This window comes from Janthinobacterium lividum (assembly GCF_011601275.1).
GTDB classification, from domain to species: domain Bacteria; phylum Pseudomonadota; class Gammaproteobacteria; order Burkholderiales; family Burkholderiaceae_D; genus Janthinobacterium; species Janthinobacterium lividum_E.
Genome location: NZ_JAAOLY010000008.1, coordinates 112,924 through 168,972 on the forward strand (window position 1 = coordinate 112,924; position 56,049 = coordinate 168,972).

The following is a 56,049-nucleotide window of genomic DNA, read 5'->3' on the forward strand; positions in this document are numbered from 1 at the left end:
CCGACGCCTCGCGCCGCACGGGCCGCATGACGCCCGATGAACGCCGCGACCTGCGCCGCCAGATCAACGAAGTGGGCCAGGACATCTACTCGAATCCGCCGCGCCGCTAGGCGGTGTACAACCCCATCCGACAGGGCCATCTCGCAAGACATGGCCCTGTTTGCATTTGCCCCCCCTTTGTATTGCTCAGTCAGGCACACGGCCCCGCCCCGTGATATTGTTCTAACGCAATGAGGCAATTCTCGGTTTTTGGGGAGGCAAGTGGTGAGCGACGACGACACACCCGTTCCTGATGCGGCTCCCGCAGGCGGCTTGCCGCTCGGCCTGGTCCAGCGCGAAGAGGGCGTGTGCCTTGACATGTCGCTGGCGCCGGCGCAGCTGCGCGCCGCCGTCGACCAGCTGTTCCAGTCGGGGAAGTTACTGGCCGGCCTTGACTACGGTTTGTTCCTGCTGACCCTGTTCCATGCTCCCACTCCCCGCGCCGCGCCCAAGGGCGACGCCTTGCTGCGCATCGCCGTGCGCGTGGCGCCATTCCCGGCCGCGCGCCGCGCGCTGTACAAACAGGTCAAGATCCGTGGCGACAGTGCCGAGTTTTACTTTGAAGCCTTGCCTGCGGACGCGGACGGCCAGGTGCCGGCGTGCCGCGAGTTTGACGAGCTGGTGGCCGACCTGTGGTGCAAGGGCGTGCACTACGGCATCGATAGCGTGGCCGTGCGCGCCATGCTCGCCAGCGGCAAGGCCGAGCGCATCACGGTGGCGCGGGTGCTGCCGCCGCAGCCGGGGCGCGACGCCCAGCTGGTCGAAGTGTCGCAAGGCATCCATCGCGACGATGCGCCGCGCGAACGCTCCGATGGCCGCCTCGATTTGCTCAGCTTCAAGAATCGCTTTCCGCAAGTGAAAAAACACGCGCGCCTGCTGCGTCTGCTGCCCGGTACGCCTGGCTTGCCTGGCTATGACCTGGCCGGCAAGGCGCTGCCGCCGCCCGCGCCGCTGGAACTGGACCTGGCCACGGTGGCGGGGCCAGGCACGGCGGTCGAGCATTTCAGCGATGGCGATTTCCTCGTCGCCACCCAGGATGGCTATGTGAATGTCGATGAGCACGGCAAGATGTCGATCGAAAACAAGATCGTCAGCCGCGAAGGCGTCAGCAGCCGCACCACGGGCAATCTGAAGCTTCGCGCCGCCTACGAAGAGTATGGCGAAGTGCAGGAGCAGCGCCAGCTCGACGGCAGCGACATTACCATCCATGGCGACGTATATGGCCATCTGCACTCGCATGGCGGCTTGATCTTGTTGCACCGTAACCTGGTGGGCGGCACGGCTTTTAATGAACACGGCGACGTGCGCGTCGAGGGAGTCGCATCCGGTTCCGTGCTGCAGGCGCTGAGCGGTGAAGTACACGTGAAGCGCGCGGAAAGCTGCGTCATCGCCGGCACGCGCGTGGTGATCGACAGCGCCAGCAATTGCGAGATCATCGCCGACGAGGTCGTCATCGAGCTGGCCGAAGGCTGCGCCGTGGCGGCGCGCACCATCCGCATCGGCAGCGCCGGCCCCCGCAAGCAAGTGGAGATGCTGCTGTTTCCCTTGGTGCCCGACCTGAGCGCGCTGGAACAAAAGATCGCGGAAAGCATGGCGAAGGCGGCGCAATTCCTGCAGGTGCAGTACAAGCGCCAGCAGGAAATCGACGCCATCGCGCAATTGCCTGAGGTGCGTAATTATCTGACTCTGGCGGGCCAGCTGCGGCGCGGCGAATTGCAGCTGCAGCCAACGCAGCAGGTGCAGTACGACAAGCTGGCCGCGCGCATCGCTCCCGTCCTGAAAGAGGTGGCGCGGCTGCGCGTGGAAGTGAAACAGTCGGAAATCCTGCACGCACAGATGCTGGCCCTGGTGGCGCAACTGCGTCAGGAGCGGCAGGCGACGGCGGGCCAGTCGCGCTGCAGCCTGGGCCTGATCGATGGCGAGACGACGGTGCGCGCCCTGGTCGTACCGCCCGGGCCGGCCAAGGTCTACGACCGGCCGCCGAAAGAAATCAAGGCCTTGCTGCGCAGCGCCACGCCGGCCACGCAGCCCGTATTTGCGGACAGCACGGGCAGTCTCGACTGGACTTACCAGCCGCCGCCGTAATCAGTCCGTGACCTTGCCGCGTGACTGCTTCAGCACGCTGTGTGTGCTCTTGCTGTCGAGGCGGCGCCGCTGCGAGCTGCGCGTGGGCTTGGTGGCGCGGCGCACGGCGGGCAGGAAGGTCACGCTGTCGATGATTTCCTGCAGGCGCCGCAACGCTTCTTCCTTGTTCTGTTCCTGGCTGCGCGATTGCTGCGCCTTGAGCACCAGCACGCCATCCTTGCTGATGCGGCTGTCGCGCAGGGCCAGCAGCCGCTCCTTGTACGCTTCCGGCAGCGACGAGGCGGCGATGGGGAAGCGCAAATGGATGGCGCTGGAGACCTTGTTGACGTTCTGCCCGCCCGGGCCTTGGGCGCGGATGGCGGAAAATTCAACTTCAGCGGGGTTGACGAGGTGTTGCATGGCCTGCCTGTTGGGGGATGATGTGGGTATTGTAAGGGAAGATGGCTGCGCCGGCGCAAGGGCGGGGAAGCCTGCAGATGATGTCTTCCGGGAAAGTTGATGTTTCTCAACGCCGCTTGCGGCGATGCTGGTTAGCATGGGGCCAACGTTGCGCCACTGCGCATCCTGGCAGCGCTTACCGGATGAAAGGAACACCATGCAGCCCACGACCACGCCTGGCGCCGCAACCGCGCAATATCTGACGCAGTACTTGAGCTTCCGGCTGGGCGGCCTGGAATACGGCCTTGACTACGGCTGCGTGCGGGAATTGCGTCCGCTGACGGAACTCGACCGTTTTTCTACGGAAGGGGAGGTGCTGCACAGCGTGGCCGTCTCGCGCGGCGTGATCATCCCCATCGTCGACATGCGCGCCGCGTTCGGCAGCGCCCAGAACGCACCCGACCCGGCCACCGACGTGATCATTTTGCAGCTGAGCAATGGCGTGATGGGCATGGTGGTCGATGGCGTCACCGATATCGTCAGTCTGGCGCCAAGCGACATCGCCGCCGTGTCAGGCCTGAGCGCGGCGGAAGCCGATTACCTGCTGGGTCTGGGCACGGTGGCGGGGCGCCGCCTGATCCTCGTCGACATCGACCGCCTGATGGCGATCCGCAGCCCCAGCCCCCTGCAGGCGGCCTAAAAAAAAGACGACCCGGGAGTCGTCTTTTGTCGCTACTGAATTAGCCGAGCTTTTCCAGCTGATCCTGCAAGTCCAGCCATTCCGCTTCCAGCTGTGCCAGGTCCTTGGTAAAGAAGGTCTGGTCGGCCAGCAGTTGCTTCAATTTCGCCTTGTTGGCGGCATCATAGATGGTCGGCTCGCCCAGCTTGGCGTCGGTTTCCGCCTTTTGTGCATTGCGCTTGGCGATTTGCTCTTCCTGGCGCTTGATCTTGTTTTCGATCGGCTTGCGCAGGGCGGCCGTTTTCTGGCGCTCTTCCGCTTCCTTGCGCTTGTCGCGCACGGGCGCGGCTGGCGCGGCGGCCGCTACTGGCGACACGACGGGGAAGTCGGTCTTGTTGGCCTTGCCGGCGGCCGGCAGCACGTCCGTGCCTTTGCCCAGCTTGGTCTTGAACAGCCAATCCTTGTAGTCGTCCAGGTCGCCGTCGAACGGCTGCAGCTTGCCGTCGGCAACGATGATGAATTCGTCCGTGGTGGCGCGCAGCAAGTGGCGATCATGGGACACGACGACCAGGGTGCCTTCGAACTGGGCCAGCGCTTCCGTCAGCGCTTCGCGCGTTTCCAGATCCAGGTGATTGGTCGGTTCATCGAGCAGCAGCAGGTTCGGACGCTGCCAGACGATCAGGGCCAGCGCCAGACGGGCTTTTTCGCCGCCCGAGAACGGTGCGATCGAGGCGGTCACCATGTTGCCGGGGAAGTTGAAACCGCCCAGGAAATTGCGCAGTTCCTGCTCGCGCACGGTCGGTGCGATCTTCGACAGATGCCACAACGGCGATTCGTCGTGGCGCAGCATTTCCACCTGGTGCTGGGCGAAGTAGCCGATGTTGAGGCCCTTGCCCATGGTGGCGTCGCCCGTCAACGGCATCAGTTCGCCGGCGATGGTCTTGATCAGGGTCGATTTGCCGGCGCCGTTTTGGCCCAGCAAGCCGATACGCTGGCCGATCTGCAGCGAAAACTTGATGCCGTTGACGATGGTTTTATGCGTGATTTCGCCCGTCGCCTCGTTCTCGATCTTGTAGCCCGCATCGACGTCTTCCATCACCAGCAGCGGGTTCGGCGCGCTCAAAGGCTCGCGGAATTCGAACGAGAATTCGGCGGCGGCGCGCAACGGCGCCAGCTCTTCCATCTTCGCCAGCGCCTTCATGCGGCTTTGCGCCTGGCGGGCCTTCGAAGCTTGCGCCTTGAAGCGGTTCACGAACGATTCCAGGTGGGCGCGCTTGCGTTGCTGCTTTTCCAGCGCGCCGGCGGCCAGGATCATCTGCGCCGCGCGTTGGCGCTCGAAGCTCGAATAGTTGCCCGAATAGCGCTTCAGCTTGCGCTCGTCGATATGCACGACCACGTTGACCACTTCATCGAGGAAGTCGCGGTCATGGGAAATAATCAGCAAGGTGCCGGCGTAGCGTTTGAGCCAGTCTTCCAGCCAGATGATGGCGTCCAGATCCAGGTGATTGGTCGGTTCATCGAGCAGCAGCAGGTCGGATGGGCACATCAGCGCTTGTGCCAGGTTCAAACGCATGCGCCAGCCGCCCGAGAAACTCGCCACCGGTTGCTGCATCTGGTCCAGGGTAAAGCCCAGGCCCAGCAGCAATTGCTCACCGCGCGACTGCACGGTATACGCGTCGGCATCGGCCAGCGCGCTGTAGATTTCGCCGATGGCGATGCCGTTTTCCGACGTGGCCGGTTCCGATTCCAGGCGCGCCAGTTCCGCTTCCAGCTTGCGCAGGGTGATGTCGCCATCGATCGCGTAGTCGAGCGCGGCACGGTCCAGCGGCGGCGTTTCCTGCGCCACGTAAGCCACGCGCCATTTTGCCGGGAAATCGATTTCGCCCTGGTCAGGGTGCAATTCGCCACGCATCATGGCGAACAGGCTCGATTTGCCCGCGCCATTGGCGCCGATCAGGCCGATCTTGTCGCCCGGATTGAGGGTGACGTCGACTTGTTCGAGCAACGGTTTGATGCCGCGCATCAGGCTTACTTGTAGGAAACGTATCATTTTTTTCTTTGTAAAGGCTGGGAATGAACCCGCGCCGTAAAATTCAGGTAGGTCGGATTAGCCCGAAGGGCGTAATCTGACTTGCCAAGTCGATCAAGCCAGCTTGAGTTGCTCGGCCGTCAGCAGGAATACCATGTCGTCGCCGGCGCTCGTCGTCAGCCAGGTCAGGCCCAGCTCGCCGAAGGCCGCTTCCGCGTATTCGCGCTCGTTGCCGATTTCAATCATCAGGATGCCGTCGTCCGTCAGGCGCTCGGCCGCACCGGCGATGATCTTGCGCACCAGGTCCATGCCGTCGCTGCCGCCGTCGAGGGCGATTTGCGGTTCGGCCAGGTATTCCTGGGGCAGGGCGCCCATCGACGCGGAATTCACGTATGGCGGGTTGCTGATGATCAAATCATATTTCTTGGCCGGCACGTTCGTGTACAGGTCCGATTCGATCAGGGTGACGCGGTCCTGCAATTTGTAGGTGTCGACGTTGCGCTTGGCCACGGCCAGCGCGTCGGCGGAAATGTCCACGGCGTCGACTGCGGCGTTCGGGAAGGCGTCGGCCATCATGATCGACAGGCAGCCCGAACCGGTGCACAGTTCCAAGATGTTTTCCACCGCTTCCGGCTCCGCCACCCATGGCGAGAAGTATTCAGGGATCAGCTCGGCGATGAAGGAGCGGGGCACGATCACGCGCTCGTCCACGTAGAAATTGTAGGTGCCCAGCCAGCCTTCCTTGGTGATGTAGGCGGCCGGCACGCGGTCGATGCTGCGGCGGTCGATGACGCTCATCACGCTGGCCACTTCCGACGGCAGCAGCTTGGCGTCGAGGAACGGTTCGAGCTTATCGAGCGGCAACTTCAACGTGTGCAGGATCAGATAGGCCGCTTCGTCGAACGCTTCGGCGCTGCCGTGGCCGAAAAACAGCTTGGCGGTATTAAAACGGGTAACGGCGTAGCGCAGCAGGTCGCGTGGCGTGGAAAACGGGTTCGGGGTCATGGCATTCTCGAAAAGACGGTGTTCTGGCCCGCCGTGACGGGCCTCGGTGCTGGTTCAGACGGGCAGCAAATGCTCCAGCGTGCGCCGGTAAATATTCTTCAGGGGATCGATGTGGCGCAGTTCGATGTGTTCGTCGATCTTGTGAATACTGGCATTGGGCGGCCCGAATTCTATCACTTGGGGGCAGATTTGCGCGATAAACCGGCCATCGGAGGTGCCGCCCGTGGTCGACAGCTCCGTCGCGATGCCCGTTTCTTCCAGGATGGCGGACGACAGCGCATCGCTCAAGGTGCCGCGTGGCGTGAGGAAGGGCAAGCCGCTCAGGGTCCATTGCAAATCGTATTCCAAGTCATGCTTGTCGAGGATGGCGTGGACTCTTTCCTGCAGGTTTTCCGCGGTGCTGGCCGTGGAAAAACGGAAATTGAAATCGATCACCATGTCGCCGGGAATCACGTTGTTGGCGCCCGTGCCTGCGTTGATGTTCGACATTTGCCACGACGTCGGCAGGTAATACTCGTTGCCCGCGTCCCATTTTTCCTCGACCAGATCGGCCAGCGCCTGCGCCGCTTCGTGGATCGGGTTTTTCGCCAGGTGCGGGTAGGCGATGTGACCCTGCACGCCCTTGATCGTCAAGCGGCCCGACAGCGAACCGCGGCGGCCATTCTTGATCATGTCGCCCAGCTGCGCGCTCGACGTCGGCTCGCCCACCAGGCAATAGTCGATCTGCTCGCCCCGCTCTTTCAATTTATCGCACACGATGACGGTGCCGTCCGTGGCCGGGCCTTCCTCATCGCTGGTGATCAGAAAGGCGATCGAGCCCGTGTGATCGGGCGTGGCGGCGATGAATTCCTCGCAAGCGACCACCATGGCGGCGATCGACGTCTTCATGTCGGCCGCGCCACGGCCGTACAGCTTGCCGTCGCGGTGGGTGGGAATGAAGGGCAGCGAGCGCCATTGCTCGACGGGGCCGGTCGGCACCACGTCCGTATGGCCGGCAAAGACGAACACGGGAGAAGTCGTGCCACGGCGCGCCCACAGATTGGTGACGTCGTTCGACTGTATCGTCTCGCAGACAAAGCCCAGCGGCGTGAGGATGTCGATCAGGTGCTGCTGGCAGCCCTTGTCGTCGGGCGTGACCGAGGACAGGGCGATCAGTTTTTCGGTCAGGGCGAGGGTTTTGGAGGTGGTCATGGGTAAGGTCGTGCCGGCAACATCGTTCCGGTGGTCAACTAGGGAGTTACAACGAGAAAATGGTCTTGTACTGCGCATCCGAAAACGCCACGCTGAACTGGCCATCCTTGTCCAGCACGGGGCGTTTGATGATGGACGGGTTTTCCAGCATCAGTTCCAAGGCGCTGGCCGCGTCGACGATGGCGGCCTTGCGTTCGTCGGACAGGGCGCGCCAGGTCGTGCCTTTTTTGTTGACCAGCACATCCCACGGCAATTGCGCCAGCCACGCTTCGACCGTGGCGCGTTCCAGGCCCTGCTTCTTGAAGTCGTGGAAGGTGAAATCGAGTTGCTGCGCGGCCAGCCAGGTGCGGGCCTTTTTGACGGTATCGCAGTTGGGGATACCGTAGAGTGTAATGGTCGTCATGGGTAGGGCTAAGGGGAATGAATGCGGTTCGCTTGATCGCGGCGCTTGCGCCAGGGAAAAATGCGATGGTAGCCGCCATTATACAGTCGATGCGCAGTCGATGCGGCAGTGCAACAAGGCCCGCTGATTTCCCCTACACAGGCCGCGGCGCCGCCTTGCCCGACTCCGCCGGACCGAAATGCAGGCCCAGTCGCAAGGCCAGGGCGCGCAGGGCGCCGCTTTCCTGCAGGTGCAGGGCCAGCGCGATGTGGCCGTCGGGGCGCACGAGGTAGGCCGCGTCGCGGCCCAGTCCCGCCAGCTTGGCGGCCACGTTATAGGTGTAGCAATGCACGGGCAATTTCAGCACGCGCGCTTCATCCAGCAATTCGGGCGCCGCTTCGCCATAGATGTGCAATTGCCAATCCATGCTGCGCAGGGCCGTAAAATTGTCTTGCGTGCCGTCGGAAAACCACGGCAGGCGGTCGCCGCCGCGCAGGTATTCCGCGTGGCCGGCGGACAGGGCGCTGTCTTCATAGCTGATCTGGATCTGCGACACGGTCTGGAACAGCAGACGGCGCGCCCGCGCGAAGCCCGAGAGGAAGGGTAGCGCGTGCGGCACCAGCCAGCGTCGGAGGAATTGCCCGGCGATGCCTTGCGCGACGATGGCCTGAAAGGCGCGGTCGGTGGTGGCGACGAGCTTGCGGGCAAACACGATGCGCTCGCTTTCATAGGTGTCGAGCAGGGCGTCGTTGCTTTGTCCGCGCAGCTTTTGCGCCAGTTTCCACGCCAGGTTGACGGCGTCGCCCAGGCCCGTGTTCATGCCCTGGCCGCCCACGGGGCTGTGCAAATGGGCCGCGTCGCCGAGGATGAAGCAACGCCGTTCGCGGAATTGCCCGGCCACCCGGTGGTGCACTTTATACGTGGAAAACCAGTTCACGTGTTCGACTTCGATGCCGAGCAAGGTTTGCACCGATTCCCGCACGTCGTCGAAGACGGGCGCCGGCGCGCCATCGGGGCGGTCGGGCAGGATGCCGATCAGGCGCTGCATGCCGCTGGTGCGCACGGGCAGCATCAGCGCAAATGAGTTCGCGCCCAGGTGGGCGTGCAAATCCGTATTTTTGCCAGCCACTAGCGCGTCGGCCACGTAATACAGGTGGTCGTAGGTGCCGCCAGAGAACTCGAAGCCGGCGATCTCGCGCACCTTGCTGCGGGCGCCGTCGCAGCCGAAAATATAGTTAAACGTGCAATATTGTCGTTCGCCGTCCTTGAGCAGGATGGCTTGCACTTCGCTATCGTCCTGCGTCCACAGGTCCAGCGCGACATTCCATTCCACGTGCACGCCGGCCGCCGCCAGCTTGCTGATCAGAAAGAGTTCATGCTCGTCCTGGGGCAGGCTCAGCACGAAAGGGTAGGGGCTCAGGCCTTCGCCGATTTCGCCCAGCGCCAGTTTCACCAGCTCCTCGCCGCCTTCGTGGATGTGCATGGCGTTGATCTTGATGCCCAGGCTGACCAGTTCATCGGCAAAGCCCAGCTGCTGGTAAAACTCCAGCGTGCGCGCATGCACGGCCATGGCCCGCGACGCCTGGCCCGGACCGCTGTTCTTGTCGATGATGCGGCAATCGACGCCATGGCGCGCCAGGCGCAAGGCAAGCATGAGACCGGTAGGACCGGCGCCGACGATCAAGACGGGAGGAGTATTCATGCCATCCAGTATAGGACAGGATGGACGATGGCTGCGCGACGATTGAAGTTGCCATTCGGAAACGAAAATGTCCCGCCGAAGCGGGACATTCAGGGTACTGCGTGCGCCTTGCGGCGCAGTGATTAAATACCGCGCAGCAACTCGTTGATGCCGGTCTTGGCGCGGGTTTTTGCATCCACGCGCTTGACGATCACGGCGCAGTACAGCGAGTACTTGCCGTCTTCCGAAGGCAGGTTGCCCGAGACCACGACGGAACCGGCTGGCACGCGGCCGTAGGTGACTTCGCCCGTGGCGCGGTCGTAGATCTTGGTCGACTGGCCGATGTACACGCCCATCGAGATGACCGAATTTTCTTCGACGATGACGCCTTCGACGATTTCCGAACGGGCGCCGATGAAGCAGTTGTCTTCGATGATGGTCGGGTTCGCTTGCATTGGTTCCAGCACGCCGCCGATGCCGACGCCGCCGGACAGGTGGACGTTTTTGCCGATCTGCGCGCAGGAACCGACGGTGGCCCAGGTGTCGACCATGGCGCCTTCATCGACGTAGGCGCCGATGTTGACGTAGGACGGCATCAGCACGACGTTCTTGGCGATGAAGCTGCCGCGGCGGGCGACGGCTGGCGGCACCACGCGGAAGCCGCCCTTGGCGAAGTCTTCCTTGGTGTAATTGGCAAACTTGGTCGGGACCTTGTCATAGAACTGCATCGTGCCGTCGGACGGCAGGACGACGTTGTCTTCCAGGCGGAACGACAGCAGCACGGCTTTCTTGACCCACTGGTTGACGACCCAGTCGCCCGTGGTTTTTTCGGCCACGCGGATGCTGCCGTTGTCCAGGCCATTGATGACGTGGGAGACGGCGTCGCGCAGTTCGGCCGTGCCGTTGCCTGGATTGATCTCGGCGCGGTTTTCCCAGGCCTGGTCGATGATGGTTTGCAGTTGTTGGCTCATGATGATGTCTTGTTTATCTAGTTGGTTGATGCGGATGCGGAAAGCTGCTGGCAGAATTTTACTATGCGCAACGCGGCTTCCAGCCCTTCGGCTGTTTCGGCCACGAGGGCCATGCGGATGCGGTTGCGGCCCGGATTGATGCCGTGCGCGTCGCGCGCCAGGTAACTGCCAGGCAATACCGTCACATTATATTCGGCGTACAGGCGTTGCGCGAATTCGGTGTCGGACAGTCCCGTGCGGCTGACGTCGGCCCACAGGTAGAAGCCGGCGTCCGGCAATTGCACATCCATCACCGATTGCAGCAGCGGCGTGATGGCGTCGAACTTGGCGCGGTACTTGGCGCGATTTTCCTCGACATGGGTTTCGTCGTTCCAGGCCGCGACGGAGGCCGCCTGCACGGCAGGGCTCATGGCGCCGCCGTGGTAGGTTCGGTAGAGCAGGAATTTTTTCAGTACTTCCGCGTCGCCGGCGACAAAGCCCGAGCGCATGCCCGGCACGTTCGAGCGCTTCGACAGGCTGGAAAACACGACCAGGCGCGCATACGGGCGCTCGATGGTGGACAGGCCCAGCATGTGCGCCGCCTGCAGCGCGCCCAGCGGCGGCGTGTCGCCGTGATAGATCTCGGAATAGCACTCGTCGGCGGCGATGACGAAATCGTAGCGCTCGGACAGGGCGAACAGGTGTTCCCAGTCCGTCAGGGTGAGCACGGCGCCCGTCGGGTTGCCTGGCGAGCACAGGAACAGCAGCTTGACCTTTTCCCACACGGATGCAGGCACGCTGTCGTAGTCGCAGCCGAAATTGCGCGCCGGGTCGGAATTGACGAAATACGGTTCGGCGCCGGCCAGGTAGGCCGCGCCTTCATAGATCTGGTAAAACGGGTTCGGGCTGATCACCAGCGAGCCGGCCGATGGATCGATCACCGTTTGCGCCAGCGCAAACAGCGCTTCGCGCGAACCGTTCACGGGCAGGATTTGCGTGGCAGGATTGAGCTTGGGGATGCCATAGCGGCACTCGAGCCAGCCGGCGATGGCGGTGCGCAAGGCTTCCGAACCGATGGTGGTCGGATAGCTGGCCAGGCCATGGATATTGTCGGTCAATGCCTGCTCGATGAAGGCTGGCGTCGGGTGCTTGGGTTCGCCCATGCCCAGACTGATGGGCGCGTAATCGGGATTGACCGTCACGCCGGTAAACAGCTGGCGCAGCTTTTCAAAAGGATATGGTTGCAGTTTAGCAAGAAGTGGATTCACGGAGCGGACCAGGGCAAGAGTGGGAACGAGGGCCGGCTGCGGCATTGCCACCAGCCAGCCTTCCATTATAGCCGTGCCAGAGAGAGTGTTGTGCAATGCGGCAGCGGCGGTACGCACTGCGTACTGTAATAACGTACAGGCACAGGTTAAAATACGCCATGCCTACCTTACTTCCCACCTTACTTGCTATTGAAACGTCGTCCGAACTCGCCTCCTGCGCCTTGCTGCGCGGCGATGCCGTTCTGTCCCGCGCCTCGTCGGGCGTGCGTACCCATTCCCAGTCCATCCTGCCCATGGTGCAGGAATTGCTGGCCGAAGCGGGCGTGGCCCTGGCGGACGTGGACGCCATCGCCTACGGCTCCGGCCCTGGCTCGTTTACGGGCGTGCGCACGGCCTGCGGCATCGCGCAAGGCTTGGCCTATGGCGCCAACCTGCCCGTCGTGCCCGTCGTGACGCTCGACGCCATGGCGCTCGCATGCCACCAGCAGCATGGCGCGCAGCGCATCGTCACCGTGCTCGACGCCCGCATGGGCGAAGTGTACTGGGCGCAATATGATTACCAGGATGGCTTGCAGATTGTTGCGCCACCGGCCCTGAGTGCGCCTGCCGGCGTAGCGCCGCAAGGCGACGTCACCGCTTGCGGCAACGGTTTTGCGGCCTATGCCGATGCCTTGGCGACGCTGCCATGCGCCGCCAGCGCGGACGCGGCCATCATGCCGCACGCCGTGCAAGTGGCGCAGCTGGCGCGCATCGCCTTTGCGGCCGGTCAGTTCGTGACGGCGGCCGAGGCGCAGCCTTTGTACTTGCGCAACAAGATCGCCTACACGAGCGCGGAACGCCTCGACATGCAGGCCGCCAAGGCTGCTGCGGAGTCGGCACAATGAGTGTAGGGGGCCAGGACAAGGACAGCGCTGCAGCTTGGGACTTGCTGCGCCTCGACTATCAGCCGATGGTGGAAGCGGACCTGTTTGAGGTGCTGGCGCTGGAACAGCGCGTGTATCCGCATCCGTGGACGCATGGCAACTTTGTCGATTCCCTCAAGAGCGGCTACCCTGGCTGGGTCTTGCGCGACGTGGATGGCACCTTGCTCGGCTACTTTTTGCTGATGCTGGTGGTCGATGAAGCGCACTTGCTGAACGTGGCCGTCGAGGGCGCCATCCAGGGACAGGGGTTGGGGCGTTTCCTGCTGAACCAGTCCTGCGCCTGCGCGCGCCAGCTGGGCATGGAATCGATGCTGCTGGAAGTGCGTCCGTCGAACGTGCGCGCGCTCGATATTTACCAGCGTTATGGATTTGAACAGATCGGCCGGCGTAAGGGATATTATCCTGCCGCCAATTCGCAACGTGAGGACGCCATCGTGATGCGTTATACCTTATGAGCCGCAGCGCCGTTTTCCTCGATGAAATGGGCGTCGGCCCGTTGTGGCGCTTGCGCCAGGGTGTTGCACCCGAAGCTGTTGACGCCGTCGTCGAAGCGCCCGTGGAGATGGAAGCGGCCGTGGCGCCACCCGTGGCTGAAGCCTTTGACGCCGTGGCCACAGTGGTCACCCAGGCGGTCGTCGAGGTGGCTGCCGAGGCGAAGGTCGAGGTGAAGGCCGAAGCGCCCGCCGCCGTTGCCGCTGCGCCAGTTCCTGCCGCCGAGCCGGACGACACGGCTTGGTTCGACGATGCGCCGCCACCGCCGCCCGTCAAGCAGCTGAGCGATGCCGATATCGCGGCCCTCGACTGGGATGGCTTGACGGCGGCCGTGGCCAAGTGCGCGCGCTGCGACCTGTGCAAGACGCGCAAGGGCGTCGTCATGGGCCGTGGCGACCGCCAGGGCGATTGGCTGATGCTGGCCAGCAGCCCCTCGCGCGCGGAAGAGCGGGAAGGGCGTGCCTTGCCGGGCGCACAGGAAAAATTACTCGACAATATGCTGAAAGCCATCGAGGTTGACGCCGGCAGCCACGTGTACATCACGCACTTGCTGAAATGCCGTCCGCTGGACGAGGCCGGGCAGGAGCGTCTGCCGACAGAGGCCGAGTCCGCCGCCTGCCGCCCGTACTTCGACCGCGAACTGGCCCTGCTGCAACCGCGCACCATCGTCACCCTAGGTTCGATGGCCGCCGCCGGCATCAATTCCGGCGAAAAACCCGTGCGCGGCAAGGTGCGCCAGCTGGGCAATGCGTCCGTCGTGGCCACCTTTCATCCGGAAATGTTGCTGCAGGACGAGACGGGCAAGGCCAAGGCCCGTGCCTGGGCCGACCTGTGCCTGGCGAAAAGCACGCACGGTGGGTGATACCTCCGTCGACAGCTTTCAGGCCCGCTTCGAGCGCCGATGGGGACATCTGACGCACCCCCGCGTGCGTGCGCTGGCCTGGCTGCTCGATTCGCCCGACTTGCTGGATCCGTCCAGTCCCCACTGGGGCGGGCGCATCGCCAGCCTCGCGCCCGTCACGCCTGCCGTGGCGGCGTGGCTGGCGGCGCTGCAGGATGATCCGTCGCCGCTCGATGCGGCGCTGGGGCCGAAATTCTATTCCCGCCTGGGCCTGTACGCTGAAAAGCTGCTGGCCTTTTATTTTGAGCAGCATGGACTGCTGCAAGCGCATGGCTTGCAGGTGCAGGTCAACCGCAACGACACGGTGGGCGAGTTCGATTTCCTGCTGCGTGACGGGAGTGAGTTGCTGCATTGGGAATTCGCCACCAAGTTCTACCTGCTCGAAGGCGCGCCCGATCCTGGCGTGTTCAATCACTTGATCGGTCCGAACCTGGCCGATACCCTGGGCTTGAAGATGCGCAAAATTCTCGACAAGCAACTGGCCTTGTCCCGCCATCCGGCCGCGCAAAGCCTGCTGGCGCACCCCGTGCGCGCGGCGCAGGCGCTGGTCAAGGGCTGGCTGTTCTATGCGGCAGGCGCCACGCCAGGCATGGACGGCATTTCCCAGGAACATGGACATGGCTTCTGGTGCACGCCAACGCAATTGCCGCAGCAGCGTTACGTCGTGCTGCCCCGATTGCAATGGCTGGCGCCGTTCAAGGGGCGCGACGTGGAAGTGCTGGACGTCGATGCCTTGCGCGCGCAATTGTTTGATCTGGCGCAACCGGTGCTGGTGGCAGCGGTGGACAATGTCGATGGATGGGAAGTGGAGCGTACGCGCGGTTTTGTCGTGCCCCATGACTGGACGGAGCAGGCTGCGGCGCGGCGGGTGTTAGGTACCTTGCCAGCGTAATGCTGGGGTCAGACCCGCCGGGTCTGACCCCAAAATTAGTGTTTCTGCTCGCCAATCAAGGAAAGATTGTCATGCTCAGCCTGGTTCAGCTTGTGCTTGCGCATGATCATGTACATGGTGCCGGCGACGAACAGGCCGAACAGGGTGATGATGATGTTCAGCGGCAGGTGCAAACGGATCATGATCGAATACACGGCCAGCATGGTGAGAATCGACAGGTTTTCGTTGAAGTTCTGGACGGCGATGGAATGGCCTGCGCTCATCAGCACGTGGCCGCGGTGTTGCAGCAGTGCATTCATTGGCACGACGAAGAAGCCGGACAGGGCGCCGATCAGTATCAGCAGCGGGTAGGCGATCCACACGGAATGTACTTGCGTCATCATCATGACGATCACGCCCATGGCGATACCGAGCGGAATGACGGTCAGCGATTTGCGCAGCGGAATGAAGCGGGCCGACAGCACGGCGCCGGCGGCCACGCCGATGGCGACCACGCCCACCAGGCTGGTTGCCTTGTCGAACGGCATGTTCAGCGATTGCTTGGCCCATTCCAGCACGATCAGCTGCAAGGTGGCGCCAGCGCCCCAGAACAGGGTTGTCACGGCCAGGGTGATCTGGCCCAGCTTGTCTTTCCACAGGATGGAATAGCAATTGGCAAAATCGGTAATCAGTTTGATAGGATTGCGTTCCTGGTGCGGATACACGCAGCCCGTATCTGGAATCTTCAGGTTGGCCAGCGTCGCCAGTGCATAAATGCCCACTACCACGCACAAGGCCGCTTCCGTCTTGCTGGTGATGCCCGTATCGATCAGGGGAATGTCGATGGACAGCAGCATGTCGGACACGTGACCGCTGACGAGTGCGCCGCCCATGACGGTGCCGAGGATGATGGAGGTGACGGTCAAGCCTTCGATCCAGCCATTCGCCGCCACCAGCTTTTCCGGCGGCAGCAGTTCCGTCAGGATGCCGTACTTGGCGGGCGAGTACACGGCCGCGCCAAAACCGACGACGGCGTAGGCCAGCAGTGGATGTACATGGAAAAAGACGAGGGCGCAGCCGAAGATCTTGACCATGTTGGCGATGAACATGACCTTGCCTTTCGGCAATGCATCCGCGAAGGCGCCGACAAAAGCGGCCAACAGCACGTAAAACAGCACGAACGACAGTTTAAGCAGCGGCGTGATCCACGCCGGGGATTTCATGGACACCAATAAATCGACGGCGACAAAAAAGAGGGCGTTATCTGCCAGCGAGGAAAAGAACTGCGCCGCCATGATGGTATAAAAACCACGATTCATTCTGGATTGCCTGAAATCATATCTGGCTTGCTTTATACCACGAAAAAACGGCAAACCCCAAGTTTGGAAGGGGCTGCTTTGCATCCGCTTGCCTAAGGTCGGCTTAATTTTTCTGCCGTAGAAAAATACACATACATGTGAGCATTTTATAAATGATGTCCGATGCGCACGACCTGCGGTGCCTGCCATGTCCTCGTACGGCCCATCCGGTAAAATACGGCTTTCCCACTTGCCGTGTGTCACGCTTATGCCCAGGCCCCTCATCGCCACCATCCATCTCGATGCCATGCAACACAATCTGGCGCGCGCCCGTGCCGGCGCCCGCGGCGCCAACGTGTGGGCCGTCGTCAAGGCGAATGCCTACGGCCACGGCCTGGAGCGGGCCATGCGGGGCTTTGCCGAGGCCGATGGCCTGGCGCTGGTCGAGGTCGATTATGCCGTGCGCTTGCGCGAGATGGGCTGGACCAAGCCCATCTTGTTGCTGGAAGGTTTTTTCGACGCCAGCGATTTGCCTGTCATGGCGCAATATGGCTTGAACGGCAGCGTGCATTGCGAAGAGCAGATCGACATGCTGGCAGCGGCGCGCTTGCCGCACGCCATCGACGTGCACCTGAAGATGAACACGGGCATGAACCGCCTGGGTTTCACGCCGCAAGCCGTGGCGGGTGCCTATGCGCGCTTGCGCGCCATGCCGCACGTCGGCACGATCACCCTGATGACGCATTTCGCCAATGCGGACGAGGCGGCGCCCACGCGTTTGCCCCTGGAACAGCAGATGCTGCGTTTTGAGGCGGGCGCGGCGAGCATTGGCGCTGCCTTGCCGCGCAGCCTGTGCAATTCTGCCGGCGTGCTGATGCACCAGCTCGACAGCGACTGGGTGCGCCCCGGCATCATGCTGTATGGCGGCACGCCCAGCGGCGCTCCCGGCGGGACGTCCGCGCAAGCGTTCGGCTTGCTGCCTACCATGACCTTGCGCAGCATCATCATCGGCATCCAGGATATCGCCGCTGGCGAAGTGGTAGGCTACGGCAGCCGCTACGAAGCGGCCGGCAATATCAAGGTAGGCGTAGTGGCCTGCGGCTATGCGGACGGCTATCCGCGCCACGCGCCCGAAGGCACGCCCGTGCTCGTCGACGGCGTGCGCACAGGCCTCATCGGCAGGGTGTCGATGGACATGCTGATGGTCGATCTGACGCACGTGCTGGGCGCAAAAGTCGGCAGCGCCGTCACCCTGTGGGGCCAGGGCATGCCGATCGACGAGGTGGCCCTGGCCGCCGGCACCATCGGCTATGAGCTGATGTGCGCACTGGCGCCCCGTGTTCCGGTGATCGAGGCGTGACCTCGCAGCCTTGTTTGTATATACTGTATATATAAACAGCAGTTTCACCTTACCCGGGCAAAGTACACCATGGCAAAAGTCAAGACCATCTACACCTGCAGCGATTGCGGCGCCATCAGTAATAAATGGATGGGGCAATGCACCTCGTGCAACCAGTGGAACACCATGGTGGAAACGCTGCCCGAGACGGGCGGCAACAACCGCTATTCGAATCCGCAGCACATGTCGCTGGCGCAGACGGCGCCCGTGCTGTCGCTCGACGATATCGACGCCATCGACGTGCCCCGCTTCGGCACGGGCATCGAGGAATTCGACCGCGTGCTGGGCGGCGGCATGGTGGCTGGCGGCGTCGTACTGATCGGCGGCGACCCCGGCATCGGCAAGTCGACCCTGCTGCTGCAGGCGCTGGCGAACATGTCGCACCACAAGCGCGTGCTGTACGTCAGTGGCGAGGAATCGGGCGCGCAGATCGCCCTGCGCGCCAAGCGCCTCGTCATCGACGCCAAGGAACTCAAATTGCAGGCCGAGATCCAGCTGGAAAAGATCCTGTCCACCTTGAACGATCTGAAACCGGAAGTGGTGGTCATCGACTCGATCCAGACCGTGTATTCGGACGCGCTCAGTTCGGCGCCCGGTTCCGTGGCGCAAGTGCGCGAATGCGCGGCCCAGCTCACGCGCGCGGCCAAGCAGACGGGCGTGACCATCATTCTGGTGGGCCACGTGACGAAAGAGGGCGCGCTGGCCGGTCCCCGCGTACTCGAGCACATTGTCGATACGGTGCTGTATTTCGAGGGCGACGCCCATTCCAGCTTCCGCCTCGTGCGCGCCATCAAGAACCGTTTCGGCGCCGTCAACGAATTGGGCGTATTCGCCATGACGGAAAAGGGCTTGAAGGGGGTGTCGAATCCATCGGCCCTGTTCCTGTCGCAGCACGACAACCAGGTGCCCGGTTCCTGCGTGATGGTGACGCAGGAAGGCACGCGCCCTTTGCTGGTGGAAATCCAGGCCCTCGTCGATACGAGCCACTTGCCCAATGCGCGCCGGTTGTCCGTCGGCCTGGAGCAAAACCGCCTGGCCATGCTGCTTGCCGTCGCGCACCGCCACGCGGGCATCGCGGCCTTCGACCAGGATGTGTTCATCAACGCGGTGGGCGGCGTGAAGATCACGGAACCGGCGGCCGACCTGGCCGTGTTGCTGGCGATTAACTCGTCGATGCGCAACAAGCCCTTGCCGCGGGGATTGGTCGTGTTTGGCGAAGTGGGGCTGGCCGGCGAAATCCGCCCCGCGCCACGGGGCCAGGAACGCTTGCGCGAAGCGGCCAAGCTGGGCTTTACCCTGGCCGTGGTGCCCAAATCCAATTTACCGAAACAGGTCATCGAGGGCCTCAAGGTCATCGGCGTCGAGCGCATCGACGAGGCATTCAATAAGCTCCGTGACCTGGAGTAATAGTTGGTATGGTTTAAATGCCAAGCTTGAGACAAGTCAAACAAAATTTCCGTTTGGAACTATAATATTTGTCCGATGGATTCTCCTCATGAATCCGCGTCGACAATGAATTAATAGAGAAGCGGAATACAGTGTCAGTAGAGCAAAGGCAGGGCGCACGCAAGATATTGCGTGCCAAGGCAATGTTGGTAATGGATGGTGCGGGCCCTGTGGCGGCACGCACCCTTGATGTAGGGCCGGGCGGAATGGCGGCCGTCATCGCTGAGCCGGTGCCGACAGGCAAGCAGGGCAAGGTGCTGTTCGAGCTGTTTTACGATGGCGCGGCGCACATCATCGAGGCGCGCGTGTCCGTCTCACACTGCATTTTCAGCAGTGCCGGTTTCAAGGTGGGACTCACTTTCCTGCAACTGGACATGGCTGTCAGCAGCGCCATTTCGAAATTCATGCGCTGAGGCATGCCCGAGATAAGCGGCAAGTGAAATGCGCTAGAATGGTGCATATAGGTTTGCAGTCAGGAAAAACTTGTTCTGTTCGCTGTTTTGATATTCCGGTAATACTGCATAATTATCAATCAGAAGAGGGACGCCGCCGCGCCACGCGCGCCTGCCGTCCGTTTCTTGCGCAGCACGGTCAGGACCTGAACCGTGTGTCATGACCTTACACCCGACGGGAACGCCTACCATGTTTAATTCGACCATCAACAGCAGGGCTTACACCAACAATACGCAGCAAACGACGCAGGGCAATATCTCGGCCGATGTGTATGCGAAGGTGGAGCGCCAGATGCAGTCGCAGAACACAGGCGTCGTCAAGCTCAACGCCAGCCTGGCGCGCGACCAGGCCAAATTCTCCGGCCTGGGCCAGCTGCAATCGGCGCTGGCGAAATTCCAGACCGTGGCCAAGAACATGGCCGGCAGCGGCCTGGCCACGTCGGCCACGTCCAGCGCCAAGGATGTGCTGAGCGCCACCACCACCGACAAGGCCGCCAGCGGCAGCCATGAGCTGAACGTCAAGCAGCTGGCGCAGGGGCAGACCCTGCAGAGCGGCGCGCAGAAATCCTCGAGCGCGCCGATCGGCACTGGGGCGCCCGCGCTGGTCAAGATCGAAGTGGGCACGGCCGACGGCAAGCAATTCACGGCCGGCAGCGGCAAGATCATTTCGCTGACGATAGACAGCAGCAACAATAGCCTCGACGGCATCGCCGCCGCGCTCAAGCAGCAGGGCATCGACGCCAGCGTGGTCAAAGGCCCCGATGGCTATTCGCTGGCGCTGAACGGCAAGAGCGGCGCCGACAGCAGCATGCGCATCAGTGTGTCCGGCGATGCGGCCGTCAGCAATCTGCTCAGCTATGCGCCCGGCGCCGGCAAGGGCATGCAGCAAACGGCTGCCGCGCAGGATGCGCTGCTGACCGTCGACGGCAAGGACATCAAGAGCGCCACGAATACCTTGACGACGGCTGTCGAGGGCGCCACCATCGAACTGAAGAAAAAGGGTGTGACCGACCTCGTCATCGCCAAGGACAGCAGCCAGATCGCGACCAACGTGGCCAGCTTCGTCACGGCCTACAATGAACTCAACAGCAAGCTGCAAAGCCTGCAGCAGGGCGATTTGAAGTCCGATACGGCCCTGGGCCAGGTGCGTTCGCAGATGGAGCAAGTGTTGCGCACGGCCAGCACGGGCGTGCCATCGTCCGTACTGGGCAGCGCTGGCGTGACCCTGGGCAAAAGCGGTGAGCTGGTGCTGGACGACAAAAAACTCAAGGCCGCCATTGCGGCTGATCCGGACGCCGTCAGCAAGTTGTTTACGAATAACGGCAAGGGCGTGGCGGACCAGTTCTCCAGCAAGATCGGCGAACTGACGGGTGAAACGAGCATCATCCGCAAGGAAGTGCAGACGGTGGGCAAGGACATCACCACCCTGAACAACAAGAAAGCCGTGCTGGCCAAGGCGCTGACGGCCCAGGCGCAGGCACTGATCAAAGCCTATTCGGCCCAGGAACAGATGGGAACGAACTCGGCCTTGCCGGGTTATACCGGCAAGAACTCTTTATTCGACTTCATGGCTTAAGAGCGTTCGCCCTGGGCAAAGAAGGCTGACGGCGAACTGCCGAAAGTCTTCTTGAACATGGCGGAAAAGGCCGACTGGCTGGCATAACCCAGCTCTTCGGCCACCTGCGACAGCGGCACGCCGCGTGCGATCAGTGGCGCCGCGTGCGCCAGGCGCACTTGCTGGCGCCACTGGCCGAAACTCATGCCCAGCTCCCGTTCAAACAGCCGCGCCAGGGTACGCTCCGAGGCGCCGACCAGTTGCGCCCAGTGCTCCAGGGTCTGGTTCAAACCCGGTTTCTCGATCAGACTGTCGCACAGGGTCTTCAGGCGCTTGTCGCTGGGCAAGGGGACGCGGATGGGGCGCGTGGCCGAGCGTTTCAATTCATCGAGGATCAGTTCGGCCAGCAGCGCCTCGCGCGCCGGTTCCTGTCCTGGGTCCAATTGCTCCAGCGCCATGATCAGCTGGCGCAGCAGGCTCGACACTTCCAGCACCTTGCAGTCGCTGCCCGCGAATGGCGCGCGCGCGGCATGGATGCACAGGGGGCGCAAGCGGGTTTTTTCCAGTATCGTGACGGCATGCTCCACGTTGGGCGCGATCCAAATGGCGCGCATGGGCGGCAGCACCCAGCTGCTGTTATTGGCGGTGATGCGCAGCACGCCTTCGAGCGCCATCGTGACCTGGCCCCAGGGATGGCTGTGCGGCGAAAGAAATTCATCGGGTTGCAGGTCGCGCGCGACCATGGTCACGGGGATGGTCGCGCTGGGCGCTTCCCGTGGCGGACACATGCGGGTATGGTGGAGGATAGGTACACCCATCAGCTTGGCCTTAATTCGATAAATTATGTCGTCCTGTCGGAAAACAGGCGATGGTATTTTGCATACACTTGAGCTTCACCAGTATAAGACAGGGTATGACATGATAACAACTCACTCGGCATCCGAACTTCCTACCTTGCGCAGCGATGCGCGCGTCATCGCCCTGGTGGGGCTGGCGCATGGCGTGTCGCACTTCTACCATCTGATTCTCGCGGCCCTGTTCGTCTGGCTGAAGCCAGCCTTCGACCTGTCGTATGCGGAGCTGGGCCTGCTGATGACGGTGTTTTTCATCATCTCGGGCGTGGGGCAGGCGCTGGCCGGCTTTGTCGTTGACCGCTTCGGTGCCCGCGCCGTGTTGTTTTCCGGTATTTTCTTGCTGGGCGTGTCGGCGCTGGCCCTGTCCACCGCGCACAGCTATGCGGCGCTGATGCTGGGCGCCATGCTGGCCGGCATGGGCAACAGCGTGTTCCATCCGGCCGATTACACCATCCTCAACCAGCGCGTCTCGGCGGCCCGCGTGGCCTACGGCTTTTCCGTGCATGGCATCAGCGGCAATATCGGCTGGGCCCTGGCACCGCTGTTCATGACGTACGTTGCCACCCATTATGACTGGCGTATCGCGCTGCAATGCGCGGCCGTGCTGCCGTTCGGCGTGTTGCTGATCCTGTTCCTGAACCGCCACGCCATCCGTCCCGAGCCGCTCAGGAAGGCCGCGCCGGGCCAGGCCGCCAGCGGCGAGGGCACGCTGGACTTCTTGCGCTTGCCCGCCGTGTGGATGTGCTTTGCCTTCTTCTTCATTACCGCCATCGCCCTGGGCGGCATCCAGAGCTTTGCCAGCGTGGCCCTCGTCAAGCTGTACGGCATGAGCCTGGCGCTGGCCACCAGCGCCTACACGGCCTATATGCTGGCCTCGGCCGTGGGCATGCTGGCCGGCGGCGTGGTGGGTGCGCGCAGCAAGCAGCCGGACCGCAACGTGGCGATCGCCTTTTCCGCCGCCGCGCTGCTGGCCGTGCTGCTGTCCATGGCCGTCGTGCCGGCCTGGGGCGCGGTGGTGCTGATGGGCGCCATCGGCTTGACGTCCGGTGTGGCGGGGCCATCGCGCGACCTGATGATACGCGCGGCGGCGCCGAAGAATGCCACGGGGCGCGTGTATGGCGTCGTATATTCGGGCCTCGACAGCGGCCTGGCCGTCGGCCCCCTGTTCTTTGGCGCGCTGATGGATGGCGACCATCCGGCCCTGTTGTTCGTGTTCATCGGCCTGTTCCAGGCGCTGGCGATTGCCACGGCCGTGGGGGTGGGCGGCAAAACACGTGCCGCGGCGCTGCAAAAGGCATAGAATCGTTGCCATCTGCCACGAAAGGAATCCCCATGACCTTTGCCACCACCGACCTGTGCGACGACTATGCGGCCATGCTCGACGACGGCACCCTGGCCGTGCTGCCGCCCGTGTACCGCGCTTTCGGCCAGCGCGTGCGTTTCAGCGGGCCCGCCACCACCTTGCAAGTGTTCGAGGACAATGCCCTCGTGCGCAGCACGCTGGAAACGCCGGGCCAGGGCCACGTGCTGGTGATCGATGGCGGCGGCAGCCTGCGCCGCGCGCTGGTGGGCGGCCAGCTGGGCGTGCTGGCCGAAAGCAATGGCTGGGCCGGCATCGTCGTCGATGGCTGCATCCGCGACAGCGAGGAAATCAATGTGTGCCAGATCGGTGTGCGCGCCTTGGCCACGCATCCGCGCAAGAGCAACAAGACGGGCGCTGGCCAGCGCGACGTGCGGGTGCAGCTCAGTGGCGTGGCCGTGCATCCGGGCGACTGGATCTATGCCGATGCGGACGGCATCCTGGTGGCGAGGCAAGAACTCGATTGACGGCGTAGTGCGCCTGAAACGTTGCAAATTGTCTACATTCAATATATTTCTGCAAAGTTCTTTGATTTTTATCATGGCTGAGATATGATTTCACTTAAGGAAACTTTAATATCAATAAAGCAAGGAAGTCAGATCATGAAAATCGCCACCATCGCAGCAGTTGTCGCCCTGTTTGCCGCAGGCAGCGCCAGCGCCAGCCCAGTCAACCTGATTACAAACGGCAATTTTGACACGGTCGCTTCCGGCTACACCTTCGACAGCGGTTTTAAAGTCGTCAACAGCGGCTCTTCGGCCATCACGGGTTGGACCGTGGGCGCCAGCTCCGTCGACCTGATCCGCAATGCGTATAACGCCATCGATGGCTACAGCATCGATATGCTGGGCACGCCTGGTCCTGGTTTCCTGTCGCAAAATTTCAATGTCGTTGCCGGCCAGACTTACAATCTGAGCTTTGACATGGCGCGCAATTCCGGCGGCCCCGCAGGCCAGGGCGTGAGCGTCAATTTCGGTGGCGCGGCCGGTAATTTCTACTCGACCGCTGCCGTGTCGAACACCTTGTACAGCCACACCCTGAGTTTCACTGCAGCTTCCACTGGCCTGGCGACCCTGTCGTTTGCCAGTGCCGCCAAGGCAGGCACGCCATTCGACAATTACTCGGGCGCCGTGATCGACAATGTGTCCGTGATGGCCGCCGTGCCGGAACCGGAAACCTACGCCATGCTGCTGGCTGGCCTGGGCCTGATGGGTTTCCTGCGCCGCCGCAAGGCCGCCAAGTAAGCCTGATTTTGTCCGAGATCAAACCGCCTGCTGCCATGCACAGGCGGTTTTTTTACGTCAAGGGTCTTGCGCGTAGCCGTCCACCTGCACCGTAAAGCGCTCGATCCGCGGCCAGGCGTCACGCGTCCTGACCAAGGTTTCGCCCGTGGCCATGAGCAACACATAGCCGTAGCCCGTGCGGCGGTCGCGCCAGGAGTGGGGCGTGCTGTCCCAGGCGCAGCAATAGCGCTTGAGCTTGGGCAAGCCATACGTGCGCCGCAGATACGCTTCCGCCTGCAGGGCATGCTTGCCGTCCACGTGGTAGCGGGCTTCGAACGGCTGGTCCTGGCGCTCCCTGTTTTGCCGGCAACCCTCGTAGACGAGATACGCGGGCTTCTTGCCCAGCTGGGACAGGAAGTCGCCGCAGGCCAGCTCCGTGGCCTGCGCGCCGCCGGTGGCCAGCAGGAACAGCCACGGCAGCAGTGTAGTGAGCTTACCGACTTGCATCGGCATCTCCGCGCAACGGACACGCGGCCGCTACCGGCCCCATACGCAGCACCAGTTCGCCGCGCAACTGCGTCAATCCCGCGATGCGCGCATCGATTTCGCCCAGCTTGCGCGCCAGCGCCGCGCGCAGCAGTTCCGCCGTGGCGGGATCGCCGGCGGCCGCCAGCAGCGGCATGTCGGCCTCGATTTCCGCCAGGGTAAAGCCCAGCTGCTGCGCCGTGCGCAGGTAGCGCAGCCAGTCGGCCGCCTCGGGCGGGTAGTCGCGGTAGCCGTTCGCGCCGCGCCGAGCGCGCAGCAAGCCCCGCTTTTCATAAAAGCGCAGAGTATCGCGGCTCAAGCCCGTCGCCTGCGCCATCTCGCCGATCTGCATGGTGATTTTTCTTTCATAAAATGCTTGACCATGGAGTGTACTCCAAGCTCGATCATGGGCGCTTTCTATCGACAGGAGTTCCCATGTTGTCCGTTTCTGCTTTCCGCCGCGTGGTGCGCGCCAGCGCCATTTATGATGTGCTCATGACGGCCCCGTTTGTCACTCCGTGGACGTTTTTGCTGCTGCGCGAGCACTTGAGCGCCCTTAACGTGAGCCTGGGCGGCCTGCCGCTGCCCGCCTTCGGACCGTTTCATCTGCTCATCAGCAGCTTGTTCGGCAGCGTGGTGATGGTCTGGTCCGTGCTGCGCATGCTCGACCCGCAGCCGCGCTTCGGCCGCTATGACGCGGCGGCCCGCTATCTGTTTTCCACCTGGATGGCGTGGGCGCTGCTGGAGACGGGCCAGCCCCTGCTGTGGCTGTTCTTCGTGCCGGAACTGGCCTGGGGTCTCGTGCAAAGCCTGCCATATCGCCGCAGCGAAGGCGGCGGGCAGGGCGCGCGCACGAATCGCTGTTGAGATGAATATAACGAAATGCAATAATGGCCGTGCTTTACAGCAATAAACGACTATTAAAGGAATGACTATGCAGCAGGATGCCGCTGGAAAAAACATGGCGTTGCTCGATCCGGTGGTGGCGCCGCGCATCGCGGTGACGCGCCTGGTGACGGGCCTGCTGCAAGGCTTGCTGCTGTACTGGTTGTACAGCACGGCGCAAGACAAGTCGTGGCCCGCTACGGAAGCCTACCTGCTGGGGCCATTGATGCTGATCAGTTTGCTGCTGCCCATCCTGCTGGTCTCCAGCCTGGGCCACATGTCGGTCAAGCGCATCGGCCTGTGGATGGCGGGTGCGGCCGTCGTGATGGCCGTGCTGGCCTGGCATGATGTGGCGCGCGGCGCCGAGCATGTGATCTGGGGCAACTACAAGCCGGGCGCGCCCCTGCGCGTCATTTCCGCCCAGCTGTTCGGTTTTTGCGTCGTGGGTTTTTATATCGCCCATGCGCTGGTGCTGGCCAGCGCCCAGGATGGCCAGCGCATCGCCCGCTACCCGACCTATTTTGAAATCGCCTGGAAGCTGGGCATCCAGTTGCTGTTTTCCCTGCTGTTCGTGCTGGGCCTGTGGCTGGTGCTGTGGCTGGGCGGGCAACTGTTCCTGCTCATCAAGTTGAGTTTCCTGAAAAAACTGCTGGGCCAGGCCTGGTTCGTGATTCCCGTTATCTGCTTCGCGTTTTCGTTCGCCATCCACATCACGGATGTGCGCCCCTCCATCGTGCGCGGCATCCGCACCTTGCTGCTGGTGCTGCTGTCGTGGCTGATGCCGATCGCCGCCGTGCTCGTCTCGGGCTTCCTGCTGACCTTGCCCTTCATCGGCTTCGAGCGCCTGTGGGCCACGCGCCATGCGGCGTCCGTGCTGCTGGGCATGGCTGGCGTGCTGGTGGTGCTGATCAATGCGGCCTTCCAGAATGGTGAAGTGGGCCATGGCGTGGCGCGCGGCATTCGCCTGGGCACGCGCCTGGCCTGTCTGTTGTTGCCGTGGGTGGTGGGCATCGCCATCTATGCGCTGACCCTGCGCGTGATGTCGCATGGCTGGACCTCCGACCGCCTGATCGCTGCCGCCTGCCTCTTGATCGCCACCTGCTACGCCGCCGGCTATGCCTGGGCGGCCAGCAAGTATGGCGACTGGCTGCACCTGATCGCCAACGTCAACGTGGCCACCGCCTTTGTTACCTTGCTGGTGCTGTTCGCCCTGTTCTCGCCGCTGGCGGACCCGGCGCGCATTTCCGTGGCCAGCCAGATGGCGCGCCTGAACAGCGGCAAGATAGGCGTGGACAAGTTCGATTTCGAATACCTGCGCTTCCAGGGCGCCCGCTACGGCCAGGCGGCCTTGCAGGAACTCAAGATACGTACGACGGGTCCGGACGCGGCCGTCGTGCGGGCCCGCGCCGACGCCATGCTCAAGCGCCAGAATCGCCTCGACGAGACGGGCGCGCTGAGCGACGTGTCGATCAACCTGACCCTGCGCCCGGCCACGGCGAAGTTGCCGGACAGTTTCTTGCGCCAGGACTGGACGCAGGTGGGTCCCGCCTGGCGCCTGCCCGCCTGCTTGAAGCGGGCAGGGCAGCAGTGCGACGCCTATCTGCTCGATTTCGACGGCGATGGCAAGCAGGACGTGCTGCTGATCAGCAATGACCCGCGCGCCTCGTCGGTCTTGCTGGCTGAAAAGGAAGACGGCAGCTGGACCGCGCGCGGACAAATCCCCACCGATGCCTTGCGCTGCAAACCCCTGCGCGAGAAGCTGCAGGCGGGCGAATTCCAGCTGGTGCCGCCGAAAGTGCGCGAGCTGGAAGTCGACGGCCAGCGCGTGCCGATGACTTTATATACGCAGGAGGACGAGGTCAGCTGCCCGGACGAGACGGTGCCGACGCCGTAAATGGCTGGGAGAGGACTAGGCGTGACTGACCCAAGCTCTTGCTTGCTCTGAAGGCAGCAACTTCGTGTGCTGAATCATTCCGGCTGTCCGATATCGGCCAGGAGTAGTTGTTGAATACCCCATCAATCTTGTGCAGAAACTGGGAGAACCACATTGGGACTAATTGCAGACTTCTTTATCGCCGCTCCAGCCGAGGCTATCCGATATGCAAATCGGATTGAAGATCCCGACGAGGGCGAGGAAATTGCGCTTTTGTTGAATCCGGTCCAATTCAATGGCATCACGGACCTGGAAATCGGCACTCTTTGGGCCATTTTGGAACGCAGGGAGTGGGATATCGAAAAACACATGCCTGAAGACATGTACGTTGGGGAGGACGGCGAGTCCTGGCTTCACCGTTTTCCGGACGAGCTGACGAGCCTTCTCGCAAATTCAGGTGCGGACGCGTTGGAGAGCGGATCAGAGGAATGGGCAGAAACTGAAGAGATCGACTGCAATGCAGCAGATTTGCTACCGCTCTTAAAGGATTTGCAATCGCTCGCGCGGCAAGCCGCCGCCACGGGAAAGTCCATTTATATTTGGGGCTGTCTCTAAGGCTTCTTCCCTAGCAGCCGTACCATCGCTGAAAGGTCCGCTTTGGGGCGGGAGCTGCCAATGACGCTCGCCGGCTGGCGGCTGCCACTGAACCGTAGGAAATGTTCTGTCCATTGCGAGGAAGGCACCGCGATGCCGGCCAGCCGGTCGCCGTCGCGCTTGGCTCACTCATCTTCCCCCTGCCTGGTGGCCGGCTGCATTGGACGGTAGCGGATCTTGTTGCGCCCATAATCGAGCTTGCCGAATTTTCATACAATATATTGCGCAATATATTGTATGATCGGATCTCACCGAGGAGAAGATGAGAATGCGCTATCGTTTATGTCTGCTTCAAGCGTTGTCGGCGCTGTCCATAATGTGCGCCTCTGGCGCTTTTGCCGAGGAATCTGGCATCTCGCGCAAGGAAAAGAGCGAGATCATCGCCTCCCTCAATAGCACCTTGAAGGCAAACTACGCATTTCCGGACATCGCAAGAAAACTTGCGCCGGTGCTTCAGGAGCGTCTCGAAAAGGGAGAGTATGACTTGGCGGTGACGAAGGCAGGGTTTGCGAGCAAGCTGACCGACGATCTCATCAAAGTCAGCGGCGACCTGCATTTTTTTGTGGGTGTCGACCCGAAATGGATCGCCGAATTCAAGTCGAAGGCCGACCCGGCGCTCAAGGCCAAGATACGCAAGGAAGAATCGAGCAGGCTGGAGGATTCCAATTTCGGTTTCGATGAGGTCGCTCGCCTGAAGGGAAATATCGGTTATATACGGTTCAGCTATTTTGCCGATCCGGAATTTGCCTATGATACGGCGGCATCCGTGATGCGCTTCGTCGGCAATACGGACGCCCTCATCATCGATTTGCGCTATAACAATGGAGGGCATCTGGAAATGGCGCAGTTTCTGGCGAGTTATTTCTTCTCCGGCGAGAAAGACCAACTGCTCTTCGACTATTATTATAATGAGGATGGCAAGCGTATCGAGCGCGGGCAATGGGTGCTGCCTGGCCTGCCGGGCAAGCGCATGGTGGACAAGCCGGTGTATATCCTGACCGGCTCCACCTCGTTTTCCTCCGCAGAATGGTTTTCCTATGCGATGAAGAAACTCGGGCGGGCGACACTGATCGGGGAGCGGACGGCCGGCGGTGCGCATCCGGTTGCACGCAAGCCGTTCAACGATGATTTTTTCGTACAAGTGCCGATCGGCCAGATCCATGATCCCGTGGACCATGGCGATTTCGAAGGAGTTGGCGTGCAACCCGATATCCCAAGCCCGTCCATACGCGCGCTTCCTCTGGCGCACAAGCTGGCGCTTGAAAATCTGGCGAAGACCGACGACGCCAGACGAACCGAACTTGCCTGGCTGCTCCCCAGCTTGACGGCAGCCATCGAACGCCCCCACGTCGATGCCGCGATGTTGACGAAGGCCGCGGGAAAATATGAAGGCCGCCAGATCGTCCTGGATGGTGGCACGCTCTACTGTATCTGGCGCGACCGGCTGCGGGTCGCGCTTGAGCCGATCAGTCCCGACCTGTTCGCGGTGGAAGGCGTGTCAGATTTTCGATACCGCTTGAATGTTTCGCGCGGGAAAGTGACAGCGCTGGAACGCGTGAACAAGGACGGCAGCATTCAAAGGTACAAACGCCTTGACTAAAGATATACAACACCCGGCCGTGATCGATGACGCCGTGTTTCTCGGCCGCGCCGTCGAACGGCTGAGCGTCCTGATCGCCGAGCAATCCCAGACTGTCTTCGAGACGATGGGGATCGTCATCCCGGTGCGTTCGTGCTCGCTGATGACTGTTCTTGCAACGCTCGGCACGGCTTCCGCCGCGGACCTGGCGCGCGAACTCGGACATTCGCACCAGCTGGTCATGCAAAAGATACCCAAGCTGCTGCGTCTGGGCCTCATACAGTATCGGAATGATGACAATGATGCCCGGCGGCGGATATTCATGCCCACGGATGACGGCTTGTCGCAGCTTGCGAAATTCGAGCAATGCACGGTGCTGATTCGAGAAGCCTATGCCGGGCTGTTTGCCGAGGTGGGGGACGTCAGGCAATTCGTGGATCGCGCCGCCGATGCGCTCAACGAGAGGCCGCTGGACAAACGCATCAATTCCCCTGCCTGACGGAGGCGGCGTCACGTACGGCCACGAGCAGAGCCTTCCCAATGTTTGTCCGCGCGGGGCGGCCCGTATCCCCGCTGTAGCAGTCGTTCGACTGATACAGCATGTGCTTGTATGGGGCGCCTTGTGTCTTGTCCCTGCCGTGCCGTGCGTCCAGACTGGGGGCTTCTCCACGCTGCGACTGCCTGCCATGACCGAACTCCTGCCCCTGATGAGCTATTGCTTTGTGATGTCCGCCACCCCCGGGCCGAACAACGTCATGCTGGCCACCACCGGCGCCAATTTCGGCTATCGCGGTGCGCTGCCGGTGATCCTCGGCATCCAGGCCGGCATCTTCGTGCAGACCATGCTCATGTGCGTGGGTCTGGGCAGCGTGTTCGTCGCGTACCCGATGGCGCAGCAGGTGTTGCGGATCGCGGGCGCGCTGTACCTGATGTTTTTGGCCTGGAAGCTGGCCGGCGCCTCGGTGGCGGGGACCGGCGCACCGAAGGCCGTGTCGTTTGCGCAGGCGGCGCTGTTTCAGGCGCTGAACCCGAAGAGCTGGCTCAAGGCGATCACCATGGCGTCCGTCTTCATGCCTGCGCAGGGCAATATGCTCGCCAGCGCGTTGCTCGTGTCCGTGATCGGCACCGTGGTGGGCATGCCGTGCAACGCCATGTGGGCGCTGTTCGGCGTCTCGATCCGCAGCGTGCTGAAAGCGCCCCGCAACCAGCGCATATTCAATTTGACGATGGGCGCCATCCTGCTGGTCCTCGCCGTGACGTTTTTACGCTAGACTGCCACCCATGTTCGCCATCGACCGCTCCTCGCCCATCGCCCTGTTCAAGCAGATCGAGGCCGCATTGCGCCAGCAGATTGCGCAACGCGTCCTGCCTGGCGGGACCAGGCTGCCGTCGATCCGCCAGCTCGCCACACAGCTCGCGGTGAGCACCAACACCGTGGTGGTGGCGTATGACAGGCTGGTGGCCGCGGGCGTCATCGATACGCACGGCACGACGGGCTTCTTCGTCTGCACCCCTGCTGACGCCAGCCGCGCCATCCCCGACGAGGTGGCGCTGGAAGCGGGCCAGGAGCAGGAGCCGGTATGGCTGAGCCAGCAAGTGAACGACCAGCGGCCGGGCGTGCTGCTGGCCAGCAGCGGCGCCTTGCCGCCCACGTGGCTGCAGGACGCGCTGCCGGCGGCCGCCGTTCAACGTGGCCTGGCGCGCAGCGCGGCCGGCATGGCTTCGCGTTGTCCGCCGCAGGGGCTGGCCGAACTGCGCGAGCAGATTGCGCTGCTGTTGCGCGGCATCGGCATCGCCGCGGACGCCAGCCACATCCTCACCACTTTCGGCGCCACCCATGCCATCGATCTGATCTGCCGCACGTTTCTGCAGCCCGGCGATACGGTGCTGGTGGAAGACCCCGGATACTTCCTGATGTTCGGGCGGCTGCGCCAGGATGGCGTGCGCCTGGTGCCGATCAAGCGCCGCCCCGATGGCCTCGACCTGGACGAACTGGAAGCGGCCTGCCGCGCGCACCGTCCGCGCCTGCTGTTCGTGCAGACGGCTTTGCACAATCCCACCGGGTGGAGCAGCAGCGCCGCCAACCTGCACAAGGTGCTGATCATGGCGCAGCAGCATGGCTTCCTGATCGCCGAAGACGACGTGCACGGCCATTTCCAGCCGGGCCACAGCACGCGGCTGGCGTCGTTGTCCGGACTGGACGGCGTGATCTATTACTCCAGCCTGTGCAAGGCGCTGAGCCCGGCCCTGCGCATGGGCTACCTGGCCGCGGCGCCCACCTTGCTCAAGCTGCTGATGCGTACCAAGATCCATTCCATCATGACCTTGCCTGCACTGAACGAATACGTGTTGCTGGAAGTGCTCAAGGCCGGCAACCTGCGCAAGCACCTGGAGCGGCTGCAACGCAAGATCATGGTGGCGCGCAACGCCAGCACGCGGCAACTGAGCGCGGCCGGCGTGCTGTTCGAGCAGCCCGGCGACGCAGGCATTTTCCTGTGGGGCAGCATGCCAGAAGGGCTGGACGTGGACTTGCTGGTGCAGGACGCCTACCGCAACAAGATCCTGCTGATGCGCGGCGCCGCGTTCTCGGCCAGCGACACGCCCGACCAGCACATCCGCTTCAACGTCGCCTTCAGCCAGCATCCGCGCGTGAGCGCCTACCTTGAAGAACGCCTGCGCGCGGTGGCTGGCGCGCGCTCAAGCCTTGCCCGCGCCTTCCTTTAGCTTTTATTGGTATTCTGGAGGGACGATTTTTTCGTCAACGTGTGAGCAAGGAAGCGCCATGCACAAACAGATCATCCTCAACCTGCCCGTGAAGGACCTGGATAAATCCAAGGCCTTCTTTTCCGCTCTCGGCTTTACTTTCGATTCCCGTTTCAGCGGCGAGAACGCGGCGTTCATGAACATCGTCGACGGCAGCATCCAGGCCATGCTGACGACGGAACTGTTCTTCCAGTCACTGATCGGCAAACCGGTGGCGGATGCCAGGCAAGCCAATGAAGTCGTCATTTGCCTCAGTTGCGAAAGCCGGGAAGAGGTGGACGGCCTGATCGCCAAGGCCCAGGCCGCCGGTGGCCGCATACCGCATCCGCCCGAAGACCAGGGTTTCATGTACGACCAGGGCTTCGAGGATATCGATGGCCACCTGTGGAACCTGGTCTGGACGGCGCCGGAAGCCTGAGGCGAACCGCTGGAATCAGTTCTTCGTGCGCACCTGGCGCACGTGGTTTTCCAGTTCGCTGAACGATGGGCGTTCCGTGGCGGAAATGACCTTGCGGCCGAATTCCACGGCCAGCGCCGGCGCATAGCCGTTCAGGCTGGCCAGCAGGGTCACTTTCACGCACTGGTACATCTTCGCCGTTTCATGGTGCTTGCGGCGCAGCAAGCTGGCCAGCGGCGCGATGAAACCGTAGGCCAGCAGGATGCCGATGAAGGTGCCCACCAGCGCCTGCGCGATCAGCACGCCCAGTTCGGCCGGCGGCAAGCCGACGGACGCCATCGTGTGCACGACGCCCATCACGGCGGCCACGATGCCGAAGGCGGGCATGGCGTCGGCCAGCTGCGAAATCGTCTGGATCGGCATTTCCGCATCTTCATGGTGCGTCTCGATCTCGTTATCCATCAGGTTTTCGATCTGGTAAGCGTCCATATTGCCCGACACCATCAGGCGCAGGTAATCGGTGATGAATTCCAGGATGTGCTCGTCACCGAGCGTGTACGGGTATTTCACGAAGATGGGGCTGCGGTACGGGTCGTCGATATCGTCCTCGACCGACATCAGGCCTTCCTTGCGGATCTTGCTGAGGATTTCATACATCAGCCCCATCAGCTCCATATAGCGCGCCTTCGTGTATTGCGAGCCGTGAAACAGGGTGGGCAGGGCGGCGAACGTGGCGCGGATGGCCTTGGCGTCATTGCCGACAAAGAAGGTACCCAGCGCGGCGCCGCCGATCATCAGCAGTTCCAGCGGCTGGAACAAGGCGCCCAGGTGACCGCCCTGCATGGCGAAGCCGCCGAAGACGGAAAACAGCACGACGAGAAATCCGAGTATGACTAGCAAAACCTACTCCTTCATAATATTGCCATATCGCAATATTGTAGTGTAACCCTATTTCCCCTTATTGGCCGAGTCCGGCTGCAGCTGCTCGATGAGAAAATTGATAAAAGCGCGCACTTTGGCGGGCAGCTGGTGGCGGCTCGGGTAGTAGGCGTACAGGTCGGCCGGCGCCAGCGCATAGTCTTCCAGCACCACGCGCAGGCGGCCGCTGTCGAGGTAGCGGGCCAGGTCCCATTCCGAGCGCAGCAGGATGCCGTGGCCGTCCAGCGCCCAGCCCAGCACCACGTCGCCATCGTTGCTGGCCACCGTGCCGCGCACCTTGACCGTGTGCGTGGCGCGGCCACGGCTCAAGCGCCAGATGCCGTAGGCGTCGTCATTCTGCCGGTGCACGATGCAGCGGTGCCGGGCCAGGTCGTCGGGTGTTTGCGGCGTGCCGTGCGCTTGCAGGTAGCTGGGCGAAGCGCACAGGAAACGCCGGTTCGACATGATGCGCCGTGCCGACAAACGCGTGTCGGGCAAGTCGCCGAAGCGGATGCCCAGGTCGTAGGCCTGCTCGACCAGGTTGATGGGGCTGTCCGTCAGTTGCAGCTGCACTTCCAGCTGCGGGTGGCGCAGCGCGAATTGCGACAGCAGGGGCGCAATCACCGTGCGCCCGAAACCCAGGGTGGCGTTCACGCGCAACAAGCCTTTCGGTTCCGCGCTGCCGCTGGCCAAGGATTCCTCCATGGCACGGATATCGTCGAGGATTTGCCGCGCCTGTTGCAGATAGCTTTCGCCATCGCCCGTCAGGCTGATGCGCCGCGTGCTGCGGTTCAGCAGACGCACGCCCAGGCGCTGTTCCATCAGCACCAATCGCTTGCTGACGGCGGGTGGCGTGATGCCCAGCTCGCGCGCCGTGGCCGAAAGGCTGCCCAGCTTGGCCAGCAGCACAAAAAAGGCCATTTCCGTCGTGGCGTCGCTTTTCATTATTAACTTTAAGTGAAGAATGGTTTAAATTGATATCGATTATACGACTGTCTATCGCGGTTAAGCTGGCGTCATTGTTTTCACTCACAGGAGACCCGCATGAAAATCGTCGACATCCGCGAAAAGACCATCCCCATCTCTTCCCCCATCCGCAACGCCTATATCGACTTTTCAAAGATGACGTTAAGCCTGGTGGCCGTCGTCACCGATGTGATCCGCGACGGCAAGCCCGTCGTCGGCTACGGTTTCAATTCGAATGGCCGCTACGGCCAGGGCATGCTGATGCGCGAGCGTTTCATTCCCCGCATCCTCGACGCCGATCCCGCCTCGCTCGTCACGGATGACGGCGGCAACCTCGATCCGCACAAGGTGTGGGACTGCATGTATACCAATGAAAAGCCGGGCGGCCACGGCGAGCGCTCGGTAGCCATCGGCACCATCGACATGGCCATCTGGGACGCCGTGGCGAAGATCGAGAACAAGCCGCTGTTCCAGCTGCTGGCCGAGCGGCACGGCACGGGTGTGCCCGATAAAAAAGTGTTCGTGTATGCGGCGGGTGGCTATTACTACCCGGGCCAGAGCCTGTCCGCGCTGCAGGACGAGATGCGCAGCTACATCGACCGCGGCTACACGGTGGTCAAGAAGAAGATCGGCGGCGCCTCGCTGGACGAAGACCTGCGCCGCATCGACGCCATCATGGAGGTGCTGCAGGATGGGCAGAAGCTGTGCGTGGATGCGAACGGGCGCTTCGACCTCGATACCTCGATCGCCTACGCCAAGGCGCTGCGCCAGTATGACCTGTTCTGGTATGAAGAGGCGGGCGACCCGCTCGACTTCGAGCTGCAGGCGACCTTGCGCAGCTATTACGACAAGCCGATGGCGACGGGCGAAAACCTGTTTTCCATGCAGGATGCGCGCAACCTGATCCGCTACGGCGGCATGCGCGCCGACCGCGACTGGCTGCAGTTCGACTGTGCCCTCAGCTACGGCCTGGTGGAATATTTGCGCACCATGGACATGCTGCACCAGCACGGCTGGTCGCGCAGCCGCTGCATCCCGCACGGCGGCCACCAGATGTCGCTCAATATCGCCGCTGGTCTGGGCCTGGGCGGCAATGAATCGTATCCGGACCTGTTCCAGCCCTTCGGCGGCTTCCCCGATGGCGTCAGGGTCGAAAACGGCCACATCACCATGCCGGATCTGGTCGGCATCGGCTTCGAGGGCAAGGCGAACCTGTATGCGGAGATGCGCGCCCTGAGCGGGCGGTAAGCGTTATTCGCTGCGCTGCCAGAAGCGCAGCCGGTTGCCGAACGGATCGGCCACTTCCAGGATGCGGCCCCAGTCCTCGTCGCGGATGCCGGGCCGCGCATACGGGTAATCCCTGTCGCGCAATTCCGCGTGCAGGGCGGCGATATCGTCGATGGGGATCAGGAGCGCCGCGCCGGGCGTGGCGTCGCCGTGGTGTTCGGACAGGTGCAGCACCAGGTCGCCGCGCGTCACCTGCAGGTACAGCGGCGCCGTTGGCTCGAAGCGATGTTCCCAATCCAGGGTAAAGCCGAGAAAACCGAGGTAGAACTCGCGTGCTTTTTCTTCGGAAAAGCTGCGCAGGATGGGGATGGGGGCATGCATGGCGGCGCTTTCAATAAGGTGGCAAGCAATTATTTTAACGTCATGCCAGCGCCTGGCGTTTCACCTGCGCGGCGGGGCTGGTCTTCTCCCAGCGAAACAGCCACATGATGGCAAGCTTGGTCGTGGCGCTGACGCTGGCCAGCAGCAGCAAGGGCCAGCCTGTCAGCAGGCCCATGACGCAGGCAAAGAAGATGGTGCTGACATCCATCGCCAGGATGAACTGGCTCATTTTCAGGGACACGGCGCCCGTCTTGCCCGAGCGCCAGATCAAACGGATCTGGTGCGCATAGCCCTGCGCCAGCAGCACGGTGACGGCGACGATCAGGCTTTGCGAGATCACGCGCTTTTCATCGGTGAAGGTGGGGCCGAAGGCCAGCCCCGCCACACCCGCGCCCAGCAACAGCACGCAGGCCAGCAGCGCATTGCGTGATGTCGTGCTGCGGCGGTCACGATATATCTCGAACAGGATGCCCAGCGCGATCAGCGAGGCGATCAAACGGGGCCAGACGATGTAGTGGTTGAATGGCGTGATCGAATAGCCGTACACGAAGAAGGCGCAGTAGGCGAGGAAGCTGACGGTAAACTGGTTGATGGACAGGATGTCTGTCGTCTTGCCGGCGCCGATGCCAGTATCGCGCTTGCGCTGCCAGATTTTTTGCAGCTGCGACCACAAGCCAAACAGGCTGACGACGATGAAGAGGGAATTGAGGCTGCCGGCGAGGGCGTACAGTGAACTCGATTGCAAGGTGTCTCCGTGGATGGCAAGGCAGGGCGCCTTGTCTATACATTTTATTTGTGCAGAATGTTCTCATGAAGTAAATTGCCATGCAAGCAATATTATATGCCCGGATGACTTTGCCCATGCTTGCCTGAACTCACCTATTCCTGCGCTTGCCCCTATAATTGAGGCATGACTTTCTTATCACTTCGTGCCCGCTCCGTGCTGGGCAGCATCGGCAAAATGGCCGTTTCCCTGATTATCCTGTTGACTGCATTGTGGGGCGCGCTGGCGCTGTGGTACCAGCTGTCCGGCGGCACGGCCGCGCAAGGCATCGGCGCCTTGCTGTGGGGCGCGCTGGGCGTGGCCAGCATCGCGCTGTGGTGGATGCGCGGCGATGCGCGCGTGCTGCTGCCGTATGCGGCCGGTTTTATCCTGCTGCTCGTTTGGTGGAGTTTCATTACGCCGAAGCAGCAGCGCGTGTGGGCCGACGACGTGGCGCGCAATGTCACGGGCTCCGTGAAAGGCAATCTCGTCACCCTGGACAATGTGCGCAATTTCGACTGGCGCAGCGATGACGACTACACGGTCAAGTGGGAGCAGCGCAGCTACGACCTCGACGAACTGCGCACGGTGGACACGGCGCTGTCGTACTGGACGGGGCCTTACATCGCGCACACCCTGATCTCGTTCGGCTTTGCGGACGGGCGCTTCCTGACGTTTTCCATCGAGATCCGCAAGGAGAAGGGCGAGAGCTTTTCCGCCATCGGCGGCTTCTTCAAGCATTTCGAAATGAGCCTGATCGCCGCCGACGAGCGCGACATCCTGCGCGTGCGCACGAATGCGCGCGGCGAGGACATGCATCTGTACCGCATCATGATGCCCAAGGCGGCCATGCGCTCGCTGTTCCTCGCCTACCTGGACGAGGCGCAATCGCTGAAGAACCAGCCGCAGTTCTATAACACCCTGACGGCCAACTGCACCACCATCGTCTTCGAGATGGTGCGCCGCATCGTACCGGGCCTGCCGCTCGACTACCGGCTGATGGCTTCGGGCTACCTGGACCGCTACCTGTTCGACGTCAAGGGACTGGTGCCCGGCCAGACCTTCCAGCAGCTGCGCGACGGCGGCCATATCACGGCGCGCGCGCGGGCGGCCAACGACGACGCGGATTTTTCGCACGCGATCCGCCGCGCCATGCCTGGCTATGACGAAGCGGGCCATCCGACGCTGCAAATGCCACGCCAGTAGCTGTCTGCCTTATACTGTCGCCATATCCGACCGGCCGCCTTTCGCGGCCGGTCTCACTTTACGAATAAAGAAGGCCCGCTATGCCATTTTCCTCACTGGGTCTGATTCCCGCCCTGGTCCGCGCCGTTGACAAGGCCGGCTATGCCGCGCCGACGGCCATCCAGGCGGCCGCCATTCCCGCCATCCTGCGCGGCAGCGACGTGCTGGGCGCGGCCCAGACGGGTTCCGGCAAGACGGCCGCCTATGCGCTGCCGCTGCTGCAGGCGCTGATGGCGCCCGTTTCCGGCCCGCGCCAGGTGCGCGCGCTGATCCTCGTGCCCACGCGCGAGCTGGCGGCGCAGGTGGGGCAGACGGTGCACGCGCTGGCCAAGCCGCTGCCGATCAAATTGAAGATTTCCGTGCTGTTCGGCGGCGTGTCGATCAATCCGCAGATGATGGACTTGCGCGGCGGCGCCGATATCGTCGTCGCCACGCCGGGCCGCCTGCTGGACCTGGTGCGCCAGAACGCCGTGAAACTGGGCGGCGTGTCGCTGTGCGTGCTCGACGAGGCCGACCGTTTGCTCGATATGGGCTTTAGCGAGGAAATCAACGCCATCCTGGCCCTGTTGCCGGCGAGACGGCAAAACCTGTTTTTCTCCGCCACCTTTCCCGACAGCGTGCAGGCGCTGGCCGACAGCCTGCTCAAGGAACCCGTGCGCATCGAAGTGGCGTCCGAACCCCAGGACAAGCCCGACATCGTGCAGCGCGCCATCACGGTCGACGTGCCGCGCCGCACGCAGCTGCTGCGCTACCTGATCCTGCAGCAGCAGTGGGAGCGCGTGCTGGTGTTCGTCGCCACCAAGTACGCGGCCGAACACGTGGCCGACAAGCTGCAGCGCGCGGGCTTGCACGTGGGCGCCTTCCACGGCGAATTCAGCCAGGGCACGCGCAGCCAGCTGCTGGCCGACTTCAAGGCCTGCCGCTTGCAGGTGCTGGTGGCCACCGACGTGGCCGCGCGCGGCATCGACATCGCCGGCTTGCCCGCCGTCGTCAACTACGACTTGCCTCGTTCGGCCGTCGACTACACGCACCGCATCGGCCGCACGGGCCGCGCCGGCGAAAGCGGCACGGCCATCAGTTTCGTGACGGCCGATACGGAAGCGCATTTCCGCCTGATCGAAAACCGCAACGACTTGCGCATCGTGCGCGAAGTGGTGGCCGGTTTCGAGCCGACGGAACTGCCCGCACCGGTGAACCCCGTCACGGACACGGTGAATGGCGGCGTGAAGGGCGCGCGCAAGAGTAAAAAGGACAAATTGCGCGAGGCGGCAGCGAAAGCGGCCGAGGGCAATTAAATCCGCCTTATGTGCGCTGGCCGCTTGAACGGCTGGCCGTCCCGCTTTAAGATGATGTTTCTATAAAGCAAGGGGACGGCAATGCACAGGATATTCATCACGCGCGCGAGCGCTCTGGCTTGCGCGCTGGCGCTGGCCGGTTGCGCCGGCATGGGCGGCAACAATGGCACGACCGGCATGCAGATGCCGGGCAAGGCGCCGGCCGACGCCGCCGTGGCCGCCACCTGGTACAACCCGCCCAGCGAATTCCCCGGCATTTGCCTGACCCAGTTCAAGGATGGCAGCCTGCGTTTCGACGGCGGCTTCGCCTTCTATAATCCGGGTCGCTGGGCCTACGATGGCGCCACGTCAGAACTGCGTTTGCAGCTGGCGCCGACGCCGTCGCTGGAACTGTCGCACGCGCAAATTGTCCAACACATGAACCTGCTGCGCATCGAGGCTGCAAAGAATACGCTCGTGTATGGCGTGAAAGCCGACACCAAGGCCATCGGCTTGGGCGGCTTTGTGTTTTACCGCGACACGCCTTGTCCTGTACAGCGCGGATAGTGGCGGATTAGTGTCATACGGGAATATTTAGTCGTATAATTTCAAGGCAAGCTGGCTGCCGCGCAAGACTCGCAAGACTATGTTGCGCGGCAGATTCCCCCTCCAGGCAAGTTCCGATATCGCCATGGTGATGAGAGGATGGTCCGATGGATGTGCACGACGAGCATGGCATGCCGGGTACTGCGGCGCTGGCGGCGGACGCCGGGCAGCAGGCCGTGGCGCCGCCGCGCACCTTGCTGCTGGTCGATGACGAACCGAATATCCTCGCTTCCCTCAAGCGCCTGCTGCGGCGCGATGGCTACCATATCCTGACGGCCAACAGCGGCCAGGAAGGGCTGGACGTGCTGGCCAGTCACGCCGTCGACGTGATCGTGTCGGACCAGCGCATGCCCGGCATGCTGGGCGCCGATTTCCTGCGCAAGGCCAAGCTGCTGTGTCCGCAAACCATACGCATCATGCTGTCGGGCTATACCGAATTGCAGGCCGTCACGGACGCCGTCAACGAGGGCGCCATCTTCAAGTTCCTCACCAAGCCCTGGGAAGACCATCAGCTGCGCGAGCATATCGCCGAAGCGTTTCGCCTGAAGGGCATCGATGACGACAATGTGCGCTTGAATGCGCAGCTGCGCGAGGCCAACCATGCGCTGGCGGCGGCGAATGCCGCCATGCAGGCGCTGGTGCGCCAGCAGCAGCACCAGATCAGCCGCGACGAAGTCAGCCTCGGCATCGCGCGCGAGCTGCTGCAATTTTTGCCGCTGCCCGTGATCGGGCTCGATGAAGACGGCATGATCGCCTTCATCAACGCGGCGGCGGCCAACCTGTTCGAACGGGGCGCGGCCCTGCTGGGCAACGAGGCGGCGATCGTCCTGCCGCAGCTGTTCGACGGACAGGGCGCACCGCGCCTGGCCGCCATCGATGGCCAGCCGTACGCCGTGGCCATCCATCCGATGGGCCTGCATTCGCGCTCGCGCGGCAGCCTCGTTACCCTGAGTCGTCATGGAGCGGGTACATGATCGAAAGCGGACGCGAGATTTCCATGGAGCAGGCGCAGGAAGGCATGGTGCTGGCGCAGGCATTGAACGACGCCAGCGGCGCCGTGCTGCTGGCCCAGGGCGCCACCCTGACGGCGGCGAACCTGACGGCTTTGCGCCGGCGCAATGTGGAGCGCTGCCGCGTCGTCATGGCCGAGGCGGTCGACCCCGCCGCGCAGGCGCAGGCCGAGCAGGAACGCGCGCGCCGCCTGGAGCGGCTGGCCGTGCTGTTCCGCGCCACGCCGCCCGATTCCGCCGGGGCGGAACTGCTGGCGCTGCTGCAGCGCTACCGGCAAGGGGACGCTACATGACACGGCTCAGTTTTGAACACATCATCCGCCAGATCCAGGAACTGCCTTCGTTGCCCGTGGTGGTGCTGGAACTGCTGTCGAGCATGGACCAGGACGACACGGACGTGCACATGCTGGCGCAAAAGATCGAGCTGGACCAGGCCCTGGCGGCGAAGACCCTGCGCATCGCCAATTCCTCGTTCTACGGCATGCAATCGAAGGTCACCAGCATTCCGCAAGCCGTGTCCGTACTGGGTTTTCACAGCATCCGCACCGTCGTCACGGCCTGCGCCCTGACGGGCAGCTTCGCGCCCGTCAGCGGCGGCTTCGATTTCCAGGCGTTCTGGCGCCACTCGCTGGCCACGGCGATTGCCGCGCGCCTGCTGGCGCCGCACTTGCGCGTCAATCCCGAGACGGCGTTCACGGCTGGCCTGCTGCACGACTTGGGCACCCTGGTGCTGGTGACGCGCTTCCCGGCCGAGCACGCGCTCGTGCGCAGCTACCGCCAGGCGCACGACGGCCAGATGGCCGATGCGGAACTGGCCGTCATCGGCATCGACCACGCGCAGGTGGGCAGCGCCCTGGCCGGCTACTGGAAGTTTCCCGAGACGATACAGCAGGCGGTGGCCGACCACCACGCCATCGACCGGCTGGAGGCGGGCGGCTTGCCGCTGGCCGTGCACCTGGCCAATGCCGTCGCCCTGGCGCTCGACCTGGCCGGCGTCGACGATGCGCTGGTGCCGCCCCTGTCGCCTGCGGGCTGGCGCAGCGTCGCGCTGGACGAGCAGGCCTGGCTGGCGCTGCTGGAGCAAACGGAACATACCTTCGATGAAATGTCGCGGATCATGCTGGCATGAACAAGAAAGAGGCCATGGAAACAGACGCAGGGCAGGTGCTGCCCGCCACGCCGGAACGCCGCCAGGGCGACACCATCGCGCTGTCGGCGTTTTTCGACGGCCATCCCGTGGCCACTTTCGCCATCGACACGGACCACGTGGTGACGCACTGGAACAGCGCCTGCGAACAGTTGCTGGGCTTTACGGCCGCCGAGATGGTCGGCACGCGCGACCACTGGAAGGCGTTTTATCGGCAGCCGCGCGCCTGCCTGGCCGACCTGCTGGTGGCCGACGATATCGCGCTCGGCGAAAATGACCGCTATCTTGGCAAGCTGAAGCGCTCCTCCGTGATCCCCGGCGCCTTTGAGGCCGAGGATTTCTTTGCCGATATCGGCCCCGACGGCCACTGGCTGCACTTCACGGCGGCGCCCCTGCGCGACCGCCAGGGCCGCCTGGTGGGCGCCATCGAAACCCTGCGCGACGTGAGCGAGCGGCGCCTGGCGGAACTGGCGCTGCGCAAGGCGCACGACAACCTGGAACACCTGGTGGCCGAGCGCACGGCCCAGCTGGCCGACATGAACGAGCGCCTGGCCGATGATATCCGCCAGCGCCAGATCGCCGACCTGGAATTGCGCGAGCGTAACCTGGCCCTGACGGAATTGAACAGCAAGCTGTCGCTGGCCCAGCAAAAGCTGCTGCAGTCGGAAAAACTGGCCTCGATCGGCCAGCTGGCCGCCGGCGTGGCGCACGAGATCAACAATCCCATCGGCTATGTGTTTTCCAACGTCGGCACGCTGGAAGGCTATCTGGACGACCTGTTCAGCATGCTCGACGCCTACGAGGAAGCCGAGCCGGCCGTCGCCGACCCGGTGGTGGCGGCACGTTTGCGGGCGCTGCGCGAACAGATCGACCTGGACTTCCTGCGCAGCGACATTCCCATGCTGATGGGCGAGTCGAAGGAAGGTATTGCGCGCGTGCGCCGCATCGTGCAGGACCTGAAGGATTTTTCGCGCACGGATGCGCACCAGGAGTGGGTCTGGGCCGACCTGCGCCAGGGCATCGATACCACGCTCAATATCGTGAATAACGAGGTCAAGTACAAGGCTGACGTGGTGCGCGAGTATGGCGACATTCCCGATATCGAATGCCAGCCTTCCGAGCTGAACCAGGTGATCATGAACCTGGTCGTCAACGCGGCCCACGCCATGGGCGAGGCGCGCGGACGCATCACCCTGCGCACGGGCAGCGACAACGCGACGGAAGTGTGGATCGAGGTCGAGGACACGGGCGGCGGCATCGCACCCGAACACCTGTCGCGCATCTTCGACCCCTTCTTCACCACCAAGGCCGTCGGCAAGGGCACGGGGCTGGGCCTGTCGCTGGCCTACACGACGGTACAAAAGCATCACGGCCGCATCGACGTGCGCAGCGTCATCGGCAGCGGCACCACCTTCCGCATCACCCTGCCCGTGCGCCAGGCGCAGGCCGTCGCATCATGACCGAACAGGACAGCATGAACATGAGCGCCAGCACCGGGACCGCGCCGCCCACCATCCTGTGCGTCGACGACGAACCGAATATCCTGTCGTCGCTGCGGCGCCTGTTCCGCCCGCACGGCTACCGCGTGCTGACGGCCGATGGCGGCGCGGCCGGCCTGGCCCTGCTCGAGAGCGAGACGGTGGACCTGGTCATCTCCGACATGCGCATGCCGCACATGGATGGCGCGCAATTCCTGGCCCAGGTGCGCCAGCGCTGGCCCGGCACCATCCGGCTGTTGCTGACCGGCTATGCCGACATCCAGTCCATCCTCGACGCCATCAACCAGGGCGAGATCTACCGCTACGTGACCAAGCCCTGGGACGAGAACGACATCGTACTGGTGGTGCGCCACGCGCTGGAGCGGCGCGCGCTGGAGCAGGAAAAACTGCGCCTGGAAGCGCTGACGGCCAGCCAGAACGTGGAGCTGCAGGCGCTCAACGCCAGCCTGGAAGCGAAGGTGGCCACGCGCACGCAGCAGTTGAAACAGTCGCACGACGAGGTGCAGGCGGCCAACGAGCGCCTGAAGGCCACGTTCGTGACGACCATCAAGGTGTTTTCCAACCTGATCGAAATGCGCGGCGGCAAGCTGGCCGGCCATGCGCGGCGGGTGGCCGAGCTGTCGCGCAAGCTGGCGCAGGCGCTGGGCCTGGAAGGGCAGGACGCGCGCGACGTGTTCATCGCGGCGCTGCTCAAGGATATCGGCAAGCTCAGCTTGAGCGACGACGTGCTGGAATTGCCGGCCAGCGCCTGGACGGGCGAACAGCTGGCCGCGTTCCGCAAGCATCCGCTGCGCGCCGAGCAATTGTTGATGGCGCTGGACGAACTGCGCGCCGTTTCCGTGATCCTGCGCTCGCAGCTCGAGCGCTTCGACGGCGGCGGCTTTCCCGATGGCCTCGTGGGCCTGGCCATTCCGATGGGTGCGCGCATCCTGGCGCTGGCGTCGGACTACGACGGCTTGCAGATCGGCGCCATGGTGCAGCGCAACCTGCGCGCCGAGGAAGCCCGCACCCTGATCTACGACAGCGTCGGCAAACGCTACGACCCGGCCGTGGTGGCGGCTTTCCGCGGCCTCATGGAAGAGACGGAGCCGCCGGCGCGCGACCTGACAGTACTGTCGGGCCAGCTGGAGCCGGGCATGGTGCTGTCGCGCGACCTGATCAGCCGCGACGGCCTGATGCTGCTGGCGGCCGAACACGTGCTGACGGCCCGCGTGATCGCCCAGCTGCTCGACTTCGAAGGAAAGAACGGCGGCCGCCTGAGCATCCGCGTGTACGCGCCCTTAAAGGAAAGCTAAGGCGGGAAGGCTAGGGCGCTGCCGGGGCCGCCGGCGGCGAGACGGGCAGGTGCACGGTAAAACGCGTGCCGCGGCCCACTTCCGAGGCCACCTCGATGCGTCCGCCATGCTTGTTGACGATGCCGTACGACAGCGACAGGCCCAGGCCCGTGCCGCTTCCCACGGCCTTGGTGGTGAAGAACGGTTCGAAGATGCGGTTCAGGTGCTCGGGCGCGATGCCGGCGCCCGTGTCGCCGATCTCCACCCACACCCAGCCGTCCGCATGACCGGTGCGGATGCTGATCACGCCGTCGCTGCTGATGGCCTGGCCCGCGTTGACGAGCAGGTTCATGAACACCTGGTTCAGCTGCGAGGCCAGGCACAGTATCGGCGGCAGCTCGCCATAGTGCTTCTCGATGCGCGCCTTGTATTTCAATTCGTTGGCGACGATATTGAGGGTGCTGTCCAGGCCCGCATGCAGGCTGGCCACTTGCCAGTCCGTCTCGCCCACGTGGGAAAAATCCTTCAGCGCCTGCACGATGTCGCGCACGCGTTTGAGGCCATCCATCGATTCGCGCACCAGGTCCACCATGTCGTCCTGCAGGAAGGCCAGGTCGGCCTGGCCGCGCACCTGGGCCACGCGCGCGGCCAGGGCCGGGCCGTCCGGCGTTTCGCGCATCGCCGCCTCATACTGCTCGATCACGCCGAACAGGGTGCCGACATAGCCTTGCAGCGAACTCATGTTGGAGTTGACGAAGCCGATCGGGTTATTGATTTCATGCGCGATGCCGGCCGCCAGCTGGCCGATGGACGCCATCTTTTCCGATTGCAGCAGCTGGTCGTGCGCTTCCTGCAACTTGCTGATCAGTAGTTGCTGCTCTTCGCCGCGCGCCTGCAGCATCGCTTCCATGCGCTTGCGTTCCGTGATGTCCGTCAGCGAGCCGATCACCTCGAACGGCACGCCATGTTCGTCGCGCACGAGGCGCAGGCTGTCGTGCATCCACAGATAGCTGCCGTCGCGCACGCGGAAGCGATATTCGTAGGCGCGCGCGCCTTCGACGAAGATCTGCGCCAGGCTGGAAAAGATGCCGGGCGCATCGTCGGGATGGATGTGGTCGAACCAGAAATTGGGGTCGGCCACCATTTCCTCGGGCTGGTAGCCCAGCACATTCAAGGCATTGTTGCTGACGAACGTCATCTTGAAGTCGCCGCTGGGCACGGTGCAATAGATGATGGCCGGGGTATTGTCGAGCAGGTATTGCAGGCGCACGGCCGTGGCGGCCGGCGTGTCGGCGTCAGGCGCCTCACCGGCATGGCGCCCGGCATCGGGAGTGGAAAGGTCGAAATCCTCGAACTGCATTGTCACACCTCGCGGCCTGCACGGCATAGCTGTCATCCTGGCTCGATTATGCCTGATTCTGCCTGCCTTGGGCCGCCATCGGCGCGCTCAGGGGGCCAGCGGCTGCTCGATTATCGCCATGCGCCGCGCGAGGTGCTGCGCCGCTTGCGCATCGCCCGCCTGTTCGGCGCGCAGGCGCTGCACACCGAGCCAGGCCAGCAGCGGACGGCGCCAGCCCTGGTCCGAGGCGGTGGCCACGGCCGTATCGAGCAGTTCCGGCGTGGCGCGGCCCGAGCGCAGCAGCACGCCGGCCGCCACCAGCTGCGACAGCGGGTCCTTGATGGCGGCCACGGCGCTGGCGGCGGCCGTGTCCGAGCTGGCGCTGGCGGCTGCGCGTTGCGCTTCCGGCAGCAGGGCGATGTCGGCCGGCTGCGCCTTGCCGGCCAGGTAGGCCGCATACGCGCGGTCGGCGTCTGTCGCGTCGGCTTGCAGCGCGTCAAAGCCGGCGCAGTCCTCGAAGGCCAGGCTGGTCACGCGCGCGGCGCAGCGCAGCAGTTCGATGCGCGCCACGAGTTCGAGCTTGCCCGTGCCGGCCACCTGGCTGCGGGCGCGCCGGAATTCCGTCTGCTCGACCAGGGCGTTGCCGCCCAGGTAGGCCGATTGGAACCGTTCGACGGAACTTTGCGCATTCATTTTCCAATCCGGCACGGGCGGGCCGCTGGAGCAGGCGGCGAGCGCGGTGCACAACAATGCGGCCAGGGCGGCGATGGCGGGGCGGGACATTTTCATGGCAGTTTGATCTCCGGATTGCGCTTGAACGGCCATTTGCGGTTGATTTCATTGACCAGCTGCTCGACCTTGCGCAGATTGCTTTCCACGTCGGCGCGCAGCGGGCCCAGGTCGGCCGTTGCCGCCTTGGCGTTGGCGCCCACGGCTTGTGCCTCGACCAACACGGCGTCGACTTTTTTCAGGCTGTTGCGCGTGTCGGCCAGCAGGGCGTTCAGCTGCACGATGGTCGCCTGCGCATCCGTCATCACGCCTTTTTCGCCAAAGACGCGCGTGTCGGCATTGGCCACCAGGCCGTCCGTGCGGCGCGCCAGCTGGTCCGCCGTGATCAGCAGGGCGTTGGCCCGTTCGATCAGCAGGCGCGACTGCTTGTCGTCGCCCGTCAGCAAGCCCATGGCGCCGCCCGGACCGCTGAGCTTGCCGGTGACAGCCTGCACGTTGCGCATGGTGCCGTCGAGCGCGGAATCGGTGCCCGTCAGGTTGCCCAGGTTGTTCAGCAAGTCCTTGGCGGCGGCCAGCAGGCGGGGGATTTCCGCCGCCATGTCGCCCACCAGCAGGTCGCGCGTGGCGTCGTCGGGCAGCGGCGGGTCCGTCAGGATGCCGCTGTAGGCGCGCAGCTTGGCGCCGCCCACGATGCCCCGTTCCAGGGTGAAGATGGAGCTGGTGCGCAGCCAGTGCGCGTCTTTGCGCGGCACGTCGACGATGACGCGCGCCCGCCCGTCCGGCGCCAGCTCGATGCGCTGTACGCGGCCGATGGGAAAGCCGGAAAAGGTCAGGTCGGCGCCCACGCCCACGCCGTCCGAATCGTCGGCCGTCAGCACCAGGGTTTGCGTGGCTTCGAAGGCGCCGCGCGCATACATCAGGTAGACGACGGAGCCGACCACCAGCACGAACATGAAGACGAGCAGGATGGCCGCCTTCAGTTCGGCGTGGCGTACGGGCGGCGGGGCGGGCAGCACAGCGTCGGGCGCCGTGACGTCGGTCTGGTCGGGATTTTGAGGTTGGCTCATGGCTTCTGGCTCTGGTATGGATGGTTCAAGGTTGGCTGGGCGGTGGCGGGCATCAGTAGTAATTGCCCATCAGCGAAGCCACTTCGACCAGCAGGATGACGGAAAACAGGCGCAGCATTTCGGACAGCCCGTGCGCGGCCCACAGCCGGTTGCGCCGGCCGTGCGGCTCTTCCGGATAGTACGAGGAGGCCAGCGGGATCAGGGCCACGGCAAAGCTGAAGAAGATGACTTTGAGCATCAGGATCAGCGCCACGGCCGGATTGAATATCTGCCCCACTACGCGCGTGTAGCCTTGCAGCGCCCACGGCGTAAAACCATAGATGGTGATGTAGGCGAGGACCAGCGACGTGACGCAGCTGACGATGGCCAGCATCCACACGGCGAAGATGCCCGACATGACGCGCGGAAAGTATTCGCGGCGCAGCAGGTCGACGCCCTGGCGCTGCATCCTGTCGAGCATGCCGGACGAGCGCATTTGCGCGAACGCAATGCCGTCGGGCAAGGTCAGGCGCAGCGCGACGAACAGGGCGGCCGTCAGCGGTATCAATTCCAGCACCAGCACGCGCACCACCATTTCCAGCGCATAGCGCGACAGGCCGTAGCTTTGCGCGGTGACGACGACGATGCGTATCAGCACCAGGCTGACGAGCGCGCAGGCCACGCTGAACCACACGAGATTGGGCGCCGTGTTCGTCACGAGGCGGTGCGCGAGGATGGGGCGGTTGTCGCGGTTATAGCTCGACGGCGACAGGGCCAGCGAAAACACGAGGATGGCGAAATGCAGCATGCGCCACCAGCTGACCAGCCAGGCCATGGTGGCCCGGTGCAGGCGGCGCAGGCTGATGATGAGGGAGACGGATAGGGTCATCATGGCATCTTAACATTGGATGCGTTCGATACAAGCGATTGTGCAGCCGTGCACGGCAGGCCCTTTATTGACCTGCCACGCTGGCGACGCTGTGGATAATCGCGTCAGCCGCCGCCCGCACCCGGGCAGAGCGGTTCAGGTCGGCATGCATGACCAGCCACACGTCATACGCTTCCGACCGCTCGGGCCAGATGCGCACGAGCTGCGGGTCGATGTCGCCCAGGTGGGTGGCCAGTTCGGTCACGCCCAGCCCTGCGCGCGTGGCTTCCTGCAGCATCGCCGCCGAATTCACTTCCATGGCGACCCTGGCGTTGGCGACGGATTCGCCGGCGATTTTCTCGCCATGGCGCGGCGTCACGGAATGGTGGTAGATGACGATGTCGTGCCCTGCCAGCGCCGTGCCGCGCACGGGCTCGCCCCGTTCCGCCAGGTAGCTTTTCGAGGCGTACAGGCCCAAGCTGCGCTTGACGAGGTGGCGCGAGATCAGGTCCGGGTCGGTGGGGCGCACGCCGCGCACGGCCAGGTCCGCTTCGCGCCGCGTCAGGCTGGCCAGCGCGGGCGCCACATTGAGCACGATGCGGATGTCCGGGTGGGCCGCGTGCAGCTGCTGCATGGCGCGGATAACGAAATGGCTGGCCATGGTGTCCGTGGTGGCCACGCGCACCAGGCCGCTTAAACGGTTGTCGACGCCCTGCATCTCGCGCTGCAGCTTGTCGGCCGCGCGCTCCATCGCTTCGGCCGCCGTGAGCGCCAGCTCGCCGGCCGGCGTGGGCACGTAGCCCGACGGTGTGCGCAGGAACAGGGTGGCGCCCAGCGAGCTTTCCAGCGCGGCCAGGCGGCGCCCGCACGTGGCCTGGTCGATGCGCAGCAGGGCCGCCGCGCCGCGCAAGGTGCCGGCCCGGCCGATGGCGAGAAAAATGCGCGCGTTATCCCAATCCATTGCGTTGTCCTTTTCTTCTATCGATGCATTTTTGCATCAGAGTGCCGATATTATGCTTGTTTACTGCATCATGCAACGCTCGCATAATGGCTGCCCCGCTGTCTCTGCAAGGAAATATCATGTCTGCCCCCACACCGCGCCGCGCCAACGGCTTGATCCTGCTGACCCTGGCTTTCGGCTTCGTCATGGCGATGATCGACGTGACGGCCGTCAACGTGGCCCTGTCCGATATCGCGCTGGACCTGGCCATACCGCTGACGGGTCTGGTCTGGGTGGTCGACGGCTATACCCTGACGTTTGCGGCGCTACTGCTGGCCGGCGGCGCGCTGGCCGACCGCTACGGACCGAAAGCCGTGTACCAGGGCGGCCTGGGCATTTTCCTGCTCGGCTCGATCCTGTGCGGCGCCGCGCCCGACGGGCATTTTTTGACGGCGGCGCGTTTGCTGCAGGGCGCGGGCGCGGCCCTGTTCATGCCAAGTTCGCTCAGCCTGCTCACGCACAGCTTTGAAGACGAGCGCGAGCGCACGCGCATGCTGGGCGCCTGGTCTGCCTTGGTGGGCGTGGCTGGCGCCTCCGGCCCCCTGATCGGCGGCATTCTCGTGCACCAGTTCGGCTGGCGCAGCGTGTTCTGGGTCAACGTGCCGCTGGGCGTATCGGCCATCGTCATGGCGCAGCTGCTGCTGGCTGCGCCCGCGCGCCAGCCGCGCGATCTGTCTCTGCTCAGCCATGCGCTGGGCGTGGCGGCGCTGGCGGGTCTCAGTTTCGTGCTGATCGAAGGCCCTGTGCTGGGCTGGCTGTCGCCCGGCGTGCTGGCGGCGGGGGCATTGACGGTGCTGTCGGCCGGCCAATTGCTGCGGCGCGAGCGCAGCGGCAGCCATCCGCTGTTGCCGCGCGCACTGTTTCACAGCAGCAGCTTTGGCGCGGCCAATGGCGTGGGTTTTTTGATCAATTTCTGCGTCTTCGGCCAGCTGTTCCTATTGAGCCTGTTCCTGCAGCAGTCGGGCGGCGCCGACGCCTTGCAGTCGGGCTTGCGCCTGCTGCCCATGATGGCGGCCTACACGGTGGGGAACTTCATGGCGGGAAGTATCGCGGCCCGCCATGGTACGCGTTTGCCCATGCTGGCCGGCTTGCTGGTGGGGGCCGTGATGGCGCTATTGCTGATGGGCTTGCGTCCGGGCACGCCGTTTGCGCTGCTGGCGCTGGGCACGGCCGTCATGAACGTGGCCATCGGCATCGCCATTCCCGCGATGACGGCCACCGTGATGCGGGTGGCCGGCAAGCAGCATGCGAACAGCGCGGCGGCGGCCCTGAATGCGAACCGGCAAATCGGCGCCCTGGTGGGCGTGGCCCTGATCGGCAGCATCCTGCACATGGTGCAGGACTGGTCGCTGCGCTTGCCGCTGGCCTACGTGACGATTGCCGTCGCGTATGGGCTGGCGGCGGGCCTCGTCTATCGGCACGTCCATCTGCCGAAGGCCGTCGCCGTCTGACAGTTTATTGCTCGCGCGTGCTGCGCCACTCGACCAGTTCTTCGATGGTCAGAATCGGCATGCCGTGCAGTTCGGCAAAGCGTTCGATATCGTCGCCGCGCATCATGGTGCCGTCCGGATTCATCAGCTCGCACAGCACGGCGGCCGGGTTCAGGCCCGCCATGCGCGACAAATCGACGGAGCCTTCCGTATGGCCGCGGCGCTCGAGCACGCCACCGGGCGCGGCGCGCAGGGGGAAGACGTGACCGGGGCGCACCAGGTCGGCGGGCTTGGCGTTCGGCGCGATGGCGGCGCGGATGGTGGTGACCCTGTCGGCGGCCGACACGCCCGTCGTGACGCCGTCGCGCGCCTCGATGGAGACGGTGAACGGCGTGCCGTAACGGCTGCCGTTGTCGGATGACATGGGCGGCAATTCCAGCGCGCTGACGACGTCCGTCGGCAGGCACAGGCAGACGATGCCGCTGCATTCGCGGATCAGCAAAGCCATGGTTTCGTGCGTGAGTTTTTCGGCAGACAGGATCAGGTCGGCTTCGTTTTCACGGTCGAAATCGTCGAGCAGGATGACGGGAATGCCGGCGCGCATGGCGGCCAGGGCGGATTGGATGCGACCTTCCAGGTCGTTGGAAAGCAGGGTATAGCTGTTGACTAACATGGTGAAACGCTCCTCGCATAGGCGAAAAACGCTGCAGGGCAAGCGAATAGACGCAGCCGGCCGCATCGACAGGTCGAGCGGACATCGCGTTTACTGCACATCTTCTTTCATCCGGACTATACCGTCGGCTCTGGAGTCACACCAGATCTGCTGACCCTGCCAAACGAAGTTGGACAGGCGCTCGCGGGCTTGACCGTTGCCGGTCTTACCGCCGGTGGGGAATCGCACCCCGCCCCGAAGACGTTGTTGTGCCGGTCCACATGACCGGCGGCAATACTTTAGCACAACTGAAAAAAGCCGGCAGAGCACTGCTGAGTTTGTTATTCGGCAAAGTTGCCTGGGGAAAGCAGTTTTTCCTAAGCTGTTTTTAATGGCGGAAACAGGATTTCAGTGTAAGGTACGCTTACTGAATCTTACCGTTGAGAATACATGAAGCTGAGTAAATTACGCCTGATCTCGGGCGCCGTCTTGCTGGCGTGCGCCTGCATGGCGCAAGCAGAAATCCGTTTGAGCGATCCCTTGCCGCTGGCACCAGAAGTTACCGTCGGAAAACTGCCGAACGGCTTGACCTATTACATCAAGAAAAATGCCCGTCCTGCGCAGAAAGTGGAATTGCGCCTGGTGGTGAAAGCCGGTTCCATCCTGGAAGATGACGACCAGCAAGGCCTGGCCCACTTCACGGAACACATGGCCTTCAATGGCTCCACGCATTTCAAGCGCAATGAACTCATATCGTATCTGCAATCGATCGGCGTGAAGTTCGGTGCCGACTTGAACGCCTACACGAGCTTTGATGAAACCGTGTACGTGCTGCCGATTCCGACGAACAAGAAGGAAAACCTGGAAAAGGGTTTTCTCGTGCTGGAAGACTGGGCGCATGGCTTGAAATTCAACCCGGCCGACATCAACAGCGAGCGCGGCATCGTGCTGGAAGAGGCGCGCCTGGGCAAGGGCGCCAGCGATCGCATGAACAAGGTGCTGTATCCGAAGCTGCTGAACGGTTCGCGCTATGCGGAACGCATGCCGATCGGCAAGGAGTCTGTGCTGAAAACCTTCAAGCCGGAAGCCATCAAGCGTTTCTATAAAGACTGGTACCGTCCCGACCTGATGGCCGTGATGGTGGTCGGCGACGTGGAGCCGAAACAGGCTGAAAAGCTGATCCAGCAACATTTCGGCAAGCTGAAAAACCCCGCGAAACCGCGTCCGCGCCTGTATGCGGAAGTGCCGCAGCGCTCGCAAACGGAAGCGCTGGTGATCACGGACAAGGAAGCGCCGGACGACACCGTCTTCATCCGCTACCCGATCCGCGCTGCGCAGGAGCCCGTCACCATTGCCGACTATCGCCGCCAGATGATCGAAAACCTGTACGGGCAAATGCTCAGCGCGCGCATGCAGGAATTGACGCAGCAAGCCAATCCGCCGTTCATCCAGGGCGGCAGCAGCATGGGCAAGCTGGTGCGCGGCTATGAATCGTTCAGCGCGTATGCCTTGCTGGGCAAGGGGGGCGTGCAGCCGGCCGTCGACGCGCTGGTGCAGGAAGACGAGCGGGCGCGCCGCTTCGGTTTCAGCCAGGATGAGCTGGACCGCGCGCGCAAGGACATGCTGCGTAACTACGAGCGCGCATACAGCGAACGCGACAAATCCGATTCGGCTGGTTTCGTGGCCGAGTATTCGCGCAACTTCCTGGAGCAGGAAGCCATCCCCGGCATCGCCAATGAATTGCTGTACGCGCAGGAACTCTTGCCGCAGGTAACGCTGCAGGAAATCAACGAAACGGTGGCCAAGGTGATTCCCGACCAGCAAAAGAAACTGGTCGTCTTCATGGGCGCCGAGCCGAAAGCGGGCGCCAGCGTCCCGACGCAGCAGCAATTGCTCGACGCCGTGGCGAAGGCCGAGCAGCAGAAGGTCGAGCCGCGCACGGAAAAAGTCCTGGCCAGCAAGCTGATGGATGGCCCGCCGGCGGGCGGCAGCATCGTTTCGGAAAAGTTGAACAGCGCCATCGGCGTGACGGAACTGACCCTGGGCAACGGCGTGCGCGTGCTGCTCAAGCCGACGGACTTCAAGAATGACCAGGTGCTGATGGGCTCGACGCGTTTCGGCGGTCAGTCGCTGTTTGGCGACGCCGACATCTACAACGCCCGCTATGCCAGCGCCGTGGTCGGCAGCATGGGCTTGAAAGACCTGGCGCCGCTGGACTTGCAAAAAGTGTTGGCCGGCAAGACGGTCAATGTGGGCGCGTCGCTGGGCGAGTTGAGCGAAGGCTTTGGCGGCTCGGCCAGCAGCGCCGACGTGGAAGCCATGCTGCAACTGGTGTATTTGTATTTCAACGACGTGCGCAAGGATGCGGGCCTGTACCAGTCCTTCATCGGCAAGCAGCAGGACTTGGCGAAAAACAGCATGGCGCAGCCGGAAGCCGTGTTTTACGATGCCATCCAGCACGCCATGTTTGGCGACAATCCGCGCGTCGACGGTGTGCCGCGCGTGGCCGACTTCGACAAGGTGGGCCTGGACCGCTCGCTGGAAATCTTCCGCCAGCGCTTTTCCAGCGCGCGCGACATGACCTTCATCTTTGCGGGCAGCTTCGAGCTCGACAAGATCAAGCCGCTGATTGCCAGCTATCTGGGGACTTTGCCCGTGGGCGACGTGCCGCATGCCTACCGCGACGTGGGCATGCGCCCGGTGACCGGGGTCGTCAAGAAGGAGATTTACATGGGCAGCGAGCCCAAGAGCACGATTTCCATCACCTTCAATGGCGACGTGGCGTATTCGGACGAGCAAAAGCTCACCTTGCAGGCACTGGGCGAGGTGCTGAACCTGAAAGTCATCGAAGTGCTGCGCGAAAAGATGAGCATGATCTACGGCGGCGGCTTTGAAACCTCGATGGGCCAGCATCCGTACGGCCATTATTCGGTGGCCTTGAACTTGCCGACGGGACCCGAAAACGTGGACAAGGTGATCGCCGCCGCCTTTGCCGAAATCAACAAGATGAAAACGGACGGGCCATCCGCGGCCGACCTGGAAAAGGTCAAGCTGAACTGGATCACGCGCCAGCAAAAGTCGCTGCGGGAAAACCGCTACTGGATGAGTCAGTTGATGGGTTCGGTGACGCAGGGACGCGACCCCGCGCACATCCTGCGCTACGAGCAGCGCGTGCGCGCCATCACGCCGCAAGCCGTCAAGCTGGCGGCGCAACGCTACCTGGACATGCACAATTATGTGCAGGTGGTGTTGTATCCGGAACGCAAAAATATTGCCGCCAAGTAATCCTCATGTTGGATCTGCATGGGCGGCAGCGTGGCGAAGCTGTTAAACTGCCGCTTATTGATGTGATATCGCAATTTAACAAGCAAGGAAATACGATGGCTAAGAAAGAAGAGCTCGATCCGGAAACCCTGGAGTTGATCAACTGGTGTATCGAGGTCGAAGGCTTCCTCGTGGCTGGCGGCGCCACCGTGGCGCAGGCGCAGGACCACATCGAAGAGCAGGTCGAGTGGTTTACCGACCAGTTCTACGACGG

General features: G+C 63.2%; 56 protein-coding genes and 1 riboswitch (2 of these 57 cut by a window edge). Of the genes, 34 read left to right on the forward strand and 22 right to left on the reverse strand.

What is annotated here, in order from left to right; genetic code table 11:
* Positions 1-110, forward strand: the 3' portion of a protein-coding gene (locus GYK42_RS14025) for a hypothetical protein (RefSeq protein ID WP_166448005.1). The gene continues 280 nt to the left of window position 1, outside the view; the window shows 110 of its 390 coding nt (coding positions 281-390); the start codon falls outside the window, past its left edge; the stop codon is at positions 108-110.
* Positions 111-264: 154 nt separating this feature from the next.
* Complete coding sequence (locus GYK42_RS14030; RefSeq protein WP_346768094.1) at positions 265-2,124, forward strand: flagellar assembly protein A; 1,860 nt, start codon at positions 265-267, stop codon at positions 2,122-2,124.
* Here GYK42_RS14030 and arfB read toward each other — a convergent pair whose 3' ends face one another.
* Entirely contained in the window at positions 2,125-2,523 is a 399-nt protein-coding gene (gene arfB, locus GYK42_RS14035; protein WP_034749850.1) for an alternative ribosome rescue aminoacyl-tRNA hydrolase ArfB, read from the reverse strand.
* 196 nt (positions 2,524-2,719) lie between these two features.
* On the opposite strand from arfB, the gene GYK42_RS14040 reads away from it, so the two are divergent.
* Entirely contained in the window at positions 2,720-3,202 is a 483-nt protein-coding gene (locus GYK42_RS14040; protein WP_166448006.1) for a chemotaxis protein CheW, read from the forward strand.
* Positions 3,203-3,242: 40 nt separating this feature from the next.
* Here the strand turns inward: GYK42_RS14040 and GYK42_RS14045 are convergent, their stop codons facing one another.
* From GYK42_RS14045 to dapC, 7 genes are all read right to left on the reverse strand, one after another.
* Positions 3,243-5,231, reverse strand: a complete 1,989-nt coding sequence (locus tag GYK42_RS14045) for an ATP-binding cassette domain-containing protein (RefSeq protein ID WP_166448007.1) — start codon at positions 5,229-5,231, stop codon at positions 3,243-3,245.
* 93 nt (positions 5,232-5,324) lie between these two features.
* On the reverse strand, positions 5,325-6,215 hold the full coding sequence (prmB, locus tag GYK42_RS14050; RefSeq protein ID WP_166448008.1) for a 50S ribosomal protein L3 N(5)-glutamine methyltransferase: 891 nt from the start codon (positions 6,213-6,215) through the stop codon (positions 5,325-5,327).
* A 54-nt stretch (positions 6,216-6,269) separates the two neighbouring features.
* Positions 6,270-7,406 (reverse strand): succinyl-diaminopimelate desuccinylase, encoded by a 1,137-nt coding sequence (gene dapE / locus GYK42_RS14055; protein ID WP_166448009.1) that lies wholly within the window; start codon positions 7,404-7,406, stop codon positions 6,270-6,272.
* A gap of 46 nt (positions 7,407-7,452) precedes the next feature.
* Complete coding sequence (locus tag GYK42_RS14060; protein WP_166448010.1) at positions 7,453-7,809, reverse strand: ArsC family reductase; 357 nt, start codon at positions 7,807-7,809, stop codon at positions 7,453-7,455.
* A gap of 133 nt (positions 7,810-7,942) precedes the next feature.
* Positions 7,943-9,490, reverse strand: a complete 1,548-nt coding sequence (locus tag GYK42_RS14065) for an FAD-dependent oxidoreductase (protein WP_166448011.1) — start codon at positions 9,488-9,490, stop codon at positions 7,943-7,945.
* A 122-nt stretch (positions 9,491-9,612) separates the two neighbouring features.
* Entirely contained in the window at positions 9,613-10,440 is an 828-nt protein-coding gene (dapD, locus tag GYK42_RS14070) for a 2,3,4,5-tetrahydropyridine-2,6-dicarboxylate N-succinyltransferase (protein WP_046683916.1), read from the reverse strand.
* A 17-nt stretch (positions 10,441-10,457) separates the two neighbouring features.
* Positions 10,458-11,687: a succinyldiaminopimelate transaminase gene (gene dapC, locus GYK42_RS14075; RefSeq protein WP_166448012.1), complete on the reverse strand. Its 1,230-nt coding sequence runs from the start codon at positions 11,685-11,687 to the stop codon at positions 10,458-10,460.
* A 158-nt stretch (positions 11,688-11,845) separates the two neighbouring features.
* Here dapC and tsaB point away from each other — a divergent pair, with 158 nt between their 5' ends.
* From tsaB to GYK42_RS14095, 4 genes are read left to right on the forward strand one after another with little or no spacing between them, the layout of a single operon-like run.
* Positions 11,846-12,571 carry a tRNA (adenosine(37)-N6)-threonylcarbamoyltransferase complex dimerization subunit type 1 TsaB gene (gene tsaB / locus GYK42_RS14080; RefSeq protein ID WP_166448013.1) on the forward strand — a complete coding sequence of 242 codons (726 nt, stop codon included), beginning with the start codon at positions 11,846-11,848 and terminating at the stop codon, positions 12,569-12,571.
* Positions 12,568-13,065, forward strand: a complete 498-nt coding sequence (gene rimI, locus GYK42_RS14085; protein WP_166448014.1) for a ribosomal protein S18-alanine N-acetyltransferase — start codon at positions 12,568-12,570, stop codon at positions 13,063-13,065. Before tsaB ends, rimI begins: the two co-directional genes overlap by 4 nt.
* On the forward strand, positions 13,062-13,964 hold the full coding sequence (locus GYK42_RS14090; RefSeq protein WP_166448015.1) for a uracil-DNA glycosylase: 903 nt from the start codon (positions 13,062-13,064) through the stop codon (positions 13,962-13,964). Before rimI ends, GYK42_RS14090 begins: the two co-directional genes overlap by 4 nt.
* A complete protein-coding gene (locus tag GYK42_RS14095; RefSeq protein ID WP_346768095.1) occupies positions 13,957-14,895 on the forward strand; it encodes a DUF1853 family protein in 939 nt (312 codons plus the stop codon). Before GYK42_RS14090 ends, GYK42_RS14095 begins: the two co-directional genes overlap by 8 nt.
* Before the next feature lie 35 nt (positions 14,896-14,930).
* On the opposite strand, the gene lplT is transcribed toward GYK42_RS14095, so the two are convergent.
* A complete protein-coding gene (gene lplT / locus GYK42_RS14100) occupies positions 14,931-16,193 on the reverse strand; it encodes a lysophospholipid transporter LplT (RefSeq protein WP_046683921.1) in 1,263 nt (420 codons plus the stop codon).
* Positions 16,194-16,440: 247 nt separating this feature from the next.
* On the opposite strand from lplT, the gene alr reads away from it, so the two are divergent.
* The 4 genes from alr (at position 16,441) to fliD (ending at position 21,045) form a co-directional block, all read left to right on the forward strand.
* On the forward strand, positions 16,441-17,532 hold the full coding sequence (alr, locus tag GYK42_RS14105) for an alanine racemase (RefSeq protein WP_166448017.1): 1,092 nt from the start codon (positions 16,441-16,443) through the stop codon (positions 17,530-17,532).
* A 69-nt stretch (positions 17,533-17,601) separates the two neighbouring features.
* Positions 17,602-18,978 (forward strand): DNA repair protein RadA, encoded by a 1,377-nt coding sequence (gene radA / locus GYK42_RS14110; RefSeq protein ID WP_046683923.1) that lies wholly within the window; start codon positions 17,602-17,604, stop codon positions 18,976-18,978.
* A 131-nt stretch (positions 18,979-19,109) separates the two neighbouring features.
* A complete protein-coding gene (locus tag GYK42_RS14115; protein WP_280141164.1) occupies positions 19,110-19,430 on the forward strand; it encodes a PilZ domain-containing protein in 321 nt (106 codons plus the stop codon).
* 229 nt (positions 19,431-19,659) lie between these two features.
* Positions 19,660-21,045 carry a flagellar filament capping protein FliD gene (gene fliD / locus GYK42_RS14120; RefSeq protein WP_166448018.1) on the forward strand — a complete coding sequence of 462 codons (1,386 nt, stop codon included), beginning with the start codon at positions 19,660-19,662 and terminating at the stop codon, positions 21,043-21,045.
* On the opposite strand, the gene GYK42_RS14125 is transcribed toward fliD, so the two are convergent.
* On the reverse strand, positions 21,042-21,842 hold the full coding sequence (locus GYK42_RS14125; protein ID WP_166448019.1) for an AraC family transcriptional regulator: 801 nt from the start codon (positions 21,840-21,842) through the stop codon (positions 21,042-21,044). The genes fliD and GYK42_RS14125 overlap by 4 nt on opposite strands.
* 100 nt (positions 21,843-21,942) lie before the next feature.
* On the opposite strand from GYK42_RS14125, the gene GYK42_RS14130 reads away from it, so the two are divergent.
* The 3 genes from GYK42_RS14130 to GYK42_RS14140 all read left to right on the forward strand — a co-directional run bounded on the left by GYK42_RS14130 (position 21,943) and on the right by GYK42_RS14140 (position 24,482).
* Positions 21,943-23,178: an MFS transporter gene (locus GYK42_RS14130; RefSeq protein ID WP_166448020.1), complete on the forward strand. Its 1,236-nt coding sequence runs from the start codon at positions 21,943-21,945 to the stop codon at positions 23,176-23,178.
* Between the two features lie 32 nt (positions 23,179-23,210).
* A complete protein-coding gene (gene rraA / locus GYK42_RS14135) occupies positions 23,211-23,705 on the forward strand; it encodes a ribonuclease E activity regulator RraA (protein WP_070223974.1) in 495 nt (164 codons plus the stop codon).
* Positions 23,706-23,840: 135 nt separating this feature from the next.
* Positions 23,841-24,482 (forward strand): choice-of-anchor C family PEP-CTERM protein, encoded by a 642-nt coding sequence (locus GYK42_RS14140; protein ID WP_240943593.1) that lies wholly within the window; start codon positions 23,841-23,843, stop codon positions 24,480-24,482.
* A gap of 57 nt (positions 24,483-24,539) precedes the next feature.
* On the opposite strand, the gene GYK42_RS14145 is transcribed toward GYK42_RS14140, so the two are convergent.
* Positions 24,540-24,968 carry a DUF4952 domain-containing protein gene (locus tag GYK42_RS14145; RefSeq protein ID WP_166448022.1) on the reverse strand — a complete coding sequence of 143 codons (429 nt, stop codon included), beginning with the start codon at positions 24,966-24,968 and terminating at the stop codon, positions 24,540-24,542.
* The gene (locus GYK42_RS14150) at positions 24,955-25,338 is read right to left on the reverse strand and encodes a MerR family transcriptional regulator (RefSeq protein ID WP_166448023.1); all 384 of its coding nucleotides are present in this window, start codon (positions 25,336-25,338) and stop codon (positions 24,955-24,957) included. The genes GYK42_RS14145 and GYK42_RS14150 overlap by 14 nt, the downstream gene beginning before the upstream one ends.
* A gap of 83 nt (positions 25,339-25,421) precedes the next feature.
* Here GYK42_RS14150 and GYK42_RS14155 point away from each other — a divergent pair, with 83 nt between their 5' ends.
* The 8 genes from GYK42_RS14155 to GYK42_RS14190 all read left to right on the forward strand — a co-directional run bounded on the left by GYK42_RS14155 (position 25,422) and on the right by GYK42_RS14190 (position 33,158).
* Positions 25,422-25,853: a hypothetical protein gene (locus GYK42_RS14155; RefSeq protein WP_166448024.1), complete on the forward strand. Its 432-nt coding sequence runs from the start codon at positions 25,422-25,424 to the stop codon at positions 25,851-25,853.
* Between the two features lie 94 nt (positions 25,854-25,947).
* A complete protein-coding gene (locus GYK42_RS14160) occupies positions 25,948-27,765 on the forward strand; it encodes a DUF4153 domain-containing protein (protein ID WP_166448025.1) in 1,818 nt (605 codons plus the stop codon).
* A gap of 153 nt (positions 27,766-27,918) precedes the next feature.
* Complete coding sequence (locus GYK42_RS14165) at positions 27,919-28,359, forward strand: hypothetical protein (protein ID WP_166448026.1); 441 nt, start codon at positions 27,919-27,921, stop codon at positions 28,357-28,359.
* A 307-nt stretch (positions 28,360-28,666) separates the two neighbouring features.
* A complete protein-coding gene (locus tag GYK42_RS14170) occupies positions 28,667-29,998 on the forward strand; it encodes a S41 family peptidase (RefSeq protein WP_166448027.1) in 1,332 nt (443 codons plus the stop codon).
* On the forward strand, positions 29,991-30,476 hold the full coding sequence (locus GYK42_RS14175; RefSeq protein WP_166448028.1) for a MarR family winged helix-turn-helix transcriptional regulator: 486 nt from the start codon (positions 29,991-29,993) through the stop codon (positions 30,474-30,476). The genes GYK42_RS14170 and GYK42_RS14175 overlap by 8 nt, the downstream gene beginning before the upstream one ends.
* 187 nt (positions 30,477-30,663) lie before the next feature.
* Entirely contained in the window at positions 30,664-31,248 is a 585-nt protein-coding gene (locus GYK42_RS14180) for a LysE family translocator (protein WP_166448029.1), read from the forward strand.
* Positions 31,249-31,258: 10 nt separating this feature from the next.
* The gene (locus tag GYK42_RS14185; RefSeq protein WP_166448030.1) at positions 31,259-32,701 is read left to right on the forward strand and encodes a PLP-dependent aminotransferase family protein; all 1,443 of its coding nucleotides are present in this window, start codon (positions 31,259-31,261) and stop codon (positions 32,699-32,701) included.
* 58 nt (positions 32,702-32,759) lie between these two features.
* The gene (locus GYK42_RS14190) at positions 32,760-33,158 is read left to right on the forward strand and encodes a VOC family protein (RefSeq protein WP_166448031.1); all 399 of its coding nucleotides are present in this window, start codon (positions 32,760-32,762) and stop codon (positions 33,156-33,158) included.
* Between the two features lie 15 nt (positions 33,159-33,173).
* Here the strand turns inward: GYK42_RS14190 and motA are convergent, their stop codons facing one another.
* Together motA and GYK42_RS14200 are read right to left on the reverse strand one after the other, a co-directional pair.
* On the reverse strand, positions 33,174-34,037 hold the full coding sequence (gene motA, locus GYK42_RS14195; RefSeq protein ID WP_034779327.1) for a flagellar motor stator protein MotA: 864 nt from the start codon (positions 34,035-34,037) through the stop codon (positions 33,174-33,176).
* Positions 34,038-34,085: 48 nt separating this feature from the next.
* A complete protein-coding gene (locus GYK42_RS14200) occupies positions 34,086-35,000 on the reverse strand; it encodes a LysR family transcriptional regulator (RefSeq protein WP_166448032.1) in 915 nt (304 codons plus the stop codon).
* A 99-nt stretch (positions 35,001-35,099) separates the two neighbouring features.
* Here GYK42_RS14200 and GYK42_RS14205 point away from each other — a divergent pair, with 99 nt between their 5' ends.
* Positions 35,100-36,269 carry a mandelate racemase/muconate lactonizing enzyme family protein gene (locus GYK42_RS14205; protein ID WP_166448033.1) on the forward strand — a complete coding sequence of 390 codons (1,170 nt, stop codon included), beginning with the start codon at positions 35,100-35,102 and terminating at the stop codon, positions 36,267-36,269.
* Positions 36,270-36,272: 3 nt separating this feature from the next.
* Here GYK42_RS14205 and GYK42_RS14210 read toward each other — a convergent pair whose 3' ends face one another.
* Together GYK42_RS14210 and GYK42_RS14215 are read right to left on the reverse strand one after the other, a co-directional pair.
* Positions 36,273-36,629 carry a glyoxalase superfamily protein gene (locus GYK42_RS14210; protein WP_166448034.1) on the reverse strand — a complete coding sequence of 119 codons (357 nt, stop codon included), beginning with the start codon at positions 36,627-36,629 and terminating at the stop codon, positions 36,273-36,275.
* A gap of 40 nt (positions 36,630-36,669) precedes the next feature.
* Positions 36,670-37,374, reverse strand: a complete 705-nt coding sequence (locus GYK42_RS14215) for a hypothetical protein (RefSeq protein WP_166448035.1) — start codon at positions 37,372-37,374, stop codon at positions 36,670-36,672.
* A gap of 165 nt (positions 37,375-37,539) precedes the next feature.
* Here GYK42_RS14215 and GYK42_RS14220 point away from each other — a divergent pair, with 165 nt between their 5' ends.
* The 8 genes from GYK42_RS14220 to GYK42_RS14255 all read left to right on the forward strand — a co-directional run bounded on the left by GYK42_RS14220 (position 37,540) and on the right by GYK42_RS14255 (position 45,468).
* On the forward strand, positions 37,540-38,598 hold the full coding sequence (locus GYK42_RS14220) for a DUF4105 domain-containing protein (protein ID WP_166448036.1): 1,059 nt from the start codon (positions 37,540-37,542) through the stop codon (positions 38,596-38,598).
* 80 nt (positions 38,599-38,678) lie between these two features.
* Positions 38,679-39,932 carry a DEAD/DEAH box helicase gene (locus GYK42_RS14225; protein WP_166448037.1) on the forward strand — a complete coding sequence of 418 codons (1,254 nt, stop codon included), beginning with the start codon at positions 38,679-38,681 and terminating at the stop codon, positions 39,930-39,932.
* 81 nt (positions 39,933-40,013) lie between these two features.
* A complete protein-coding gene (locus GYK42_RS14230) occupies positions 40,014-40,478 on the forward strand; it encodes a hypothetical protein (protein ID WP_166448038.1) in 465 nt (154 codons plus the stop codon).
* 146 nt (positions 40,479-40,624) lie between these two features.
* Positions 40,625-41,491: a response regulator gene (locus GYK42_RS14235; protein WP_205711398.1), complete on the forward strand. Its 867-nt coding sequence runs from the start codon at positions 40,625-40,627 to the stop codon at positions 41,489-41,491.
* Positions 41,488-41,820 carry a hypothetical protein gene (locus tag GYK42_RS14240; RefSeq protein ID WP_166448039.1) on the forward strand — a complete coding sequence of 111 codons (333 nt, stop codon included), beginning with the start codon at positions 41,488-41,490 and terminating at the stop codon, positions 41,818-41,820. The genes GYK42_RS14235 and GYK42_RS14240 overlap by 4 nt, the downstream gene beginning before the upstream one ends.
* Positions 41,817-42,656 (forward strand): HDOD domain-containing protein, encoded by an 840-nt coding sequence (locus tag GYK42_RS14245; RefSeq protein ID WP_166448040.1) that lies wholly within the window; start codon positions 41,817-41,819, stop codon positions 42,654-42,656. Before GYK42_RS14240 ends, GYK42_RS14245 begins: the two co-directional genes overlap by 4 nt.
* Before the next feature lie 14 nt (positions 42,657-42,670).
* The gene (locus tag GYK42_RS14250) at positions 42,671-44,134 is read left to right on the forward strand and encodes an ATP-binding protein (RefSeq protein ID WP_166448041.1); all 1,464 of its coding nucleotides are present in this window, start codon (positions 42,671-42,673) and stop codon (positions 44,132-44,134) included.
* Positions 44,131-45,468 carry an HD domain-containing phosphohydrolase gene (locus tag GYK42_RS14255; RefSeq protein ID WP_166448042.1) on the forward strand — a complete coding sequence of 446 codons (1,338 nt, stop codon included), beginning with the start codon at positions 44,131-44,133 and terminating at the stop codon, positions 45,466-45,468. Before GYK42_RS14250 ends, GYK42_RS14255 begins: the two co-directional genes overlap by 4 nt.
* Positions 45,469-45,478: 10 nt before the next feature.
* Here the strand turns inward: GYK42_RS14255 and GYK42_RS14260 are convergent, their stop codons facing one another.
* The 5 genes from GYK42_RS14260 to GYK42_RS14280 form a co-directional block, all read right to left on the reverse strand.
* Positions 45,479-46,807, reverse strand: a complete 1,329-nt coding sequence (locus GYK42_RS14260; RefSeq protein ID WP_166448043.1) for an ATP-binding protein — start codon at positions 46,805-46,807, stop codon at positions 45,479-45,481.
* Positions 46,808-46,894: 87 nt separating this feature from the next.
* On the reverse strand, positions 46,895-47,575 hold the full coding sequence (locus GYK42_RS14265) for a hypothetical protein (protein WP_166448044.1): 681 nt from the start codon (positions 47,573-47,575) through the stop codon (positions 46,895-46,897).
* Positions 47,572-48,582 (reverse strand): MlaD family protein, encoded by a 1,011-nt coding sequence (locus tag GYK42_RS14270; protein WP_240943594.1) that lies wholly within the window; start codon positions 48,580-48,582, stop codon positions 47,572-47,574. Before GYK42_RS14270 ends, GYK42_RS14265 begins: the two co-directional genes overlap by 4 nt.
* A 52-nt stretch (positions 48,583-48,634) precedes the next feature.
* A complete protein-coding gene (locus GYK42_RS14275; RefSeq protein WP_166448116.1) occupies positions 48,635-49,450 on the reverse strand; it encodes an MlaE family ABC transporter permease in 816 nt (271 codons plus the stop codon).
* 64 nt (positions 49,451-49,514) lie between these two features.
* Entirely contained in the window at positions 49,515-50,390 is an 876-nt protein-coding gene (locus tag GYK42_RS14280; protein WP_166448045.1) for a LysR family transcriptional regulator, read from the reverse strand.
* 119 nt (positions 50,391-50,509) lie between these two features.
* Between GYK42_RS14280 and GYK42_RS14285 the strand changes: the two genes are divergently transcribed.
* The gene (locus GYK42_RS14285) at positions 50,510-51,880 is read left to right on the forward strand and encodes an MFS transporter (RefSeq protein ID WP_205711399.1); all 1,371 of its coding nucleotides are present in this window, start codon (positions 50,510-50,512) and stop codon (positions 51,878-51,880) included.
* 4 nt (positions 51,881-51,884) lie between these two features.
* On the opposite strand, the gene ribB is transcribed toward GYK42_RS14285, so the two are convergent.
* A complete protein-coding gene (gene ribB, locus GYK42_RS14290; RefSeq protein WP_046683947.1) occupies positions 51,885-52,532 on the reverse strand; it encodes a 3,4-dihydroxy-2-butanone-4-phosphate synthase in 648 nt (215 codons plus the stop codon).
* Between the two features lie 95 nt (positions 52,533-52,627).
* Positions 52,628-52,778, reverse strand: a riboswitch (FMN riboswitch).
* Between the two features lie 183 nt (positions 52,779-52,961).
* Here ribB and GYK42_RS14295 point away from each other — a divergent pair.
* Complete coding sequence (locus GYK42_RS14295; protein ID WP_166448047.1) at positions 52,962-55,796, forward strand: M16 family metallopeptidase; 2,835 nt, start codon at positions 52,962-52,964, stop codon at positions 55,794-55,796.
* Positions 55,797-55,891: 95 nt separating this feature from the next.
* Positions 55,892-56,049 carry the 5' portion of a hypothetical protein gene (locus GYK42_RS14300; protein ID WP_010399555.1) on the forward strand. The gene runs 40 nt beyond the window's last position, so 158 of the gene's 198 nt are visible here — the first part of the coding sequence; the start codon lies at positions 55,892-55,894; the stop codon falls past the right edge of the window.

Bases quoted from the DNA above. Each gene is read 5' to 3' on its own strand.
- arfB (WP_034749850.1), bottom strand. From the start codon at position 2,523: ATGCAACACCTCGTCAACCCCGCTGAAGTTGAATTTTCCGCCATCCGC.
- GYK42_RS14040 (WP_166448006.1), top strand. From the start codon at position 2,720: ATGCAGCCCACGACCACGCCTGGCGCCGCAACCGCGCAATATCTGACG.
- GYK42_RS14045 (WP_166448007.1), bottom strand. From the start codon at position 5,231: ATGATACGTTTCCTACAAGTAAGCCTGATGCGCGGCATCAAACCGTTG.
- prmB (WP_166448008.1), bottom strand. From the start codon at position 6,215: ATGACCCCGAACCCGTTTTCCACGCCACGCGACCTGCTGCGCTACGCC.
- dapE (WP_166448009.1), bottom strand. From the start codon at position 7,406: ATGACCACCTCCAAAACCCTCGCCCTGACCGAAAAACTGATCGCCCTG.
- GYK42_RS14060 (WP_166448010.1), bottom strand. From the start codon at position 7,809: ATGACGACCATTACACTCTACGGTATCCCCAACTGCGATACCGTCAAA.
- GYK42_RS14065 (WP_166448011.1), bottom strand. From the start codon at position 9,490: ATGAATACTCCTCCCGTCTTGATCGTCGGCGCCGGTCCTACCGGTCTC.
- dapD (WP_046683916.1), bottom strand. From the start codon at position 10,440: ATGAGCCAACAACTGCAAACCATCATCGACCAGGCCTGGGAAAACCGC.
- tsaB (WP_166448013.1), top strand. From the start codon at position 11,846: ATGCCTACCTTACTTCCCACCTTACTTGCTATTGAAACGTCGTCCGAA.
- rimI (WP_166448014.1), top strand. From the start codon at position 12,568: ATGAGTGTAGGGGGCCAGGACAAGGACAGCGCTGCAGCTTGGGACTTG.
- GYK42_RS14090 (WP_166448015.1), top strand. From the start codon at position 13,062: ATGAGCCGCAGCGCCGTTTTCCTCGATGAAATGGGCGTCGGCCCGTTG.
- lplT (WP_046683921.1), bottom strand. From the start codon at position 16,193: ATGAATCGTGGTTTTTATACCATCATGGCGGCGCAGTTCTTTTCCTCG.
- alr (WP_166448017.1), top strand. From the start codon at position 16,441: ATGCCCAGGCCCCTCATCGCCACCATCCATCTCGATGCCATGCAACAC.
- radA (WP_046683923.1), top strand. From the start codon at position 17,602: ATGGCAAAAGTCAAGACCATCTACACCTGCAGCGATTGCGGCGCCATC.
- fliD (WP_166448018.1), top strand. From the start codon at position 19,660: ATGTTTAATTCGACCATCAACAGCAGGGCTTACACCAACAATACGCAG.
- GYK42_RS14125 (WP_166448019.1), bottom strand. From the start codon at position 21,842: ATGGGTGTACCTATCCTCCACCATACCCGCATGTGTCCGCCACGGGAA.
- GYK42_RS14130 (WP_166448020.1), top strand. From the start codon at position 21,943: ATGATAACAACTCACTCGGCATCCGAACTTCCTACCTTGCGCAGCGAT.
- rraA (WP_070223974.1), top strand. From the start codon at position 23,211: ATGACCTTTGCCACCACCGACCTGTGCGACGACTATGCGGCCATGCTC.
- GYK42_RS14140 (WP_240943593.1), top strand. From the start codon at position 23,841: ATGAAAATCGCCACCATCGCAGCAGTTGTCGCCCTGTTTGCCGCAGGC.
- GYK42_RS14145 (WP_166448022.1), bottom strand. From the start codon at position 24,968: ATGCAAGTCGGTAAGCTCACTACACTGCTGCCGTGGCTGTTCCTGCTG.
- GYK42_RS14150 (WP_166448023.1), bottom strand. From the start codon at position 25,338: ATGCAGATCGGCGAGATGGCGCAGGCGACGGGCTTGAGCCGCGATACT.
- GYK42_RS14155 (WP_166448024.1), top strand. From the start codon at position 25,422: ATGTTGTCCGTTTCTGCTTTCCGCCGCGTGGTGCGCGCCAGCGCCATT.
- GYK42_RS14160 (WP_166448025.1), top strand. From the start codon at position 25,948: ATGGCGTTGCTCGATCCGGTGGTGGCGCCGCGCATCGCGGTGACGCGC.
- GYK42_RS14170 (WP_166448027.1), top strand. From the start codon at position 28,667: ATGCGCTATCGTTTATGTCTGCTTCAAGCGTTGTCGGCGCTGTCCATA.
- GYK42_RS14180 (WP_166448029.1), top strand. From the start codon at position 30,664: ATGACCGAACTCCTGCCCCTGATGAGCTATTGCTTTGTGATGTCCGCC.
- GYK42_RS14185 (WP_166448030.1), top strand. From the start codon at position 31,259: ATGTTCGCCATCGACCGCTCCTCGCCCATCGCCCTGTTCAAGCAGATC.
- GYK42_RS14190 (WP_166448031.1), top strand. From the start codon at position 32,760: ATGCACAAACAGATCATCCTCAACCTGCCCGTGAAGGACCTGGATAAA.
- GYK42_RS14200 (WP_166448032.1), bottom strand. From the start codon at position 35,000: ATGAAAAGCGACGCCACGACGGAAATGGCCTTTTTTGTGCTGCTGGCC.
- GYK42_RS14205 (WP_166448033.1), top strand. From the start codon at position 35,100: ATGAAAATCGTCGACATCCGCGAAAAGACCATCCCCATCTCTTCCCCC.
- GYK42_RS14210 (WP_166448034.1), bottom strand. From the start codon at position 36,629: ATGCATGCCCCCATCCCCATCCTGCGCAGCTTTTCCGAAGAAAAAGCA.
- GYK42_RS14220 (WP_166448036.1), top strand. From the start codon at position 37,540: ATGACTTTCTTATCACTTCGTGCCCGCTCCGTGCTGGGCAGCATCGGC.
- GYK42_RS14225 (WP_166448037.1), top strand. From the start codon at position 38,679: ATGCCATTTTCCTCACTGGGTCTGATTCCCGCCCTGGTCCGCGCCGTT.
- GYK42_RS14230 (WP_166448038.1), top strand. From the start codon at position 40,014: ATGCACAGGATATTCATCACGCGCGCGAGCGCTCTGGCTTGCGCGCTG.
- GYK42_RS14235 (WP_205711398.1), top strand. From the start codon at position 40,625: ATGGATGTGCACGACGAGCATGGCATGCCGGGTACTGCGGCGCTGGCG.
- GYK42_RS14240 (WP_166448039.1), top strand. From the start codon at position 41,488: ATGATCGAAAGCGGACGCGAGATTTCCATGGAGCAGGCGCAGGAAGGC.
- GYK42_RS14245 (WP_166448040.1), top strand. From the start codon at position 41,817: ATGACACGGCTCAGTTTTGAACACATCATCCGCCAGATCCAGGAACTG.
- GYK42_RS14250 (WP_166448041.1), top strand. From the start codon at position 42,671: ATGGAAACAGACGCAGGGCAGGTGCTGCCCGCCACGCCGGAACGCCGC.
- GYK42_RS14255 (WP_166448042.1), top strand. From the start codon at position 44,131: ATGACCGAACAGGACAGCATGAACATGAGCGCCAGCACCGGGACCGCG.
- GYK42_RS14260 (WP_166448043.1), bottom strand. From the start codon at position 46,807: ATGCAGTTCGAGGATTTCGACCTTTCCACTCCCGATGCCGGGCGCCAT.
- GYK42_RS14265 (WP_166448044.1), bottom strand. From the start codon at position 47,575: ATGAAAATGTCCCGCCCCGCCATCGCCGCCCTGGCCGCATTGTTGTGC.
- GYK42_RS14270 (WP_240943594.1), bottom strand. From the start codon at position 48,582: ATGAGCCAACCTCAAAATCCCGACCAGACCGACGTCACGGCGCCCGAC.
- GYK42_RS14275 (WP_166448116.1), bottom strand. From the start codon at position 49,450: ATGACCCTATCCGTCTCCCTCATCATCAGCCTGCGCCGCCTGCACCGG.
- GYK42_RS14280 (WP_166448045.1), bottom strand. From the start codon at position 50,390: ATGGATTGGGATAACGCGCGCATTTTTCTCGCCATCGGCCGGGCCGGC.
- GYK42_RS14285 (WP_205711399.1), top strand. From the start codon at position 50,510: ATGTCTGCCCCCACACCGCGCCGCGCCAACGGCTTGATCCTGCTGACC.
- ribB (WP_046683947.1), bottom strand. From the start codon at position 52,532: ATGTTAGTCAACAGCTATACCCTGCTTTCCAACGACCTGGAAGGTCGC.
- GYK42_RS14295 (WP_166448047.1), top strand. From the start codon at position 52,962: ATGAAGCTGAGTAAATTACGCCTGATCTCGGGCGCCGTCTTGCTGGCG.